Annotated in this window: 45 protein-coding genes (2 of these 45 cut by a window edge); 39 read left to right on the top strand and 6 right to left on the bottom strand. The window is 69.0% G+C overall.

Going from position 1 to position 57,671, the window contains the following annotated elements; all coding sequences use genetic code 11:
* Positions 1-628, top strand: the 3' portion of a protein-coding gene (locus FVA74_RS09300; RefSeq protein WP_147721833.1) for a YaaA family protein. The gene continues 140 nt to the left of window position 1, outside the view; 628 of the gene's 768 nt are visible here — the last part of the coding sequence; its start codon lies off the left edge, out of view; the stop codon is at positions 626-628.
* Positions 629-638: 10 nt separating this feature from the next.
* On the opposite strand, the gene FVA74_RS09295 is transcribed toward FVA74_RS09300, so the two are convergent.
* Together FVA74_RS09295 and FVA74_RS09290 are read right to left on the bottom strand one after the other, a co-directional pair.
* Complete coding sequence (locus FVA74_RS09295; protein ID WP_147721831.1) at positions 639-2,471, bottom strand: glycoside hydrolase family 2 protein; 1,833 nt, start codon at positions 2,469-2,471, stop codon at positions 639-641.
* 71 nt (positions 2,472-2,542) lie between these two features.
* Positions 2,543-3,556, bottom strand: coding sequence for a LacI family DNA-binding transcriptional regulator (locus tag FVA74_RS09290; protein ID WP_147721829.1), 1,014 nt, complete (start codon positions 3,554-3,556; stop codon positions 2,543-2,545).
* 181 nt (positions 3,557-3,737) lie between these two features.
* On the opposite strand from FVA74_RS09290, the gene FVA74_RS09285 reads away from it, so the two are divergent.
* From FVA74_RS09285 to FVA74_RS09215, 15 genes are all read left to right on the top strand, one after another.
* Positions 3,738-5,042: an ABC transporter substrate-binding protein gene (locus tag FVA74_RS09285; protein ID WP_168220100.1), complete on the top strand. Its 1,305-nt coding sequence runs from the start codon at positions 3,738-3,740 to the stop codon at positions 5,040-5,042.
* 6 nt (positions 5,043-5,048) lie between these two features.
* A complete protein-coding gene (locus FVA74_RS09280; RefSeq protein WP_147721825.1) occupies positions 5,049-6,023 on the top strand; it encodes a carbohydrate ABC transporter permease in 975 nt (324 codons plus the stop codon).
* On the top strand, positions 6,020-6,910 hold the full coding sequence (locus FVA74_RS09275) for a carbohydrate ABC transporter permease (RefSeq protein ID WP_147721823.1): 891 nt from the start codon (positions 6,020-6,022) through the stop codon (positions 6,908-6,910). The genes FVA74_RS09280 and FVA74_RS09275 overlap by 4 nt, the downstream gene beginning before the upstream one ends.
* Entirely contained in the window at positions 6,907-7,896 is a 990-nt protein-coding gene (locus FVA74_RS09270) for a glycoside hydrolase family 43 protein (RefSeq protein WP_240792190.1), read from the top strand. The genes FVA74_RS09275 and FVA74_RS09270 overlap by 4 nt, the downstream gene beginning before the upstream one ends.
* A gap of 1 nt (position 7,897) precedes the next feature.
* Positions 7,898-8,719 (top strand): IclR family transcriptional regulator, encoded by an 822-nt coding sequence (locus tag FVA74_RS09265; RefSeq protein ID WP_168220099.1) that lies wholly within the window; start codon positions 7,898-7,900, stop codon positions 8,717-8,719.
* A 111-nt stretch (positions 8,720-8,830) separates the two neighbouring features.
* Complete coding sequence (gene pcaH / locus FVA74_RS09260; RefSeq protein ID WP_370512092.1) at positions 8,831-9,658, top strand: protocatechuate 3,4-dioxygenase subunit beta; 828 nt, start codon at positions 8,831-8,833, stop codon at positions 9,656-9,658.
* Positions 9,658-10,218, top strand: a complete 561-nt coding sequence (gene pcaG / locus FVA74_RS09255; protein ID WP_147721817.1) for a protocatechuate 3,4-dioxygenase subunit alpha — start codon at positions 9,658-9,660, stop codon at positions 10,216-10,218. Before pcaH ends, pcaG begins: the two co-directional genes overlap by 1 nt.
* Before the next feature lie 4 nt (positions 10,219-10,222).
* A complete protein-coding gene (locus FVA74_RS09250; RefSeq protein WP_147721815.1) occupies positions 10,223-11,605 on the top strand; it encodes a lyase family protein in 1,383 nt (460 codons plus the stop codon).
* A complete protein-coding gene (locus FVA74_RS09245; protein WP_147721813.1) occupies positions 11,602-12,387 on the top strand; it encodes an alpha/beta fold hydrolase in 786 nt (261 codons plus the stop codon). The genes FVA74_RS09250 and FVA74_RS09245 overlap by 4 nt, the downstream gene beginning before the upstream one ends.
* Positions 12,384-12,791 carry a 4-carboxymuconolactone decarboxylase gene (gene pcaC / locus FVA74_RS09240; RefSeq protein WP_206022621.1) on the top strand — a complete coding sequence of 136 codons (408 nt, stop codon included), beginning with the start codon at positions 12,384-12,386 and terminating at the stop codon, positions 12,789-12,791. Before FVA74_RS09245 ends, pcaC begins: the two co-directional genes overlap by 4 nt.
* 126 nt (positions 12,792-12,917) lie before the next feature.
* Positions 12,918-13,901, top strand: a complete 984-nt coding sequence (locus FVA74_RS09235; RefSeq protein ID WP_147721811.1) for an ABC transporter substrate-binding protein — start codon at positions 12,918-12,920, stop codon at positions 13,899-13,901.
* A gap of 112 nt (positions 13,902-14,013) precedes the next feature.
* Positions 14,014-14,844: an ABC transporter permease gene (locus tag FVA74_RS09230; RefSeq protein ID WP_147721809.1), complete on the top strand. Its 831-nt coding sequence runs from the start codon at positions 14,014-14,016 to the stop codon at positions 14,842-14,844.
* Positions 14,841-15,611 (top strand): ABC transporter permease, encoded by a 771-nt coding sequence (locus FVA74_RS09225; RefSeq protein WP_147721807.1) that lies wholly within the window; start codon positions 14,841-14,843, stop codon positions 15,609-15,611. The genes FVA74_RS09230 and FVA74_RS09225 overlap by 4 nt, the downstream gene beginning before the upstream one ends.
* Positions 15,608-16,501, top strand: a complete 894-nt coding sequence (locus FVA74_RS09220) for an ABC transporter ATP-binding protein (RefSeq protein WP_147721805.1) — start codon at positions 15,608-15,610, stop codon at positions 16,499-16,501. The genes FVA74_RS09225 and FVA74_RS09220 overlap by 4 nt, the downstream gene beginning before the upstream one ends.
* Positions 16,502-16,534: 33 nt before the next feature.
* Complete coding sequence (locus tag FVA74_RS09215) at positions 16,535-17,377, top strand: IclR family transcriptional regulator C-terminal domain-containing protein (RefSeq protein ID WP_147723152.1); 843 nt, start codon at positions 16,535-16,537, stop codon at positions 17,375-17,377.
* Positions 17,378-17,392: 15 nt separating this feature from the next.
* On the opposite strand, the gene FVA74_RS09210 is transcribed toward FVA74_RS09215, so the two are convergent.
* The gene (locus tag FVA74_RS09210) at positions 17,393-18,451 is read right to left on the bottom strand and encodes a hypothetical protein (protein WP_147721803.1); all 1,059 of its coding nucleotides are present in this window, start codon (positions 18,449-18,451) and stop codon (positions 17,393-17,395) included.
* A gap of 123 nt (positions 18,452-18,574) precedes the next feature.
* Between FVA74_RS09210 and FVA74_RS09205 the strand changes: the two genes are divergently transcribed.
* From FVA74_RS09205 to dxr, 13 genes are all read left to right on the top strand, one after another.
* On the top strand, positions 18,575-19,183 hold the full coding sequence (locus tag FVA74_RS09205) for an FHA domain-containing protein (protein ID WP_147721801.1): 609 nt from the start codon (positions 18,575-18,577) through the stop codon (positions 19,181-19,183).
* Positions 19,180-20,055, top strand: a complete 876-nt coding sequence (locus tag FVA74_RS09200) for a PP2C family serine/threonine-protein phosphatase (protein WP_147721799.1) — start codon at positions 19,180-19,182, stop codon at positions 20,053-20,055. Before FVA74_RS09205 ends, FVA74_RS09200 begins: the two co-directional genes overlap by 4 nt.
* A 167-nt stretch (positions 20,056-20,222) precedes the next feature.
* Positions 20,223-21,635 (top strand): serine/threonine-protein kinase, encoded by a 1,413-nt coding sequence (locus tag FVA74_RS09195; protein ID WP_147721798.1) that lies wholly within the window; start codon positions 20,223-20,225, stop codon positions 21,633-21,635.
* Positions 21,614-27,505: an Ig-like domain-containing protein gene (locus tag FVA74_RS09190; RefSeq protein ID WP_147721796.1), complete on the top strand. Its 5,892-nt coding sequence runs from the start codon at positions 21,614-21,616 to the stop codon at positions 27,503-27,505. The genes FVA74_RS09195 and FVA74_RS09190 overlap by 22 nt, the downstream gene beginning before the upstream one ends.
* 46 nt (positions 27,506-27,551) lie before the next feature.
* A complete protein-coding gene (locus tag FVA74_RS09185; RefSeq protein WP_147721794.1) occupies positions 27,552-28,523 on the top strand; it encodes a MoxR family ATPase in 972 nt (323 codons plus the stop codon).
* Positions 28,520-30,004 (top strand): DUF58 domain-containing protein, encoded by a 1,485-nt coding sequence (locus FVA74_RS09180; RefSeq protein ID WP_240792187.1) that lies wholly within the window; start codon positions 28,520-28,522, stop codon positions 30,002-30,004. Before FVA74_RS09185 ends, FVA74_RS09180 begins: the two co-directional genes overlap by 4 nt.
* On the top strand, positions 30,001-32,310 hold the full coding sequence (locus tag FVA74_RS09175; RefSeq protein WP_147721792.1) for a transglutaminase-like domain-containing protein: 2,310 nt from the start codon (positions 30,001-30,003) through the stop codon (positions 32,308-32,310). The genes FVA74_RS09180 and FVA74_RS09175 overlap by 4 nt, the downstream gene beginning before the upstream one ends.
* On the top strand, positions 32,307-33,530 hold the full coding sequence (locus FVA74_RS09170) for an FHA domain-containing protein (RefSeq protein ID WP_147721790.1): 1,224 nt from the start codon (positions 32,307-32,309) through the stop codon (positions 33,528-33,530). The genes FVA74_RS09175 and FVA74_RS09170 overlap by 4 nt, the downstream gene beginning before the upstream one ends.
* A 91-nt stretch (positions 33,531-33,621) precedes the next feature.
* The gene (locus FVA74_RS09165; RefSeq protein WP_147721788.1) at positions 33,622-36,606 is read left to right on the top strand and encodes an FtsK/SpoIIIE domain-containing protein; all 2,985 of its coding nucleotides are present in this window, start codon (positions 33,622-33,624) and stop codon (positions 36,604-36,606) included.
* 82 nt (positions 36,607-36,688) lie between these two features.
* Entirely contained in the window at positions 36,689-38,284 is a 1,596-nt protein-coding gene (locus FVA74_RS09160) for a long-chain fatty acid--CoA ligase (protein WP_147721786.1), read from the top strand.
* A 42-nt stretch (positions 38,285-38,326) separates the two neighbouring features.
* Entirely contained in the window at positions 38,327-38,803 is a 477-nt protein-coding gene (locus FVA74_RS09155; protein WP_147721784.1) for an OsmC family protein, read from the top strand.
* The gene (locus tag FVA74_RS09150) at positions 38,800-39,750 is read left to right on the top strand and encodes an FKBP-type peptidyl-prolyl cis-trans isomerase (RefSeq protein ID WP_147721782.1); all 951 of its coding nucleotides are present in this window, start codon (positions 38,800-38,802) and stop codon (positions 39,748-39,750) included. Before FVA74_RS09155 ends, FVA74_RS09150 begins: the two co-directional genes overlap by 4 nt.
* A 32-nt stretch (positions 39,751-39,782) precedes the next feature.
* The gene (gene dxr / locus FVA74_RS09145) at positions 39,783-40,862 is read left to right on the top strand and encodes a 1-deoxy-D-xylulose-5-phosphate reductoisomerase (RefSeq protein WP_147721780.1); all 1,080 of its coding nucleotides are present in this window, start codon (positions 39,783-39,785) and stop codon (positions 40,860-40,862) included.
* Positions 40,863-41,010: 148 nt separating this feature from the next.
* Here the strand turns inward: dxr and FVA74_RS09140 are convergent, their stop codons facing one another.
* Together FVA74_RS09140 and FVA74_RS09135 are read right to left on the bottom strand one after the other, a co-directional pair.
* Positions 41,011-41,511, bottom strand: coding sequence for a hypothetical protein (locus FVA74_RS09140; protein WP_147721778.1), 501 nt, complete (start codon positions 41,509-41,511; stop codon positions 41,011-41,013).
* Complete coding sequence (locus FVA74_RS09135) at positions 41,508-42,650, bottom strand: serine/threonine-protein kinase (protein ID WP_240792186.1); 1,143 nt, start codon at positions 42,648-42,650, stop codon at positions 41,508-41,510. Before FVA74_RS09135 ends, FVA74_RS09140 begins: the two co-directional genes overlap by 4 nt.
* A 102-nt stretch (positions 42,651-42,752) precedes the next feature.
* On the opposite strand from FVA74_RS09135, the gene FVA74_RS09130 reads away from it, so the two are divergent.
* The 7 genes from FVA74_RS09130 (at position 42,753) to FVA74_RS09100 (ending at position 52,792) form a co-directional block, all read left to right on the top strand.
* Entirely contained in the window at positions 42,753-44,081 is a 1,329-nt protein-coding gene (locus FVA74_RS09130; protein ID WP_240792185.1) for an RIP metalloprotease, read from the top strand.
* 166 nt (positions 44,082-44,247) lie between these two features.
* On the top strand, positions 44,248-45,393 hold the full coding sequence (ispG, locus tag FVA74_RS09125) for a flavodoxin-dependent (E)-4-hydroxy-3-methylbut-2-enyl-diphosphate synthase (RefSeq protein WP_187266478.1): 1,146 nt from the start codon (positions 44,248-44,250) through the stop codon (positions 45,391-45,393).
* 95 nt (positions 45,394-45,488) lie between these two features.
* Complete coding sequence (locus FVA74_RS09120; protein ID WP_147723148.1) at positions 45,489-46,511, top strand: 3-oxoacyl-ACP synthase III; 1,023 nt, start codon at positions 45,489-45,491, stop codon at positions 46,509-46,511.
* Complete coding sequence (locus FVA74_RS09115) at positions 46,508-49,183, top strand: alpha/beta fold hydrolase (protein WP_147721774.1); 2,676 nt, start codon at positions 46,508-46,510, stop codon at positions 49,181-49,183. The genes FVA74_RS09120 and FVA74_RS09115 overlap by 4 nt, the downstream gene beginning before the upstream one ends.
* Complete coding sequence (locus FVA74_RS09110) at positions 49,180-50,151, top strand: NAD(P)-dependent oxidoreductase (protein WP_147721772.1); 972 nt, start codon at positions 49,180-49,182, stop codon at positions 50,149-50,151. The genes FVA74_RS09115 and FVA74_RS09110 overlap by 4 nt, the downstream gene beginning before the upstream one ends.
* A 172-nt stretch (positions 50,152-50,323) precedes the next feature.
* Positions 50,324-52,093, top strand: a complete 1,770-nt coding sequence (locus FVA74_RS09105) for a proline--tRNA ligase (RefSeq protein WP_147721770.1) — start codon at positions 50,324-50,326, stop codon at positions 52,091-52,093.
* A gap of 264 nt (positions 52,094-52,357) precedes the next feature.
* Entirely contained in the window at positions 52,358-52,792 is a 435-nt protein-coding gene (locus FVA74_RS09100; protein WP_147721768.1) for a hypothetical protein, read from the top strand.
* A 116-nt stretch (positions 52,793-52,908) separates the two neighbouring features.
* Here the strand turns inward: FVA74_RS09100 and FVA74_RS09095 are convergent, their stop codons facing one another.
* Positions 52,909-54,375: a sodium:alanine symporter family protein gene (locus FVA74_RS09095; protein ID WP_147721765.1), complete on the bottom strand. Its 1,467-nt coding sequence runs from the start codon at positions 54,373-54,375 to the stop codon at positions 52,909-52,911.
* 130 nt (positions 54,376-54,505) lie between these two features.
* Here FVA74_RS09095 and nusA point away from each other — a divergent pair, with 130 nt between their 5' ends.
* From nusA to infB, 3 genes are all read left to right on the top strand, one after another.
* On the top strand, positions 54,506-55,501 hold the full coding sequence (gene nusA / locus FVA74_RS09090; protein WP_147721763.1) for a transcription termination factor NusA: 996 nt from the start codon (positions 54,506-54,508) through the stop codon (positions 55,499-55,501).
* 32 nt (positions 55,502-55,533) lie between these two features.
* Positions 55,534-55,812: a YlxR family protein gene (locus FVA74_RS09085; RefSeq protein ID WP_147721761.1), complete on the top strand. Its 279-nt coding sequence runs from the start codon at positions 55,534-55,536 to the stop codon at positions 55,810-55,812.
* A gap of 120 nt (positions 55,813-55,932) precedes the next feature.
* On the top strand, positions 55,933-57,671 hold the 5' portion of the coding sequence (gene infB, locus FVA74_RS09080) for a translation initiation factor IF-2 (RefSeq protein WP_147721760.1). It continues 961 nt past the right edge of the window; 1,739 of the gene's 2,700 nt are visible here — the first part of the coding sequence; it begins with the start codon at positions 55,933-55,935; its stop codon lies off the right edge, out of view.

Below are 57,671 nucleotides of genomic sequence, written 5' to 3'. Positions count from 1 at the left end.
CGACCTCGATGCAATGGCTCTCGCGCTCAAGGTGGGCCCCGGGCTCCGTGGCGAGATCGAGCGGAATCGTGAGCTGCGAAGCTCTGCGACCATCCCCGCGATCGATCGGTTCACCGGGGTGCTCTTCGACGCCCTCGACGCGCCCTCGCTCGACCAGCAGCAGCGCGAGTTTGCCTCTGCCACGATTGCGATCCACTCCGCCCTGTTCGGTCTCGTGGGAGCGGGCGACCCCATCCCGGCGTACCGGCTTTCGCACGACTCCAAGCTGCCCGGAATCTCGCTCAAACGGGTGTGGGTCAAGGCAATCGGCGAATCACTTTCGCAGCGCGAGGGAATCATCCTCGACCTGCGCTCCGAAGCCTATGCGGCGCTCGGGCCGATCCCGCGGCGGGCCGATGCTCGTTTCGTGCGGGTGGTGGCGGATGACGCGGATGGACGTCGGCGCGCGCTCAATCACTTCAACAAGAAGGGCAAGGGCGAGTTCGTAAGGGCATTTCTCGACGACCAACCCGAGATCCGCACGCTCGACGAGCTCTGTGAGTGGTCGGCGTCTGTCGGGTTCCCGCTCGAGCCCGGCCGCGAGGGCGAACTGGAGCTCGTCGTTCGCAACAGCCTCGCTGCGGCCTAGGCGCCACCGCTCAGTTCGCGTGGCCGCGCACGATCGCCGCGATCGTCCCTGCGGGCAGCTTGGGGATGCGGCGGGCATCCGTCAGCCCGTTGGCCTCCTGCAGGGTGTCGGTGAGTTGCGTGTAGCAGAAACCGGCAAGCGCGCTGCTGGACTGTAGCGCGGAGAAGAGCTCTCGCAGGCGTCTCTCGAAGTCAGCCTCGTCTGCTGCTGTGCTGTACCCCCACGTCCGCTTCTCATCTCCCGGCGCGAAAGAGACGCCCCCGAACTCCGTCACCATGACGGGAGTATCTTCCCGCTGTGGGGCCACGGACATCCGACGCCCGGCTGGGCCGACAGCGTGAGCCAACGCGGTGACCGCCTTAGCATCGCCATAGCGCTGGCGAAGCTCCTCGCCCGAGGCAGAGTAGTCGTGCACCGTGAGCAGGTCAGAGCCCACGTGTTCCCAGCCGTCGTTGCTCACGACGAGCCGCTCCGGATCAAGTGCCTTCGTGAGGTGGTAGAGCGCCTGTGCGAAGTGGCGCTGGGCAGAGTCGTGGGCGATGTGCTGGACCCCCCAGCTCTCGTTCGTCGGCACCCACGTGACAATGCAGGGATGGGAGCGGTCGCGATCCACGATGGCCATCCACTCGCTCGTCGTGCGTTCGACGCTGCGCGCGGAGTACTCGAAGGGACTGCCCAGCTCGCCCCAGACCAGCAATCCCAGGCGGTCGGCCCAGTAGAGCATCCTGGGGTCTTCTGCCTTCTCATGCAGGCGTGCGGCGTTGAAGCCGAGTTCTTTCATGAGGGCGACCTCGTCCCTCAAGGCCTCCGCGCTCGGGGCCGCGAGATGAGACTCGGGCCAGTAGCCCTGCGAGAGCACCGAGCGCACGTAGTAGGGGCGGTCGTTGAGCAGGAAGCGGCCATCGGCCTCGCCCAGGCTGCGCAGACCAAGGTAGGAGTCGACGACGTCGACGATGGCGCCCGTCGAATCGAGCAGGCTGACGCGCGCGTCGATCAAGCGGGGGTGTTCCGGCGACCACAGCAGGTGTTCGTAGGCCTGGCCGTTGACCTGGCGGGGGAGTGTGCACCACGCGGTGCTGCGGGGCTCCGCCGTCTCGTACTCGAGCGCAGCGAGTCGCTCACCCTCGTAGCTCAGTTCCAGTCGTACCCGATGGATGTCGCGTGGTCGGCTGTCGAGCTCGAGCTCGAGGCGCACGCTCGCCGCGGGCAGGTCGCTGCGCCAGTGCACGCTTCGGATGCTGCTCAGCGGAACAGCCTCGAGCCAGACAGGCTGCCAGATGCCGGTCGTGCGGTGGTACCAGATGACGTGGGGCTGCTCGAGCCAGTCCTGCTTGCCGCGGGGCTGGCCGACATCGTGGGGGTCGTCCTCAGCGCGCACGACGAGGGCGGCGGCACGCCCGCCGAGGATGTCGGCTACCTGTGCCGGGGGCAACTCGAACGCGAAGGGACTCTGGCCTCCCTCGTGTGTGCCAAGCATCCGGCCGTCGAGCCAGACCGTCGCGCGGTAGTCGACCGCGCCGAAGTGCAGCAGCATGCGGTCGCGCGTCGCCCCGTGCCCCGCGTTGCGGAGGTCGTCGGCGGTGAGGTCACGGCGGTACCAGACGACGGGATGGAAGCCGGTCTTGCCGATGCCGGATGCCTCGGACTCCGGCGGGAAGGGAACCCGGATGGTGCGCGGGAACTCGGTGCCGGGCTCGAACCACGACTCGCGCAGGCCGATGTCGGTGTCGTCGTGGGCGAAGTCCCACTCGCCGTCGAGGCTCGACCAGTGCTCCCGCGTGAGCTGCGGGCGGGGGTGGAGCGGCTCGCCCGGGGTGGACTCCGGTGTGGTGCTGGCGTGCATCTGCACATCCTGACCCATCTTTGCAGCGCTGTAAAGGCTTCGGATTCGGCAGGGCGGCTTGAGAGAAGCCTTCAGGCGAGGGGTGGGGCGCTGGCCCGGAGGGCGAGTGAGTGCGGCACGATGCGGTGGCGTCCCACGCCGATGTGCCCCTCCATGCGCTCGATCAGCAACTCGAGGGCGACCCGCGCGAGCAGCTGCTTGTCTGGTGCGACGGAGGTGAGGGAGGGGTGCGTATAGGTCGCGAGCGCGGTGTCGTCCCAGCCGATCAGGGCGACCTCGTTCGGGATGTCGCGGCCCGCCGCGTGCAGCTCCGCCATTGCCCCGACGGCAAACTTGTCGTCGCGACACAGGATGGCATCGAACTCGAGGCCGTCGGCGAGGGCTGTGCGCACGGCTTCGGCGCTGTCCTCCGGGGAGAAGCCCGCCACGCGCAGCACGAGGCGAGGGTCGGCGTCGATGTCCGCGCTCGAAAGCGCCTCTTGGTAACCGAGCAGGCGGTGGCGGGTCGACACCGTGACATCGCCGTCGACCGTGCCGAGGAAGGCGATGCGGCGGCGGCCCATCGCCAGGAGATGTTCGACGCTCTGCCGCGCGGCGGCGACGTTGTCGATCATGACGTGGTCGGTCGTCAGGGGAATGGCCGCCTCGCCCAGGAGCACGAGGGGCGTGTCTTTGTGGAGGCGTCCGATCTCGACGGCCCCCATGCTCACGGGGTGGAAGATGACGCCGTCGACAAGACCCTCCTCCCTGTCGCGCAGCACGGCGTGCTCGGCATCCGTGTCGCTCAGGGTCTGCTCGATGAGCACCCTGTAGCCCCGCCTGGCTGCCTCTTCGGCGATGCGGCGTGAGACCTCGGAGAAGTAGGGGTGGTCAATCTCGGGTATGGCGAGGGCGATCATGCCCGTGCGGCCCGTCGCGAGGCGGCGTGCCGAGAGGTTGGGGCGGTATCCGAGCTGGTCGATCGCCTGCTGCACCCGTTGCCGGGTCTCGGCGCTGACGTGGGGGTAGTCGTGCACGACGTTGGAGACCGTCTTCATCGATACGCCGGCCGCGCGCGCCACGTCGGTGAGTCGCACTCTGGCCATTCGCTTCTCCATGGGTCACACCGATCCTAGGGGTGGTGCTGACGGATGCCTGCAGCATCACGATTCGCCGAGAGGCCTTGCCATGCAGTTTACAGCGCTGTACGTTTGCGGCACATCACGATTGCCCCCCGAACGAGTGCCAGTCGCCGAGGTGGGCAACGTCACGTCGAGGAGGACAACGATGTCGAATCCGAAGGCCAGGCCGCGAAGGCTCGCAGTCGCAGCAGGGGCGGCAGCCCTGCTCATGATCACGGGGTGCTCGGGCGGTGGTGCCGGTCCCCAGGCTGAAGCCCCCGAGTTCACGGGCGAGTACACGGGCCCCGAGGTCACCCTCTCATATTGGAACGGCTTCACGGGCGGCGATGGCCCGTTCATGCAGCAGATGGTCGACGAGTTCAATGCGGAGCACGACAACATCACGGTCGAGTCGAACACCATGCAGTGGGCCGACTTCTACCAGCGGCTTCCTGCGGCGGTCACGGCGGGGGAGGGCCCCGACGTCGGTGTCATGCACCTCGACCAGCTGGCCACCATGGCGGCCCGCAACGTCATCCTTCCCCTCGACGACCTCGCCGACGGGCTCGAGCTCACCGAGGACGACTTCACCGAGGAGGTCTGGGACGCCGCGATCTACAACGAGCAGCGCTACGGCATCCCGCTCGACGTGCACTCGCTAGCGATGTACTACAACACCGATCACTTCGCCGCGGCGGGCATCACCGAGGCGCCGACGGACGAGGCGTCATTCGCGGACGCCCTCGCCAAGCTCAAGGCGGCGGGCTACGAACAGCCGTTCTGGATGCCGAGCCTCTGGCCGGCCCACCTCATGGACCTGTCGCTGCTCTGGCAGTTCGGCGGCGAGCCGTACTCGCTGGACGCCCCGGAGGCGACCTTCGACTCCGAGGCCGGAGTGCAGGGACTCACCTGGATGCGTTCGATGGTCGACGAGGGCTACAGCCCGAGCGACGTCGCGGCGGACTCCCAATACGTCGCCTTCAAGAACGGCGAGACCTCGATCACGTGGGACGGCATCTGGCAGATCAACGACCTGAGTGACTCGGGCATCCCATTCGCGGCCGCGCCGATTCCCACGATCGGTGACGAGCCTGCCGTGTGGGCCAACTCGCACCACTTCTTCCTTCCCCGCCAGGACGACGAGAACACGCTGGCGGCGGCGCAGGTCTTCATCGCCTGGATGAGTGAGCACTCCGGTGACTGGGCGGGCTCCGGCCTCATCCCGGCGCGCCTGTCGGTGCGCGACAGCGGCGTGCTCGACGGAACGGTGCAGCAGACCATTGCCGAGCAGATCGACAACATGCGGTTCCTCCCGCTCATTCCGGGCATCGGAAGCGTGCAGGTCGAGACGCTCGAGATAGCGGTGAGCTCGGGGGTGCTCGGCAAGCAGACACCGGAAGAAGCGCTCAGCAGTGCGGCCAATGAGGCGGCCGAACTGATGGAGGAAAACGAAGCGGCGTTCGGCGGGTAGTCGGCCATGGTGATGACGATCGAGCGGGGCGTCCGGGACGTGTCCCGGGCCCCCCGCTCCCGCCGAGGCGGCCTCGCGCATCGGCTGACGCCGTGGTTCTTCCTCCTGCCCTATCTCGTGCTCTTCGGGGGCTTCGTCGTGCTCCCGGCAGTGCTGGGCCTGTGGATCAGCCTTCACCGCTGGGACTACACGATGCCCGTGCAGCCCTTCGTGGGCATTGAGAACTACCTCGCGCTCTTCAATCCGGAGTCGCGCACCTCCGGGCTCTTCTGGAACTCCATGCGGGCGACGGGCATCTTCACGCTCTTCAGCGTTCCGCTCCTGCTCGTGATCCCGCTCGGGGTCGCGTTGCTCATGAACCGCAAGTTTCCCGGCCGCAACTTCTTTCGGGCCATCTACTTCGCCCCCTACGTCTTGGGCGTCGCGGTCATCGGCGTCATGTGGCGCTACCTGCTCGACAACAACATCGGGCTCGTCAACTACATGCTGGGCGCCGTCGGCCTGCCGGATGACACGGCCTGGACGACCTCGGTGCCAGCCGCCTGGGTGGCGCTCGTGGGCGTCACGGTGTGGTGGACGCTCGGCTACAACTCCGTCATCTACCTCGCCGCGCTGCAGGATGTCCCGGCGGAACTCTACGAAGCGGCGAAGGTCGACGGGGCCAACAAGTGGCAGCAGTTCGTGCACGTGACGCTACCGGGCCTGCGCCCGATCCTCTCCTTCGTGACGATCATCACCCTCATCGCCTCGGCCAACATGTTCGGACAGTCCTACCTCATGACGGAGGGAGGCCCCGGCCGCGAGACGCGCACGGCGATCTACCAGATCGCTGAGACGGGCCTCCGCAACTTCCAGATGGGGTCAGCCGCCGCGATGAGCTACGTGCTCACCCTGTTCCTCATCGTCCTGAGCGTCATCGTCTTCTGGCTCTTCAGGGAGCGCAAGGAGAAGCAGGTCAGCACGAAGGAGGCTGAGCGATGACAGCGACGAGGGCGATCGTGACCGGTGGGGGAGGAGTGCCCGCCCGGCGCCCGAGCACCCCTGCGCAGAAGACAAAGTCTCTCGTTCGCCTCGTCGTGCTCTCGGTCATCGCGCTGATCTTCGCGAGCCCCCTCGTCTTCATGATCGTGACGTCGTTCAAGACGAGGGCGGAGGCCGCGGGCATCCCGCCGACGTGGATTCCGAACCCGTTCTCGCTGCAGGCCTACGAGACGATCTTCTCCGCCAATGCGACGCCTGTGCTGGTCTGGTTCGGCAACAGCATGCTCGCGGCCGCCTGCAATTCGGCCATCGTCGTCATCACGGCGTCGCTCGCCGCCTATCCGCTCGCGCGAATGCAGTTCCGCGGCAAGAACATCGTGCTCGCGGTCGTCATCGGCACCCTCCTCGTGCCTCCCGTCATCCTGATCATCCCCAACTACCTGATCGTCAGCGAGCTCGGGTGGCTCAACACCCTCGTCGCCGTGATCGTGCCGACGGCGGCATCCGCGTTCGGTGTCTTCTTCATGCGACAGTTCTTTCTGAGCCTGCCGATCGAGCTCGAGGAGGCGGCCCTCCTCGATGGCGCGAACCGCTTCGTGATCTTCACCCGCGTCGTGCTGCCCCTTGCCCGGCCCGCACTCGCCACGCTCGCGCTCCTCGCCTTCCTGACGAACTGGAACGACTTCCTGTGGCCCGTCTACGTGCTGTTCAGCCCCGAGATGCAGACCCTGCCCGCGGGTCTCTCGACGCTCCAATCGGCCAACACTGTTCGCTACGACCTCCTCATGGCGGGCGCCGTGATCGCGAGCGTGCCGGTGCTCATCCTCTTCGTCTTCCTGCAACGCTTCATCATCGAGGGCGTCGCGCGCTCCGGGGTCAAGGGGTGAGCGGCGTGCGCCGGATGCGGCGGGGCGCCGCGGTGCTCACGGCCGCGGGCCTGCTGCTCACCGGATGCGCGGCATCCGGGTCGCCAGCAGGCGAGACAGAGGCGCCGGGCTCAGGGATGCTGCAGCCCGTCATCAAGGCCAACTTCCCCGACCCCGATGTGCTCGAGGTCGACGGCCGCTACTACGCCTATGCGACGAACGACAACGCCAAGAACGTGCAGTTTGCGACATCCGACGACCTTGAGGTGTGGGAGGTGCAGGGCGAGGATGCGTTGCCGGAGCTGCCGTCGTGGATCGTCCCCGGCAAGACCTGGGCGCCGGAGGTGTCGCAGGTCGGGGATGGCTTCGTCATGTATTTCACGGCGAGCAACTTCTCGCCCTCGGTGCAGTGCATCGGCGTCGCGACGGCGGATACGCCGGAGGGGCCATTCGAGGTCGCGGGGGAGTCGATGCTCGTGTGCCCTGAGGAGGAGGGCGGCGCGATCGACGCTTCCACGGCGGTGGTCGACGGCCACTTGCACCTCGTCTGGAAGAACGACGGCAATTGCTGCGGTTTGGACACGTGGTTGCAGGCGGTGCCGCTCACGGCCGACGGCCTCGCGCTCGCTGGCGCGCCCGTGCGTCTCATCAAGCAGGACTTGGAGTGGGAGGGCGATCTCGTCGAGGCGCCGACGATCCTCGAGAGGGACGGCCAGCTGGTGCTCCTCTACTCGGCGAACAGCTACGGGGACGACCGCTACGCGATCGGCGCGGCGACGGCCCCCGGGCTGGAGGGTCCCTGGACCAAGTTCGACGAGCCGGTGCTGAGCACGACCGTCGCGGACTCCCGGCTCCTCGGACCGGGTGGGCAGGACGTGGTGGAGGGCCCGGATGGCGATGTGCTCGTCTTCCACGGCTGGGACCCGGCCTTCAGCTATCGGGCCATGTTCACACTCCCGCTCGAGTGGGACGGCGCGCGGCCAGTTCCCGTGCTCGACGGCTTGTGACGTGGGCGTCGATACGATTGGCGGCATGGCGGATGCGGCGGTGTCGATGGTCGCGCGGGTCGCGTGCATCCTTCGCGCCTTCGATGAGGACCACGACACCCTGACCGTGTCGGAGCTCGCGACGCGTGCCGGCCTGCCGGTCGCCACAACCCACCGCATCGCGGCCGAGATGGTGTCGGAGCGCCTGCTCGAGCGGGATGGCCTGCGGTACTCGATCGGCACGGGCCTGTGGGAGCGGGGAGAGCTCGCGGCCGTGAGCCTGCGCTTCCGCGAGATGGCCCTTCCGTTCCTCCTTGGGCTCTATGAGGCGTCAGGGGAGAACGTGCACCTCGCGATCCTCGATGAGGGTGAGGCGCTCTACGTCATGCGGCTCGTTGGGCGTCGCTCCGTGCCAACCATCAGCCGCATGGGTGGCCGCCTGCCCCTGCACACGACGGGCGTCGGCAAGGCGCTCCTCGCCTTCCAGGACGACGCCTTCCTCGACGACTTCTTCTCGAAGCCCCTGCGCCGGGCGACCGTGCACTCGCGGGTCGACGAGGCGACCCTGCGCGGCGAGCTCGAGGCCGTGCGCGTCAACGGCTACAGCGTCGCGCACCAAGAGATGACGCTCGGCAACGCGTCGATCGCGGTGCCGATCTTCGTGAGCGACGGCCCGCCGTATGCGGCGGTCGGCCTCGTCTCGCACCTCAACCGGGCGAGTGTGGCGCGCGCAGTACCGCTGCTGAAGGATGCCGCCTCCCAGATCTCCGAGGCGCTCGGGGTGAGCCTCGAGAGCGATGGGCGGCGGTGGCGTGACCTCTTCCACACGGCAGTGCGACGCTGAGCAAATTTTCTTTCCACTGAGTGGAAAGCGATGCTTGGTGATGATGCCCGACGCTGGGAAGGTGTGGCTGTGACCGATTCGAATCCCACCCCAGACACCCAGGGCGGCGGCGTGCAGGACGTCGAGGAGACCCAAGACGGCCCCCAGCGCTCCACCGACCCGCTCGCCACGACTGCGACGCAGGACGAGATCACCGCGGAGATGCAGGCGCTCGAGCAGGAGTACCGCGACGGCGTCGCCGCGGGAGGCCCCGTCGAGGAGCGCACCCGTATCGATTACCCGCCGTACCGCAGTAGCCTCCTGCGCCACCCCACCAAGAGCCTCGCGCTCGCGGACCCCGAGACGATCGAGCTCCATTCGCCCGCCTTCGGCCACCGCGACGTGTCGTGGGTCGAATCCGACCTGACGATCCAGCACAACGGTGACCCGCTCGGCGAGCGCATGGTCGTGACGGGCCGCCTGCTCGACGGCGATGGACGCCCCGTGCCCGGCCAGCTCATCGAGGTGTGGCAGGCGAACTCGGCAGGTCGCTACGTGCACAAGCGTGACCAGCATCCGGCCCCGCTCGACCCGAACTTCACGGGCACGGGCCGCACCATCACGGACGAGGACGGCTGGTACCGGTTCCAAACGATCAAGCCCGGCCCATACCCGTGGCGCAACCACAGCAACGCGTGGCGCCCCGCCCACATTCACTTCTCCGTCTTCGGCACCGCGATCACCCAGCGGATCGTGACGCAGATGTACTTTCCCAACGACCCCTTGTTCGCGCTCGACCCCATCTACCAGTCGATCGTCGACCAGGATGCGCGCGACCGCCTTGTCGCAAGCTACGACCACTCGGTGACCTCGCCGGAGTGGGCACTCGGCTACCGTTGGGACATCGTGCTCAACGGTTCGAAGCGCACGTGGACCGAGCCCGAGGAGGGTGACCACTGATGACCAGGCTTCCCGCAACCCCCGGCCAGACGGTCGGACCCTTCTTTGGCTATGCGCTGCCCTATGAGGGCGGCGAGCAGCTCGTCGACCGCACGCATCCGGCCGCCGTTCGGCTCTACGGCCGCGTGCTCGACGGAAACGGCGCGGCCATCCCGGATGCGATCGTCGAGATCTGGCAGGCCGACGAGAACGGCGAGGTGTCCACCGCGGAGGGATCGCTCCGCCGCGACGGCTACACCTTCACGGGCTTCGGCCGGGCCGCCGTCGATGACAACGGCATGTTCTCGTTCACGACAGTCGAGCCCGGAGCCACGCGCGAGGGCGCACTGCCCTTCTTCACGCTGATTGTGTTCGCGCGCGGCCTCCTCGACCGTCTCTACACGCGCATCTACCTGCCTGAGGCAGCCGAGCGCGCGACGGATGACGCGTTCCTGTCGTCGCTCGGCGACCGGGCGGGCACGCTCATCGCCCGTCGCGACGAGCGCGGCGACCTCGTCTTCGACGTCCACATGCAGGGCGAGACGGAGACCGTGTTCCTCGACTACCGGCAGAAAGACTGATCGGGTGACGGCGGCCGACGACACGGCGGACCTCGGACTCCTGTCGCCGCAGTGGGCGGGCACGCCCATTGCCCCCGCGACCTCGGATGCCGCGATCGTGCGGGCGATGCTCGAGGCCGAGGCGGCCCTGGCCTGGGCGTGGGAGGACCTCGGCTTCGCCCCAGCCGGCACGGCCGAGGTCGTCGCCTGCGCGGCCGACGAACTTGACGTCGACATCGCGCAGTTGGCCGTGCGGTCACGCTCGGGCGGCAATCCCGTCATCCCGCTCGTGAAGGACCTGCGGGCTGCTGTCGGAGCGACGGATGCCGCGGCATCCGCCTGGGTGCACCGCGGAGCGACCAGCCAGGACATCCTCGACACGGCCCTCATGCTCGTCGCCCAGCGGGCGCTCGAACTCATCCGCAGGGACACGGCGGCGACGGCGACGGGACTCATGGCGCTCGCCGGCGCGCACCGCGACACGCTCATGGTCTCGCGGACCCTCACGCAGCACGCCGTGCCGAGCACCTTCGGGCTCAAGGCCGCGGGCTGGCTCGGCGGGGTCGCGGCGGCGCGGCGCTCGCTCGCCCGGGTGGCTCGCTCCCTGCCGGTGCAGTGGGGCGGCGCGGGCGGAACGCTCTCGGCGTACTCGATCACCGGCGAGACCGGCACGGGACTCGCGGTCGGGGAGCGCGTGGCCGCACGGCTCGGCCTGCAGATGTCGGTGCCGTGGCAGACGCAGCGGAGCCCGGTCGTAGAACTCGGCGCGGCGCTCGCGCAGGCGGCCGGCGCCTTCGGCAAGGTCGCGATCGACGTGCTGCTGCTCGCGCGCCCCGAGTTCGGAGAGCTCGGCGAACCCATCGTGACGGGCCGCGGTGGCTCATCGGCCATGCCCCAGAAGCAGAACCCCGTGCTCAGCCTGCTCATCCACTCGGCGGCTCGGCAGGCACCCGCGCTCGCGGCCGAACTGCAGTCGAGCGCCGTCGCGGTCGACGAGCGCCCGGAGGGGGCCTGGCACGCCGAGTGGCAGGCGCTGCGACAGTTGCTCCGCCTCGCCGGGGGAGCAGCGCACGCTGCGGCCGAACTCGCGGGTGGGCTTCGGGTGTTCCCCGAGGCGATGCGCCGCAACCTCGAACTGAGCGGACCCCTCATCGTGAGCGAGCGCCTCATGCTCGAGTACGGGCCTCGGGTCGGGCGCGACCGGCTCCAGGAGCTCGTCACGAGCGCCGCTGGCGACCCGGACGCCGACCTCCTCTCGCTGCTGCGCGGCGAGGCGGCGCTCGCCGAGGTGAGCGACGAGACGCTCGCCGCATCGCTCGACCCCGCCCGTTACGTGGGCGACGCGGGCCTCATCATCGACAGGATCATCGACGGGGCCCGCGCGGCCGACACGGAGGACACAGAGTGACGCAGCCGGTGCTGGCAGGAATCGCGGTCGAGGGGAGCAGCGGGCCGGCCCTGGTGCTCGGCCAATCGCTCGGCACCTCGAGCATCCTTTGGGCTCGTGCGATCCCGCAGTTGAAGCGGCACTTCACGATCCTCTCGGTCGACCTGCCGGGTCACGGCCAGTCTCCCGCGGCACGCGAAGCCTTCACGGTCGCGGAACTCGCGGATGCCGTGGTCGATACCGCGCGCCACGCTGGCATGGACGAGTTCCACTATGCGGGCGTCTCGCTCGGCGGCCAGGTGGCTCTGGAACTCGCGCTACGGCATCCGGAGCGGGTCCTGGGAGCCTCGATCATCTGTTCTTCGGCGAAGATCGGCAGCGAGGATGCCTGGCGGGAGCGCGCCGCGACCGTGCGGCAGCAGGGCACCCCGGTCTTGGTCTCGGGCTCGGCCGAGCGCTGGTTCGCGCCCGGCTTCATCGAGGAGCAGCCGGAGGCATCCGGCGCGCTGCTCAACAGCCTCGCCTTTGCGGACGATGAGAGCTACGCGCTGTGCTGCGAGGCGCTCGCGTCAAGCGACATCCGGCCCCGCCTTGGTGAGATCTCGGTGCCGCTCCTCGCGCTGTGGGGTGACCTCGACTCCGTCATCACCCCCGAGGAGGCGCGCTCGGTCGCCGACGCGGTGCCCGGCGGCATCGGGGTGGAGATCGTGGGCGCGGCACACCTCGCACCCGTCGAGAAGCCGGAGGCCGTTGCATCCGCCCTCATCGACACCTTCATCACGACACCTCGCAAGGGAGCATGACCATGGCACGAGAAGGCCGCACGAACCAGGAGAGCTACGACGAAGGCATGGCCGTGCGCAGGCAGGTGCTCGGCGCCAACCACGTCGACCGCGCCACGCAGGGCATCACGCCAGCGACGGCGGACTTCCAGGAACTCATCACGCGTTATGCGTGGGGCGAGATCTGGACGCGTCCGGGACTAGACCGCCGCATGCGCAGCGCGATCACCCTGACAGCGCTCATCGCGCACGGGCACTTGGAGGAGCTCGCAATGCACCTGCGCGCCGCCCAGCGCAACGGCCTGAGCCGCGAGGAGATCGTCGAGGTCGTGCTCCAGTCGGCCATCTATTGCGGCGTGCCCGCAGCGAATTCGGCCTTCGCCGTCGTCAAGTCGGTCTTCGCGGAGGACGCCCCCACCGACTGATGTGCCCCGAGCCTTGCCATTATGTGACGGCGTCGATAGTTTAAGTTGACAACTGTTGTGTGCGTGGAGAACATTTGTTCGCCACGCGAACAACAGAGGCCAGTACACGCACAAGGAAGTGGTGGCATGAAGAGGCAGGTTTTCACAGCAACGGCAGTATTGGGCGTGCTCGCGCTCGCGGCATGCTCAGGCTCAGGTGGCGGCGCCACCCCCGGCGAGGACGGTGAACTGACACCGGTCAGCGCCGCCGTCATCCCCATCGCTGACACGGCAGCCATCTGGCTCGGCGTCGATCAAGGCTTCTTCGAAGAGGAGGGCCTCGACGTCACGATCGACACGGCCGGTGGTGGCGCGGCAATCGTGCCCGGCGTCGTGAGCGGCGACTATGACTTCGGCTTCAGCAACTACGTGTCGCTCATGTTCGCCAACGAGCAGTTCGGCACAGACACGCCCATGAGCCTCAGCGTCGTCGCCAACGGCGTCACCGCAAGTGAAGACCTCGAGAAGGACTTCGGCGGGGTTGTCGTGCGTGCCGACTCCGACATCCAGACAGCCGCGGACCTCGCAGGACGCTCCGTCTCGGTCAACACGCTCGCCAACATTGGCGACAGCACCGTGAGTCAGATCGTGGCGGACGACGGCGGCGATGCCTCGACGATCGAGTTCATCGAGGTCGGCTTCCCCGACGCGCCGGCGGCGCTCGAGAACGGCCAGGTCGACGCGGCCTGGATCGTCGAGCCCTTCCTGACCCAGGCGGTCGACGCAGGCGCCAGGGTGCTCTTCTACAACTTCAATGGTTTCGACCCCGAGCTGGATGTCGCCGGGTACTTCACGAGCGCACAGACGATCCAGCAGAAGCCCGAGGTCGTCGACGCGTTCCGTGCGGCCATGCAGCGCTCGCTCGAGTACGCGGGTGACAACCCCGACGAGGTGCGTCGCATCCTCGCCACCTACACCGAGATCTCTCCCGAACTGATCGAGCAGATCGCGCTCCCGCGCTTCCGCGCCGATGTCAACCTTGACGCGGCACAGAAGCTTGCGAATGCTGCTGTCGAGTTCAGCGGTCTCTCGACCGCACCCCAGCTCGACACCTTCTTCGTACTCGACTGATCCCACTCGGTGCCGATGTCGCTGCGGGACGCCCCGCGGCGGCACCGGTCGCCATGCCTAGCCACTCAAACCGCGGCCACGGCCGCACCCTCAACGATGAGAGAGAAATGACGTGACAGTCGCAGCATCCCCACCCGGTGGCCCCGCGAGACGGGTGCCCTGGACCCAGCATTCCCTTGCGGCCCCAGTGCTGGGTGTCGTGGGAATCATCCTCTTCCTCGCCGTATGGGAGGTCGCGTCACGCACGGGCCTCGTGAACCCGCGCTTCTTCCCACCGGCAAGTGATGTGCTCGTGCGTCTCGGCACAGACCTCGTCTCGGCGAGCTTCTGGACGAGCGTCGGCCAGACCATGACGAGCTGGGTCATCGGCCTCGCGATCTCCGCGGTCGCGGCGACCGTGATCGGCTTCGTCATCGGGGGAAGCAACTTCCTGCGCAAGGCGACCCACACGACGATCGAGTTCCTGCGTCCGATCCCCTCGGTCGCGCTCATCCCCCTCGCCGTGCTCCTCTTCGGCGTGAGCATCGAGTCGGCGTTGCTGCTCATCGTCTACGCGTCGTTCTGGCAGATCCTCATCCAGGTGCTCTACGGCACGGCGGATGTCGACAGCGTGGCGATGGACACGGCGCGGAGTTACGGACTGGGATGGTGGGCCCGCGTCAGGCACGTCGTGTGGCCGACGACCCTGCCATACCTCATCACCGGGCTTCGACTCGCTGCGGCGGTCGCGCTCGTGCTGGCGATTACGGCGGAACTCGTGATCGGAACGCCAGGCATCGGCAAGCAGATCGAACTCAACCGCTCGGGCGGCAGCGTGGTCGCCATGTACTCGCTCGTGCTCGCGACGGGCATCATCGGCGTGATCATCAACATGGTCATGCGCTTCATCGAGAAGCGTGTGCTGCGCTGGCACGCCTCCGTGCGGAAGGACGTGGCGGTATGAGCCTCCTCAAGAGATTCGCCTACTTCGTAGGACTCCCCGTCGTGCTGCTGATCCTCTGGTGGGCGCTCACGATCGGGAACACGAACTTCTTCGTGCCCAAGCCGCTCCAACTCTTCGAGATCTTCGGCGACGTGTGGTTCGGCGAGCGCATGACACGCGATGTGCTGCCGAGCATCGGCCGCATCCTCGTCGGCATCGTCGTGTCGATCATCGCGGGCGTCGTACTGGGCATCCTGATCGGTTCGGTGCGGGTGCTCCGGATGCTCATGGAACCCGCACTCGAGTTCCTCCGCGCGATCCCACCGCCCGTCATCATCCCGGTCTTCGCGCTCGTCATGGGCATCAACGACCAGATGCGCATCGCCGTGATCGTCTTCGGCTGCATCTGGCCCGTGTTGCTCAACACGATCGAGGGCGTCAGGGCCGTGGACTCCGTGCTCAACGACACCTGTGCGGTCTACGGGATCAGGGGCGGGGCCCGCCTGCGTCACCTGGTGCTGCGTGCCGCGAGCCCCCAGATCATGACGGGGGTGCGCCAGTCGATCTCGATCGGCCTCATCCTGATGGTCATCTCCGAGATGCTCGGCAGCGCATCGTCTGGCCTCGGCCACACGATCGTGCAGTTCCAGCGCACCTTCGCGGTGCCCGAGATGTGGACAGGCATCATCCTGCTTGGCCTGCTCGGCGTCGCGCTTTCCCTGATTTTCCAGTTCACCGAGAAGCGCGTGCTTCGCTGGTACCACGGCCTGAGAGAGGTTGACCGATGACGAACGACACAAGCAGCACACACAGCACCGCCAGCACGAGAACCATCAAGACGAGCCGCACCGAGTCGATCACGATTCCCGAGGGCGTGGCCCTCTCGGTGCAGCACATCAAGAAGGTGTACCAAACGGATGCCGGCGACATCGAGGCCGTGCGCGACCTGCACTTCGACATCCGCGAGGGGGAGTTCGTGTGTCTCGTCGGGCCCTCCGGCTCGGGCAAGACGACGCTGCTCAAGTGCATCGCGGGCCTCCTCGCCCCGACCTCCGGCATAGTCGCCCTCGACGGGAAGCTCGTCACCGGGCCGCCCAAGGGCCTCGCGGTCGTGTTCCAGGAGTACGGCCGCAGCCTGTTCCCCTGGATGAACATCCGCGACAACGTCGAATTGCCGCTCAAGAACCAGGGCGTCGCCAAGGCGGAGCGTGACCGCCTCGTCGACGAGGCGCTGCAGGCCGTCGGCCTCGACCACGTGCCGAAGAGCTACCCCTGGCAGCTCTCGGGCGGCATGCAGCAGCGCGTCGCGATCGCCCGTGCCGTCGCCTACCAGCCCAAGGTGCTGCTGATGGACGAGCCCTTCGCGGCCGTTGACGCCCAGACCCGTGCCGACCTTGAGGACCTCGTACGCCGCGTGTGGAAGCAACTTGGCATCACGGTGCTCTTCGTGACGCACGACATCGACGAGTCGGTATACCTGGGCGAGCGCGTCGTCGTGCTCTCCAGCTCGCCGACCGTGGTGCAGGAAGACCTGCACATCGACCTGCCCGAGGAGCGCGACCAGCTGTCGACGCGGTCGCTGCCGCGCTTCACGGAACTGCGCGGGCACGTCTACGAGCAGATCCAGCGGGCGAAGGCGGAGGCCGCAACCGGTTCCACCGCGACGCGCACCCCCTAGCGAGAGAACGGGCGGGCAGTGTCCACGAGCAGCATGGCGTCAGTGACGGGCGAGCCCGTGCACCGCGCCGTGCCGCCGACACTGCCCGCCGGGGCATCCGGGGTCCAGTCGCTTGCACGCGGCCTGTCGGTCATCCGTGCCTTCGACGCGGAGCACTCCGAGATGAGCCTCAGCGAGGTCGCGCGTCGCACGGGACTCACGCGGGCGACGGCGCGCCGCTTCCTGCACACGCTCTGCGAGCTCGGCTACATGCGCACCGACGGCAAGGTCTTTGCACTGACCGTGCGGGTGCTCGACCTCGGCTACAGCTACCTCTCGGGCCTGCAACTGCAGGACCTCGCCATGCCGCACCTCGAGCAGCTTGCCGCACGGGTCGAAGAGACGACGTCGATCTCCGTGCTCGACGGCACCGACATCGTCTATGTGGCTCGCGTGCCCACGCGCAGGATCATGAGCATCGGCATCACGATCGGCACACGCTTTCCCGCCTACGCGACCTCGATGGGGCGGGTGCTCCTCGCGGCGCTGCCGACGGAGGAGGTCCTGCGCCGCTATGACGTCGTGCCGCTCGAGCGCCGCACGAGTCGCACGATCGCGACCATTCCCGACCTGCTGGGGGAGCTCGAGCGCGTGCGCGAGCAGGGCTGGTCGCTCACCGACCAGGAGCTCGAGCACGGCCTGCGGTCGATGGCCATGCCGATAGCGGATGCCCGGGGCCGCACGCTCGCGGCGGTCAACGTCTCCTCGCACGTGAGCACGCGCGATACCGAGTCGTTCAGGTCACTCGTGGAGTGCCCTCTCGCGGACGCCGTCGCGGGCATCGAGGCGGAGCTCGCCCGCACGAGCGCCGTCTCGCGCCTCATGGTCTCCGGCTGAGGCCTCGCGGATCGCTCAGCCGGGGTCGACCTCGGCGCGCACCTCTCCGCCGATGTTGAGCCCGCGCTGCAGTTGCGCCGAGGTCTCGTTGACCGTCTTGAGTTGCGCCGCGAGGGCGTCGTGGCGTTCGACGCGCTCCAGGATCGAGGCGTAGAGCGTGTCGAGCTCGGCTCCGCGCGCGAGGAGTCGTGAGCGCGCCGAGGCGAAACCCTGCTCGGTGTAGAAGCCATCCTGGGCGCGCTGGTTGAACACCTTGATGTCGCCGTTCAACTGGTCGTAGCCCGTTGTGTAGCGCTCGTAATCGCTCTCGACGGAGTCCTTCAACTGCTCGAGCTCCGAGACGATCGCATCGGCCTGGGCCTGGAGGTCGACGAAGACCGCGTGGGACGAGGCGTGCAGGCCGGTGACGACCGCACGGTCGACGAAATATCGGGAGTAGTACTCCTCGAGCTCGCCCGAGATATCTGCGACCTCCGTGCCGATGATCGAGTGCAGTTCGTTCGCACGCTGGCCGGGGGAGTGCCGCGAGTAGAACTCCATCCGTGCCGAGAAGTCGGGGTCGTCGATGAGTCGCGCGTACTCCTCCTCCAGGAGTGCGCCGAGCCGTTCCTTCTCGGCTTCGCCCGTGCGGTCCCAGGCGGCGTGCAGCATCTCGTGCGCCGCGACGACCTCCTCGGCACCGTCGAGCCGTTCGTCGGTCACGTCGAAGAGGAAGATCGTCTTCTCGGCGTGCACGTAGCATCCGAGCACGCCGAACTCCTGCTCGTTGTGGTCGATGGGGCACTGCTCCGCGAACACATCGCCGCTGCTGACGACCGGGGTGCTCGCGTAGTAGAGGAAGCGTGCGTGCTCGGTCAGCTGGAGGCGCTCCGCATGCGCCGCGATGACGGGGTCCGGTTCGTACTGCCACACCGTGACGCGGTCGATGATCGGCTGCGGGTTGTTGGCGACCCAGATGCCGCCGACGGTCAGGGCCCCCACGATGAGCAGGCCGAGGAGGGTGCCGAGCCTGTTGCGGCGACGGCGACGCGGACGCTTCTGCGCCACGGCAGGGCCGTCGTCGAGGATCTCCACCCAAATCTCCCTGCTGTTGCCTCGAAGAGGATAGCAGTCGCATCCCGTGTAACCGCCTGGGAGTGGGGGTGTCGCACTGCGATATGAACACTCTCGCCACGTGGGAGCGAATAGGCTTGGGGCGTGGAGCGCGACGTCGAGGACACGGTCATCAGGCCGTCGCGCTCGGGCGCGCTCGACACGGAACCCGACGACGCCGACACGAGACTCGTCACCCGCCTCCGGCCGCCTGCGGTCGAGGCGCAGCCGCTCGGTGTCGCTACACCGCATCCGGATGCGGCGACACGGTCCTCCTCGCAGGGCACGGATGCTCCACAGGAGAGTCCGGCTCCGAACCCCGCCGTCGCGTCGACCTACCGCTTCACGGTCAACTCCCACGAGCCCATCGAGCTCGACCGTCCCGCACACATCGGCAGGAGGCCCAGCCTCCCCCGTGTGCCGCAGCGAGTGCGACCCCGCCTCGTGCGGGTGCCATCGCCCAAACAGGAGGTGTCGAGCACGCACCTCGAGGTGCGACAGGAGGGGGCATCCGTCGTCCTCACCGACCTGCGCTCGACCAACGGCACGACCGTCACGATGCCGGGGGCCACCCCGCGGGCGCTTCGCCCGGGGGAGTCGCTCGTCGTCACTCCCGGCACGGTCGTCGACATCGGCGACGGCAATGTGCTCGAGATCCTTCCCCTTCAGCGCACGACCGGAGAGAGATCCATGATCCAAGGAGCCCCGCAGTGACCGAGATCGGCGAGAACACGGCGAACCACCGCATCGCCATCCCCTCGGGCGGCGAGATCGAGCTCGCCTGGGGCGTCGCCACGCACACGGGGCACCGTCGAAAGCACAATGAGGACAGCTACGTGGCTTCGCCGCCGCTCTTCGCGGTTGCGGACGGCATGGGCGGCCACTCGGCCGGTGACCTCGCGAGCGCCGCCGTCGTGCGCCGCCTCTCGGAGGCGAATGAGGGGCCGTTCGGCGCTCCAGCTGAGATCGGCGCGGCCCTGCGTCTCGCGACGCAGGACATCGGCGAGGTCAGCGATGAGGCGAGCCTCGGCGTGGGTACGACCGTGACGGGGGCCATGCTGACGATCGAGGAGGGCGAGCTCGCCTGGCTCGTCTTCAATGTCGGCGATTCCCGTGTCTACGTGCTCCAGGATGACCGTCTCGCGCAGATCACGGTCGACCACTCGGTCGTGCAGGAGATGGTCGATGCCGGCATGATCGCCGCGGGTGACGCCGAGTCCCACCCTGACAGCAACATCATCACGCGGGCGGTCGGCTTCAACGCCGACCCCGTTCCCGACTTCTGGCACATTCCCGTGCGCGAGGGGATGCGCCTCCTGCTCTGCTCCGATGGCCTCACGAAAGAGGTCGATGCGCGCATCATCGGCGAGATCCTCGCGGCGGGCACGAGTTGCTCTGAGGTCGTGCAGGAGCTCGTGGTGCGGGCGCTCGATGCCGGTGGGCGTGACAACGTGACCGCCGTCGTCATCGACGTCGTTGCCGCACCGGATGACGCGGCGGGTGCCCCCGTGACCCAGGAGCAGCAGCCGCAAGGCGACGACGAAGACACGATTCCCCGCACGGCCACACTTCCCACGCAGGAGTAATGACCCCCGAACGGGGGCCCGATTGGTGCTGTCATCGGGCATTCCTCCCGGTCAAGCCGCGAAGTCGCTCGCCTAGAATAAAAGCTCGCCGGGCGCCGCAGGGAGACCGGCCGCATCCGTGCGATCCGATCCCGCAGCTCCACGAGATCCGCCAAGGGGGTGGCTGAATGGCGCGACGACTGCCGTCACAGCCGCCCGTGCTGCCCGGCTTCAGCCACGTACACATCCTCGGTTCCGGCGGATTCGCGGATGTCTTCCTCTATGAGCAGAACATGCCGCGGCGCCAGGTCGCGGTCAAGGTGCTCCTGAGTGAGGTCGTCAACGACCACGTGCGGCAGATGTTCCAGGCCGAGGCCAATCTCATGGCCCAACTGAGCTCGCATCCGTCGATCCTCACGGTCTACCAGGCGAGCGTGTCCTCCGACGGCCGCCCCTACCTCGTGATGGAGATGTGCTCCTCGGCGCTCAGCGAGCGCTACCGCCGTGAGTCGATCCCGGTCGCCGAGGTGCTGCGCATCGCCGTCAAGATCGGCAGTGCGATCGAGACGGCACACCGCGCGGGCGTGCTGCACCGCGACATCAAGCCCTCCAACATCCTGCTCACCGCATACGGGCATCCCGTGCTCTCGGACTTCGGCATCGCCGCGACCCTCGCGGGGGCCGACGCCGAGGAGGCGGTCGGGATGTCGATCCCGTGGTCGGCGCCCGAGGTGCTGCTCGGCGAGAACTCGGGTTCGGTCGCGGCCGAGGTGTGGTCATACGCCGCAACGGTGTATTCGCTCCTCGCAGGGCGCTCGCCATTCGAGATCCAGGGCAAGTCGAACACGAGCGCAGACCTCATCGCGCGCATCGGTCGGGCACGGCCCCAGCCGATCGGCCGCCCCGATGTGCCGCGCGCACTTGAGCAGGCGCTTGAGCGAGCCATGTCGCGTAACCCCGAGCACCGTCCCCGCACCGTGCTGGAGCTCGTGCACCAGCTGCAGACGATCGAGTCGGAGCTCGGCCTGCCCCAGACGCCCATCGAGGTGGCGATGGACGACTGGGCACTCGGCACCGTCTCCGACTTCGAGGACCGCACACGGGTGCGGGCCCTCGGCGCCGATGCGGGAAGCTCTCCGGGACGATCCCGTCGCCGGCGCAGGGGATCCGCCGGTTCGGGATCCGACAGCGTGCCCATCGAACACGCGCAACCGAGCCGGAGTGGCTCTCTCGCGCAGCCGCCGACGAAGGGCGCGAAGGTACTGACGTGGACGCTCGTCGTCACGGCGTTCCTCGTCCTCGCCCTTGCGGGCACGGCCGTCTACATCCTCGTGCGAGCCAATTCGGCGACCCCGGTCGTGACCGACATCGAGGCTCGGGAACGATCGGGTGACGTGCTCTTCACCTGGCCGGATCCCGGCCTCAGGCCGGGCGACTCCTACCAGATCGCAACATCCGATGGCGCCAGCAGCCTGCAGACCAACCCCGCCTTCGTCGTGGCCGGCGAGCCCGGTGAGCAGGTGTGCATCACGGTCACCGTGAACCGTTCCGGTGCCGCGGGGGCGCCAAGCAACCAGAAGTGCGCGACGATACGGCCATGATCAAGGCCTGGTTCACTCGCAACGCGTCGTCGGCGATCACGGTGGCGAGCATCGTCGTGATCGCGGCGATCCTCGCGGGGGTCGCCTTCGTCTCGCAGGGCTACACGGCCCAGCGGCTCGACCTCAGCGACGGCTCGGTGTGGGTCGCGAACGGCCAGGAACAGGTCATCGGTCGCGCCAATACCGAGATCCGCCTACTCAACACGGTCGTCGAGAGCTCCGGCAACGAGATCGACGTCGTGCAGCAGGGAAGCACTGTGCTGCTCGTCGACAGGGCCAACACCCGCCTCGACATCGTCGACCCGGCCATGTCGGAGGTCGTCGACAGCGTCGCACTCCCGACCGAGGGCCCGCAGATCTTCCTCGCGGGAGACGCCGCGGTCGTCTACGCGCAGGAGACGGGCGAGGTGTGGATCACGAGCTCGGCAGAGCTGGGCTCCTTCGATGCGGCGACCGAGCCGCTCCTGAGCCTCGGCGCGAACGCGGCCGTCACGGTGGCGCCCGGCGGGTACCTGCACGCGTATTCCGCCGACACGGGGCAGCTCTACCGGGTCGATCTCACGACCGACGAGGTCGCCCTCACTTCCGGGGCCGAGACGCGGGCCATCGACTTCGAAGCCGAGGGTGAGGATGTCGCGATCACGACCGTCGGCGACCGGGTCGCGATCATCGACTACGAGTCGCGGTCTCTGTGGATGGACGGCACGGTCGTGGACCTCTCGGACGAGGTCGACGCCGGCGACGGGGTGCGCCTTCAGGAGCCCGGGCCCGAATCCGGCACCCTTCTCCTCGCCACGAGTGAGGGTCTTCTCCAGGTCGGGTTCGACGGGGCCGTCGGGGTCCTCGTCGCGGAGCGCTCTGCGACCGCGGCGGCACCGATCGTCGTCGGCGGATGCTCCTTCGCGGGGTGGGCAGACGGACTGGCCTGGCGCGACTGCGGCGGTTCGGCAGCCGTCGAGCTGCAGCTCGCTGGGGCAGACGCGGCCGCGGCGCGCCTCGAGTTCGCAGTGAATGGTGACCGTGTCGTGCTCAACGAACCGCATTCCGGGCGCACCTGGGCGGTGCAGGCGGGCGGCGAGCTGATCGACAACTGGAGCGAGTTGATCGAGGTCGAGGAGAACCAGGAGCAGGTCGAGCAGAACGACCTCGATTCCCCGCCCGAGTTCGAGAAGACCCAGGTTCCGCCCGTTGCAAGCGATGACCTCTTCGGGGCGAGGCCCGGTCGCCCGACCGTGCTGCCCGTGCTCCTGAACGACTATGACGCCAATGGTGACGTGCTGGTCGTGTCGGAGGTCGGTGCGATCGATGAGTCCGTGGGCCAACTCGACATCGTGCGCGACGGCCAGCAGGTGCAGCTGACCCTGAACCCGACCGCGCAGGGCTCACTGTCTTTCCCTTACACGATCACCGACGGCAGGGGCGGTTCCGCCTCGGCGACCGTGACGGTCGAGGTCCGTGCCCCGGGCGAGAACGGGCCACCCGAGCAGGTGCGACAGTCTCGCAGCAGCGTCGCGCAGGGCGGAAGGGTGACCGCCAACATCCTCGGCGACTGGGTCGACCCCGATGGCGATGTCATCTACCTCGCGGGTGCCTCGACCGCCGACCCCGACAGCGTCAGCTACAAGCCGGAGGGCGCGGTCGTCTTCCAGGAGGGCGGCGCGGCGGCGACGCTTCGCACGGTCGCGGTCTCGGTGACGGATGGCACGGCGCGGGGCGCAGGGTCACTCTCCGTCACTGTCAACCCCGCAGGCGAGGTCCCGATCATCGCCGACCCCTTCGCCGTGCGCAGCTACGCGGGTGGTGAGGTGCGGGTCCGCCCGCTTGAGCACGTTCGCGGTGGGACGGGCACGGTGCGCCTGAGCGCGGTTCCTTCCCGCACGGGAGCGACCATCACGCCCAACCTCGAGAGCGGCACCTTCCGCTTCACGAGTGACCAGGTGCGCACCTTCTATGTCGAGTACGTCGTCACGGACGGCAGCCAGACGGTCACGGGACTCGTGCGCATCGATGTCGAGGCGCCGCCCGACGCCAACTCAACCCCCATCACCGTGCCAAAAACGGTCTTCGTCAAGACGCTCAGTGAGCAGACGATCGATGTCGCCTCGATCGACATCGACCCCGCCGGGGGAGTGCTCATGGTCACCTCGGTGTCGACCGAGCAGGCGCCCGGCGTGCGCGCCCAGGTGCTCGAGCAACGTTCCGTGAGGATCAGCCTCGAGGCACCCCTCGACTCGGGGCCCGTCACGGTCGACTACCGCATCACCAACGGCCTCGCGGAGGCGGCAGGCACCATCACGGTCATTGAGATCCCCCCTGCGCAGTTGCAGGCGCCCGTCGCGACGGATGACAGCGTGACCGTGCGGGTTGGCGACACGATCGACATCCCCGTGCTCGCCAATGACATCCACCCGGATGGCGAACCACTCACCCTCAGTCCGGAACTCGTCGAGCGGGCATCCGGGTCCGGCCTCCTCTTCGCCTCCGGTGACCGGCTGCGCTATCTCGCGCCGGAGCAGACGGGTGACTTCACGGCCGTCTACGCCGTCATGGGTCCCGACGGGCAGACCTCGCAGGCGCAGGTGCGAATCGCCGTGCGGGAGGTCGTCGAGGCGACGAATGGCGCACCGACGCCGAGCACGCTCACCGCGAGGGTGACGGCCGGCGGCACCGTGAGCATCCGCGTGCCCCTCACAGGCATCGACCCGGATGGCGACTCCGTGCAGCTCCTCGGCCTCGACTCCGCCCCCGAGAAGGGCGCGGTGACGGATGTCGGCACCGACACGATCGAGTACGAGGCTGGCGGCTACTCGGCCGGCACCGACACCTTCACCTACACGGTCATGGACAGTCTCGGCGCACGCTCAACCGGCAAGGTGCGAGTGGGCATCAGCCCGCCCCTCCAGGAGGCACGCAATCCGGTCGCGACAGCCGACGAGGTCGTCACGAGGCCCGGTGGCTCGGTCTCGGTGCAGGTGCTCGCGAATGACATCGACCCGGATGGCGGCACCCTCACGATCACCTCCGTGGTGCCGAACACCCCGGAGATCAGCGCAGAGATCGACGGCGAGATCGTCGTGATCGATGTGCCGGAGGAGCAGGGACAGTACGGGCTGGTCTACGAGGTCGAGAACGGCTTTGGCGGCACGAGCTCGGCGTTCATCACGGTCATGGTCGACCCGGAGGCCCCCCTCGCATACCCCATCGCGAACGACACGGTGCTGACGCTCTCGGACATCCTCGAGCGGGAGACGATCACGGTGGATGTGCTCCAGAACGTCTTCTTCGCCGACGGCCCGACCAACACCCTGGCCGTGCGCCTGCTCGAGCGCTTCAGTGAGAACGCGGTCGTGACCGACGACGGTGACGTGACGGTCACGATCACGGAGCGGCGGCAGATCATCCCCTTCTCGGTCGTGCATCCCGACGATCCCGAGGTCATCTCCTACGCCTTCATTCGGGTGCCGGGGCTCGACGACGCCCTCCCGCAGCTCGACCGCCGGGCGAAGCCCCTCACTGTTGCGAGTGAGTCGCGCCTGGTGATCGACATCAACGACCACGTCATCGCGGTCGGCGGCAAGAGCGTGCGCCTCACCGACCGCACGACCGTGCGGGCAAGCAACTCGAACGGCGATCCCCTCGTCGTCGACGACGACACCCTCGTGTTCACCTCGGCCGACAAGTACTTCGGTCCCGCCTCGATCTCCTTCGAGGTCACCGACGGGGCGACCGCGAACGCCGCGGGGGCGCGCACCGCGACCCTCGTGCTGCCGATCCGGGTGACCCCGCGCGAGAACCAGCCGCCCGTGTTCGCGGGCGGCACGATCGAGTTCGAGCCGGCCGAGGAGAGGTCGCTCGACCTCCTGCGGCTCACGAACTACCCGCACCCCGACGACATCGACGAGCTCGCCTACCGCGTGCTGGAGCCGCTCCCGCGAGACTTCAGCTACACGCTCACGGGCAGCACGCTCACGCTGCGTGCGGACCCAGCCGCGGCGAAGGGCAGCCAGACGGCGATCACGCTCGGCGTGCGCGATGAGTTGAGCGAGGGCCAGGCGGGCACGATCACCCTGCGCGTCGTGGCCTCGACCCGGCCACTCGCCAGGCCGGCACCGGACAGGGCCGTGACACCGCGTGGTGAGACGACGACGATTGACGTGCTCGCGAACGATGCCGCGGCGAACCCCTTCCCGGGCCAACCCCTCTCGGTCGTCGCGATCCGGGGCCTCGACGGCGGAACGCTCCCCGAGGGCGTCTCGGTCGTGCCGAGCGCCGACCGCAGCCGCCTCACGGTATCGGTGTCGGAGTCTGCGGCCCCGACAGACACGCAACTGCAGTACCAGGTCGCGGACGCCACGGGTGACCCGAGCCGGTACATGTGGGGCACGGTCACGATCTCGGTGCAGGACGTGCCCGATACGCCGGTGGCTCCCAGTCGCGCGGGCGGTCACACCAACGGCGTGTTGACGCTGCGCATCACGCCGCCCGCCTTCAACAACTCGCCCATCACGTCATTCGAGGTCGTGAGCGACAGCAACGGCGGCTATCGCAAGAACTGCGGCCTGGAGCAGCTGTGCTCCCTGAGCGATCTGCGGGTCGGCGCCTCCTACGAGTTCCGGGTCATCGCGACGAACTCCCTCGGTGCCTCCGAGGCGAGTCCCGCGAGCGTGCCACTGCGGGTCGACTACCTGCCAGCGGCACCGACGGATGTCACGGCCCGCGCGAGCGGCGGCGCCGAGGGTGAACTCGCGATCTCCTGGTCCCGGGTGCCCGACCCGTCGCCCGGGACTCCCGTCTCCGGCTACACGGTGCGCATCTCGGGGCCGGGCGTCGGCCAGACCGACATCGCGACGACATCCACGAGCCTCACGACGACGGTTGGCGGGCTCGTGCAGGCGGGGCAGGCCTACCAGGTCATCGTCTTTGCTCGGAACGGCGCCCAGGCGACGACGGAGGAGTGGAACCACTCCTCACCCGTCGCCGTCACCGCCGTCGGCGCACCACCCGCCGTGCCCGTCTCGGCGCGGCTCACCGGCACCGAGGGACACATCGCCGTGACCTGGAGCGGCGCCGGCTGGAACGGTGCTCGCGCCGGCAGCTATCACGTCGCGCGCTTCAGCGGCGGCAGTGCGCCGCCCGCGACGTGCACACCGGGCGCCTACCCGGGACGCATCGCGGCGGACGTCGCGAGCGGATGGGTCGACACGAGCGCGATCGATGGCGTCGAGTACACCTACGTCGTCTACTCCGACAACCGGCTCTTCTGCACCGTGAGTGTCTCGGGTGCGGTCGAAAGCAAGCGAGAGCCGGGACAGGCCGCCGTCGACCTCGTGATCGAGCACTCGACGGGCGGGTACTACGACGTGCGCGTGCGCACCCTGTCGGCGCTTCGTCCTGCGGCCCGCTACGAGGTCATGATCGGCGGCAACGGGGCCTGGCGCCCGGTTGCCCGCGGCGACTTCGTGACCTCGCCCGCCCTCTCCACCGTCTACGGGCAGCCTGTCACCGTGCAGGTGAGGGCCTGCAGGGATGGCAGCGCAGACCTGTGTGGCGCGGCATCCGCACCGCAGCAGCTGACGCCCGTTGCAACGCGAGCGAGCGTGCTCAGCTGCATCGCGGGCGAGGCCTTCACACCTAACCCGCCGGCCAACGTGGCGGGCTTCGGCGCGCCGAGCTACCGTGTGCAGTTCCGCACACCGGCAGGCATCTGGCTGGGAGCATGGCAGACCTGGACACCCGAGATGGTCGTGCCCGAGAACTCGACGGCACTGCGCATCAGGGCAACGGTCGGCGGCTACCAGGACCCAGAATATGGGGAGACCCAGTGCGAGGTGCCGCCCCCGGCGACCGAGCCGGGAGACAGCCAAGAATGACATCGAGTACGGCGCGAGTGACCACGGCACGACGAGAGGCAACAGCATGACAATGACACCCGAGCAGGCCGCCTGGTTCTCCGACATCTTCAATCGGCTCGTCTCCAACGTCGAGCAGGTGCTGCTCGGCAAGACCTTCGTGATCAAGCTCTCCTTCACCTCGCTCCTCAGCGAGGGCCACCTCCTGCTCGAGGACTTCCCCGGCACGGGCAAGACCTCCCTGGCCCGCGCGATCGCGCAGAGTGTGCAGGGCAGCAGCAACCGGGTGCAGTTCACGCCCGACCTCCTCCCCGGTGACATCACGGGCGTGAGCATCTACGACCAGCGCTCAGGCGACTTCGAGTTCCACCGGGGGCCCATCTTCGCCAACATCGTGCTGGCCGACGAGATCAACCGGGCGAGCCCGAAGACCCAGGCGGCACTCCTCGAGGTCATGGAGGAGGGACGCGTCACCGTCGACGGCGTCACGCATCCGGTCGGCGCGCCCTTCATGGTCATCGCGACGCAGAACCCCGTCGAGCAGGCGGGCACCTACCGACTGCCGGAAGCGCAGCTTGACCGCTTCCTCATGAAGACCTCGATCGGCTACCCAGACCACGCCTCGACGCTTCGCATCCTCGAGGGGGCCGGCGTCAAGGCGCACGACACGGTCGTGCCTGCCATAGTTCCCGCCGCGACGATCGTCGAGATGGCGGCGCTCGCCCGCACGGTGCACGTCGACCCGTCCGTCAACGACTACGTCTCGCGCCTCGTCGACGCCACCCGCTCGGCCGACGAGGTGCGGCTCGGCGCGAGCGTGCGCGGCGCCCTCGCGCTCATCCGTGCCGCGAAGACGCTCGCGGCCGCCGCAGCGAGGCACTACGTGATCCCCGATGACATCAAGGCACTCGCCGAGCCCGTGCTCGCGCACCGACTCGTGCTCGACCCCGAAGCCGAGTTCGACGGGGTCACCCCCTCGAGTGTCATGAGCCAGATCCTCATGGAGACCTCGCCACCCAGCGACAGGCAGGCCGTGTGACGCCCGGACGCCGAGCGAGCGACGAGTCCCGGCCCGCGACGCGTCCCGGCGCGCTCAAGCCGGGGGCGTCGCGCACCGCGCTGACGCGGAGTGCCGCGCGCGCAAGGACGCGCACGAGTGTCACGAGCGCGACACGACGCCCCGAGGGGCTCGGCACGACCGCCAACACGGTGACCAATACCCGCTCGCGACTCGTGGGCAACCGCGACGGCATCCTCGCCGACCTCATTGTCGTGGTCGTGCGTGCCCTCAGGAGCGTGAGCGGATGGATCGGCGCAATCGCCGCCCGCGTGGGCGCCGTCGTGACGCCGCTCGGGTGGAGCCTCGCGATCGTGACGGTTGCAGCCTTCGTCTTCGGCCACGTGCTCCGATGGCCCGAACTGCTCGCGGTCGCCTACAGCGCGCTCGTGCTCGTGCTGATCGCCGTCATCTACCTCGTCGGCCGCAACGCCTTCACGATCGAGCTCTCGATTCCGCACAGCCGCGTCGTGGTCGGCGACCCCGCCTCCGCGCGCCTCACGATCGACAACCCCAGTCGCCGCCGAGCGTTCGGTGTCAAGGCGGAGGTGCCGATTGGCCCCGGGCTCGCCGAGTTCGCCCTCCCCGGCCTGTCGTCGGGCGAGCGCTTCGAGCACAAGTTCGCGATCCCAACCGCCCGCCGGGGAAGGCTTCCCGTGGGCCCCGTGCGCACCGTGCGCGCAGACCCCATCGGGCTCGTGCGCCGCGAGATCTCGTGGACCGATGTGCATGAGCTCTATGTGCATCCGCGCACCACCGCGATCCCGAGCACGAGCACGGGCATGATCCGCGACCTCGAGGGCAACCCCACTCGGGACGTTACGAACAGCGACGTATCGTTCCACGCACTTCGCGAATACGCGCCGGGGGATGAGCGGCGCTACATCCACTGGAAGAGCACGGCCAAGACCGGAACGCACATGGTGCGGCAGTTCGAGGAGACTCGCCGAAGTCACCTCGTCATCGCCCTCAGCCTCGCCGAGCGCGACTACGCCAACGATGAGGAGTTCGAGATGGCCGTGAGTGTCGCGGGTTCGCTCGGCATCCGTGCCATCCGCGACGTGCGCAACATCTCGGTCGTCGTTGGGGCCACGACCCCTGAGTTCGCCAAACAGAAGGTCTTCGCGGTGCGCTCGCTCAGTACCCTCAACCCGGGGCGCCTGCTCGATGACCTCGCCCTCGTCGAGCGGGACGCGGCATCCCTCGGCCTTGTCGACATCGCGCGCGTCGCCGCCGACCAGGTCGCGGGCGTGTCTGTCGCATTCCTGATCTGCGGTTCTGTGCCCACGCCGGGTGAGCTTCGCACTGCGTCGACACGGTTCCCGCCGGGGGTCGAGGTCGTGGCGATCGTCTGCGACCCCGAGACCGTCCCCGGGCTTCGGCGGGTGCCGGGACTCAGTGTGCTGACGATCGGATACCTGGAAGACCTCAAACGCAGCCTTGCGAGGTCGGCGGCAGCATGATGAAGCGCGGCCAGAACTCGACAGCATTCGTCGCGACGTCGACGACCTTCGCCATCCTTGCGACGGTCATCGCCGCGGCGGCATTCTGGCCGATCTACCAGCACCAGCAGTTCCTCATCATGGCGGCGGTCACGATCCTCGCCGCGACTGTCATCGCGCTCCTCGGGGCGCGATTCCGGTGGCCCGGCCCCGTGCTCGTGGTGGCGACAGTGCTCGCATATCTCCTACTGGGAGTGCCCGTCGCGATTCCCTCGAGCGCGCTCTTCGGCGTCCTTCCGACGGGGGAGGGGCTGCTCGAACTCGTGAGGGCCGCGGCCCTGGGCTGGAGGCAGATCCTCACGATCGCACTGCCGGTCGGGGCATACCAGTCGCTCCTCGTGCCGGCCTTCCTGATCCTCCTCGTCACGGTCGTCATCGCGGTGACGGTCGCCGTCAGGTTCGAGTGGGGAGAGTTCGCCGCGCTCGCGCCGACCCTCGTGCTCGTGCTCGGCCTCGCCTTCGGCCCACGAACTGCCCCCGCAGCGGTCGCCTTGACACTCCTCTACCTCGTCGTCGTGCTCGGCTGGCTGAGTTGGCGGCGATGGTACCGACGCCGCGAGGGCATCCGCGCGCTCGCCTCCTCAACGACGCGGGGAAGCGGCTCACTCGAGACCCTCGCAGCACTGCGCACCGCGGCATCCGCCATCGTCATCTCCGCCCTCGCCGTCACCATCGGCGGCACCTCGGCCGCCGTCTCGTCTCCCGAGGGGGAGCGCGCGGTGTTCCGCGACATCGTCGAGCGTCCCTTCGACCCGCGGGCACACGCGAGCCCGCTCAGCGCGCTCCGCAAGTACCACCAGCCGGCGCTCGCCGACTCGGCCATGTTCTCCGTCACGAACCTGCCGGAGGGCGCGCGCATCCGCCTCGCGACCCTCGACACCTACGACGGTGTCGTCTTCAGCGTCGGAAGCGATGCCGTGACGAGCGAGTCCGGCTCCTTCACGCGGCTCCCCACGGCGATCCCGCGAGACGCCTCGACGGGTGAGGCGGCGAGCGTGGATGTGCAAGTCAGCGGGTATCGGGGCATCTGGGTTCCCACCGTCGGCCTGCTCACCTCGATCGAGTTCGGCGGAAGCAACGCGGCCGGACTGCGCGACTCCTTCTTCTTCAATGAGACGGGACGCTCGGGGGTTGTGCTCGAGGGGCTGGATACCGGTGACCGCTACCAGCTTGCTGTCCGGCTGCCGGGCGAGCCCGATGACCTCAGCCGCCTCACGCCGGGCACGGCAGCCGTGCCCGAGGCGGCCGTCGTACCGGAAGAGCTGACGGTCGTGCTCGACAACTGGGTACGCGATGCCGAGTCGGCCGGCGCGCGACTCGACGCCATGCTCGACGCCCTCGCGGCGGAGGGCTATGTGAGCCACGGTGTCGCCGACGATGAACCGTTCAGCAGGTCCGGTCACGGCGTCGACCGCATCCAGGAACTCCTCGCCGAGCCGCGCATGATCGGCGACGAGGAGCAGTACTCCGTCGCGGCCGCGCTCATGGCCCGCGCCATCGGCTTCCCGTCGCGGGTCGTCTTCGGCTTCGCCCCCGAGGGGAGCGGCGAGGACGCGACCATCGTGCGGGGCTCGGATGTCTCGGCCTGGATCGAGGTCGACACCGCCCAGTACGGCTGGGTCGCGATTGATCCGACGCCGCCCGTGCGGGAGATCCCGGACGAGGAGCCAGAGGAGCCGGCCGTCGTCGCGCGGCCGCAGAGTCCCGTGCCACCGCCCGCCGTCGAACCAGACCCGCGCCGCGACCAGGTGCCCCTCGAGGCCAACCCCGACGACGACCCCGCCGAGGACCCCCTCATGGCCGTCCTCCTCGCCGCGCTCAAGGTGCTCGCGTGGGTCGCTGGCATCCTGCTCATCCTGCTCTCCCCATTCCTCGCCGTCCTCATGGCGAAGGCACGCCGCCGGTACCTGCGCCACCGGGCCGCATCCGCCGCGGCGCGCGTCAGCGGCGGCTGGCGCGAGTTCGAGGACATCGTCGTCGACTACGGCTATGCCGTGCCGAAGGCCGCGACCCGCAGCGAGGTGGCCGAGGTCGTCGGCGGAGTGCAGCCGCTGGTGCTGGCATCCGTCGCCGACCGTGCCGTGTTCGCGCCCGAGCGAGTGGACGACGACGAAGCGAGGCAGGTGTGGCTCGCGGTCCGCGACCTCGAGGAGGGGATCGCCTCGTCCCGCACCCGCTGGGAGCGGCTCAAGGCGACCATCTCGCTCCGATCGCTCGCTGGCTATAGTCTCAAGGAGTTGTTTTCCCGAGAGAGACGCCCCACATGACGTGCAATCACTGCGGCACCGCGCTGCCGCGCGGGGCGATCTTCTGTGGCGAGTGTGGCCGCCGTGTCAGCGCCCCCGCTGACACGATCACGCCGCCGCCGGTGGCCGAAAGATCGGCTCAGGCTCCCGCCGTGCAGTCGGTGACGCCCACAGGAGAAGACGGCCTCGTGCCGCCGCCGCCCACGCCCCAGCGTGACGCCGCATCCGAGAGTCAGGGGTGGTCCCTCACCGCCGAGGCGGATGCGGCCGTCGATGCCGCATCGGCGGCCGCGGATGCTGCGACCCAGGCGGCACCCGACGAGGTGACGGGCGATGCCCGACCCGAGCCGAAGGCCCCCGCTTCCACGCCCGTCGTAAGGAACCCGCTCACCTGCCAGCAGTGCGGCAGCCAGATGGGCCCCGGCGACATCTTCTGTGGGGAATGCGGCTCTGTCTCGAAGTCCGTGACCGCCGCCTTCACGGGGGTCATCGACACGCGTCGCGCCGAGCAGGCGCCAGCTGCCCCGAGCGCGCCGCCCAGCACCTCACCCCAACTCGTGGCTCCCGGCGCAGCAGCCGCTGCGATTCCTCTCCCGACCATGCCGGTCTTCGTGCAGTCGCCGCCCGGTGCGCCGCCAAAGCAGGTGGAGGATGCCGTGCCGTCGCCGCCCGTGGAGGAGAGCTCGGCTCCCGCGAGTGCTGCGGATGCGGAACGCTCCTCTGCCCGGCCGCCCGAGGACGCGAGCCCGGTGGCTCCAACCGTCCCGTCGCCTGGTGAGGAACCGGCCCCGATCGTCTCGAGCCCTCCTGTCGCTCCTCCCCAGGTGAGCCCCGTGGCATCCCGGCGACCGGCAGTCCCGTCCGACACGGACGATGAAGACGTCGAGGCGACCCGCATCGTGCACCGCCGAGGCGGGGAGCGATTCGTGCTGCAGTTCAGCACGGGCGAGAGCGTGACCGTCTATGGCACCGGCCTCGTGGGCCGCAATCCGCGCCCCGAGCCGGGGGAGTTCTTCGACCAGCTCGTCCGCGTGCTCGATACGGGGCGCTCGGTGTCGAAGACGCACCTCGAGTTCGGCCAGGAGGCGGGGGTCTTCTGGATCAAGGACCGCTTCTCCGGCAACGGCACCGTGCTCAAGGAACCGGATGCCGACCCGCGGCGCTGCGAGGCAGACAAGCGCTACCGGGTCGTGCGCGGCAGCCGCGTCGAGATCGGCGAGCAGTTTTTCGTCGTGAGCTGATTCGCTCCTCCACTACGCGCATCCGCGGCTCCGCTCCACGAGCTGCCCCGAGCGGGTCCTCGAGCGCCGACGCGACTGCTGTGCTCGTGGGGTGATCGAACCCCGAGATATTGCCCTGCCGCGCCCGCCGCAGCCTCCCGAGCCCTACACCTTCCCGGTGCTCGCGACACTTGCTCCTGTCGTCGCCTCGCTCGCGCTCTGGTTCTTCACACGCTCGCCCTTCGCTCTCATGTTCGCCGTGCTGGGGCCCCTCGTGGCGCTCGGCAGCCTCGTCGATGCGCGGGTGCAGGGCCGGCGGCGACTTCGCCGGGAGTTGCGTCGATTCGAAGCGGATGTCGCGGCGACGAGCCAGCGCATCCTGGTCGAGCACGACAGGCTCCGCGATGGCCTGCGGCGAAGCCTGCGTGCCGCGAGTTCGCTGCTTCCTGCCGCGCTGCATGACGCCGAGCGCTGGCGTCTGGCCACGGGGGACGTGCCCGTCGTCCTTGGTTTCGGGGAACGGGCGAGCGGCATCCGCGTGACGGGTGAGTCCCCGGGCTTGACTGCGGGGCCGCAGCACGCGCGAGTCGAGCGAGGGAGGCTGCGCCGGCGGCGTGACAGGGCACGCGACCCGAACGATGAGGGCAAACTAGCGCTCGCATCGCTCCGCGAGGAGGCCGCGCGGCTGCAGGGTGCGCCGGTCTCGGTTGATGCGCGGCTTGGCATCGGCATCTGTGGCTCTCGTGTGCCGGCCCTCGCGGTTGCGCGCGCGGTCGCCGTGCAGTTGGCCGATTCGCTGCCGCCGTCGCACTTCGAGCTCCGTGGTGGTTTCGAGGCGTGGCACCGTGCCCTCCCGCATTTCGTCGCGAGCGATGACCACGACGGGCTGCGGCTCGATTTCCTCGGCTCCTCGGAGCGGCCCGGCGACGCGCCCATCCGCGTTCCCGTCGTCGTCGCCGACTCGATCGAGCAGCTTCCGCGCGAATGCCGCGTCGGCGTCGAGGTCTCGGGCGGCGAGCTCCGGATGCTGCGGCATCCGCAGCTCGGAGTCTCGAACGCCGACGGGGTGCCCCTCGTGCCGCGCAGCCTAAGGGCCGACTTCGTCTCGGCGGTCGATGCCGCGCGCTTCGCCGCGACGCTCATGGCGGCCGCCGTGGAGGAGGGCCTCTCGGTCGGCGGAGGAGCGGTGCCGGATTCCGTCGAACTCGCTGCGCTGTGGGAAGCGGCAACAGCAACGGCGACGTCGACTCCCGGCACCGGGCGAGGGTCGCTCGCGGCGACGTTCCTCATGGGCGCGACGGGCGGTGTCACGATCGACCTGGTCGCGGATGGCCCGCATGCGGTCGTGGGTGGCACGACAGGCAGCGGCAAGAGCGAGTTGCTCATCGGGTGGATCCTGTCGATGGCGCGCCATCGTTCGCCGGAGGAGGTCACCTTCCTGCTCGTCGATTTCAAGGGCGGCTCCAGCTTCGTGGACGTCGACGCGCTGCCACACAGCGTGGGCCTGCTCACGGACCTCGACCACGCGGCCGCCGAACGTGCCCTCCAGAGCCTGAGGGCCGAGGTGAGGCACCGCGAACACGTGCTGGCGCGCACGGGCGCCCGGTCGATCGACGAGCTCGCCCCCGGGGTCGGGCTGCCGCGCCTTGTCGTCGTTGTCGACGAGTTCGCCGCCATGGTCGCCGACTTTCCCGAACTCCAGCCAGTGTTCGCGGACATCGCCGCGCGTGGGCGCTCCCTCGGGGTGCACCTGATCCTGTGCACGCAGCGGCCGGGCGGCGTCGTACGCGATGCGATCATGGCCAACTGCGCCCTGCGGTTGTCGCTCCGGGTCAACAACAGCCAGGACAGCGTGGCCGTGATCGGCACGGATGCCGCCGCGTCGCTGCCGCGTCATCCGGTTGGCCGATGCCTTGTGAGCGTTGCGGGCGGTGACCCGGTGCTCACGCAGGTGGCGCTCGCGTCGCAGGACCTCGTGCGCAGCCTCAGTGAGCAGTGGGTGGGAGCGGCGCGGCCACGCAGGCCGTGGCTGCCTCCGCTCCCCGCGCGCATCCTGTGGGCCGATGTGGCGATGAGGCAGGGAGCCACCACTTCGACAGGTCTGGCCATCCCGTTCGGGCTCGCAGACCTGCCGGAGGAGCAACGCCAGCCCATCGCGGAGTGGCGTCCCGCTGAGCATGGCAACCTGCTCGTGCTCGGAGGGCGAGGCTCGGGAAAGTCGGCGGCGCTCGCCGCCCTGGCCGCGGGCGCGAGGGAGTCCGGACTCCGGGTCGTGCGCATCGGGTCCGACGTCGAAGCCGCGTGGGACCAACTCAGCGCGCTCCGGGATGGGGCAGCGGACCACCGCGGCGAGGGGGACCGGGTCCTCGTGATCGACGACCTCGACGGGCTCGTGGCCCGCTTTCCAGACAGCCATGCGGCCGCCTTCCTCGAGCTTGTGGCCATGGCGCTGCGCGACGGCTCAGCGACGGGGACGCACTGTGCCGTCGCGGCGCAGCGGCTGACTTCCGCGATCCAGTCCCTCGCGCCGCTCTTCGACTCCCGGTTGCTCCTGCGACTCCCGTCGCGGCAGGAGCACGTCATGGCGGGCGGCGACGGTGCCGATCACGACGGCTCGGCACCGGCGGGGCGTGGACGCTGGCGTGGTGCGCAGGTGCAGCTTGCCCTCGCGCCCAGTGCGCAGGCCACGCGGCCGTCTCGCACGCGCGCGCCATGCGAGCTCGGGGAGGTCGGTGGGGTAGCCGCGGTGATCACGACGCGACGGTCGGCAATCGCGAGACTGGCGCGAGCGGCCGGGCGTGCCCTGTGCTCCCCCCAGGAGGCGGCAGCCCTCTGGGCGCAGGGCAAGCATCCGCTTGCCCTCGGGGATCCTGCGGAATGGCAGGCGGCATGGTCAGCGTTCCCGAGCGCTCGTGTGAAAGGCACCGTGCTGTTCGACCGATGCACGGTTTCCGAGTTCCGCCTCGTCTCCGGCCAGGCCCTCCTTCCCCCGCCGCTGTCGGCTCGTCCCGGAGGCGCCTGGGCCCTTGACTCCGACGGCACGACCGGGAGGGTCCAGCTGCGGGAGCCGCCTTTAGTTGACAAAGTCAATGATTGAAAATACCGTGTGAATTCCGACCATGGCGGTCGGGGCGTGAGCGCGCGGGGCGGAATACGCCATGCCCGAAGGGTGGGATTCAATGCTGAATCAGGGGATCGGCTCGTGGTTGCTGCGGCGCCGGGACAAGTCCGGTGACAAGCCGGCGATCATCTTCGCCGGTCACACCACGACCTACCTCGAGTTGAACGCACGGGTCGAGCGGCTCACGATTGCGCTCCGCGAGCGCGGGGTCAATCGTGGCGACCGCGTGGCCTACTTCGGGGAGAACCACCTTGCTTTCCTCGAGACCCTCTTCGCGACGACCCTCCTCGGCGGCGTCTTCGTTCCGCTCAACGCGCGTCTCGCTGCCCCTGAACTGTGCTTCGGCCTGAATGACTCGGGCAGCACGATCCTCGTGCACCCCCAGACTCTCGAGGCGGTCGCGGCCGTGGGCGTCGCGTCCTCGCCCGTGACGCATCGCATCACGGTGGACGACAACGGCCTCGGCACCCCGATCACCGCCTCACTGCCGACGATCGATGAGGCCGCGGGCGACGCGACGGGGGAGCCCGAGCGAGTGGTCGTCGAGGAGTTCGAGTCGGTCATCGAGGCCGCAACGCCCGAGCACATCGACGTTCCCGTCTCGCTCGACGATCCCGCGATGATCCTCTACACCTCCGGCACGACGGGCAACCCGAAGGGCGCGCTCCTCACGCACGGCAACCTCACGTGGAACGCCCTCAACGTGCTCGTCGACTACGACTACCGCAGTGACGAAGTCGCGCTCATGATCTCCCCGCTGTTCCATGTCGCCTCGCTCGGCATGGGCCTCCTGCCGACCCTCCTGAAGGGCGGCACCCTCGTCCTTGAGCCGCGGTTCGACCCGGCCCGGGTGCTCGCGGCGATCGAGAACTACCGCGTCACAAGCATGAGCGGCGTGCCCACGACCTACCAGCTCCTGTGCGAGCACCCCGCCTGGGACTCGACCGATCTCTCCTCCCTGCGACAGCTCACCTGCGGCGGCTCGGCGGTATCCCTCCGGGTGATCGACGCCTACGAGGAGCGCGGCCTCGCCTTCTCGGGCGGCTACGGCATGACCGAGACTGCTCCCGGGGTCACGAGCATCCCTGCGACGCGCAGCCGTGAGAAGGCGGGCAGCGCGGGCCTTCCCCACTTCTTCACCGACATCCGCATCGTCGACGAGAACGGCGCCGAGGTCGCGGGGGAGGAGCCGGGCGAGATCCAGGTCTCTGGCCCCAACGTCATCCGCGAGTACTGGAACAGGCCGGATGCCACGGCCGAGGCCTATGCCGAGGGCACCTGGTTCCGCACGGGCGACATCGGCTACCGCGACGGTGACGGCTTCCTCACGATCTCCGACCGACTCAAGGACATGATCATCTCCGGCGGCGAGAACATCTATCCCGCGCAGGTGGAGCAGGCGATCCGCGAGCTGGATGCTGTCGCCGATGTTGCGGTCATCGGCGTGCCGGATGACAAATGGGGCGAGGTGCCGTGGGCGGTCGTGAGCCTGCGGCCGAGCCGCGAGCTCGGCGAGGAGGCCGTGCGCGCCTACCTTCAGGGGCGGGTTGCGCGCTACAAGGTGCCGAAGAGCGTGGTCTTCGTCGACGAGTTTCCCCGCACTGCGAGCGGCAAGATTCGCAAGGCCGACCTGCGGCAGCGTTACGGAAAGTAGCGCCTCGCTTCCGCCTCGTCGTCGGCGTCGTAGGCTGTTCGTGTGAACCTCGAACACCGCTACGCCGTCTCTGTCGAGTGGACCGGGAATCGGGGCTCCGGCACGAGTCACTACCGCGCCTACGGCCGTGACCATATCGTGAGCGCGGCGGGCAAGCACGACATCGAGGGCTCGTCTGACCGCACCTTCCATGGCGACGCGAACCGCTGGAACCCGGAGGAGATGCTGCTCGCGGCACTCAGCCAGTGCCACATGCTGAGCTACCTGCACGTGGCCGCCGCGGCGGGCGTCGTCGTGACGGCATACGCGGATGCGGCCGTCGGCACCATGCGGCAGACGGATGATGGCGGCGGCTCCTTCACCGCGGTCACCCTCAGGCCGGTGGTGACGGTCGCGAGTGCCGAGATGGTGGAGGCCGCCAGCGCGGCACACGCGGAGGCGGCGCGCAGATGCTTCATCGCCTCGTCCGTCAACTTTCCCGTCGGGCACGAGCCGAGCATTGTCGTGGTGGGCTCGTGAGGGCGCGGCGGCTCGTCCTCGCGGCGACGCTCTCGGCAGCTGCGCTCCTGCTCGCAGGCTGCCAGACCCCTCCCGAGCCTGACGAGAACGCCCCCGGCTGCGCGCCAGAGAATGCGTCGCTGGGAGTATCGGCGGAGGGCGAACTCTTCTCGCGCCCCGAGGTCTCCTTCGACACACCCCTGCGCCCCCTGACGACCGAGCGACTCGTCCTCGTCGAGGGTGATGGCCGCCTCGCGGTGCCGGGTTCCCTCGTCACGGTCGAGTTCGTCGCCGTCAATGGCGCAACAGGCGAGCCGGTTGAAGCCTCGGGATACGGTGCGGCGGGTGTGGGTCACACCGTCATTCCCCTCGACCTGACTTCTGCCACGCCTGGCGTACGGCGCGCCCTGCTGTGTTCGACGGCGGGCTCGCGGGTCGCTGCGGTCGTGCACCCGGAGGATGCCGTGGGCCAACGGCTCGTGCCCGGCCTCGGTGCCGACGACCCGCTCGTCTACGTCTTCGACATCGTCGCGGTCGCTCCCGAGGTCGCCGACGGGGAACCCCAGGAGATCGACCCGGCCCTCCCCTCGGTCGATGATTCGCTCGGCGTGCCCCTCGTGACGGTGCCCAACGTGCCTGCGCCGACCGAGCTTGTCTCTGTTCCGGCGCTGCTGGGCGACGGCCCCATCGTGAGGGCGGGCGCGGATGTCACGATCCGCTACAGTTCCGTGCTCTGGCGCAATGGCCTGACGGTCGCGGAGAACTGGAGTGCGCTGCGCCCGGAGCGCGTCGCCCTGTCGGAGTTGCTGCCCGGCGTGGCGCAGGGACTCATCGGCGTGTCGGTCGGGTCCCGTGTCGTCATCGTCATTCCTCCCTCGCTCGGCTATGGTTCCGGCGGTGATGCGACATCGTCGATCACGGGCACAGACACCCTCGTGTGGGTCGTCGACGTGCTCGCGACCACCTAGCATCCGTCCAATAACCAGTCCGGGAGGCCAGAGTGCGTCGCGTCATCATCCTCGGCTCGACCGGCTCGATCGGTGTGCAGGCGCTCGATGTCATCGCGGCGAATCGCGAGCGCTTCGAGGTTGTCGGTCTGACGGCCGGCAGCAACGCGGAGGTGTTGGCCGAGCAGGCGCGGCGCTTTGGCGTGTCACAGACGGCACTGGGCGCTGACGACTCGGTGCGGCTCGTGGAGTCGGTGCAGGCAGACGTCGTGCTCAACGGCATCACGGGTTCGGTCGGCCTCGGCCCCACGCTGGCGGCCCTGCGCTCGGGCGCCTCGCTCGCCCTCGCCAACAAGGAGAGCCTCATCGTGGGCGGGTCGCTGGTGACGGATGCCGCGGCACCGGGCCAGATCGTGCCGGTTGACTCCGAGCACTCCGCGATCGCGCAGGCCCTCGCCTCGGGAACCCGCGCCGAGGTGCGGCGGCTCGTCTTGACGGCATCCGGGGGACCGTTCCGCGGCCGCTCCCGCGAGGAGCTGGCGTCGGTGACTCCCGCGGAGGCGCTCGCGCATCCGACCTGGGACATGGGGCTCGTCGTCACGACGAACTCGTCGACCCTTGTCAACAAGGGGCTCGAGGTGATCGAGGCGCACCTCCTGTTCGACGTGCCCTTCGATGACATCGAGGTGACGGTGCATCCGCAGTCGATCGTGCACTCCATGGTCGAGTTCGTCGACGGCTCGACGATCGCCCAGGCCTCGCCGCCCGACATGAGGCTGCCGATCTCGCTCGGCCTCGACTGGCCGCACCGCGTGCCTGGGGTCGGCGTGCCACTCGACTGGACGATGGCGCAGCAGTGGACCTTCGAGCCGCTCGATTCGGTCGCGTTCCCGGCCGTCGAGCTCGCGAAGCGCGTAGGTCGCGCGGGAAGCACCTATCCCGCGGTGTTCAATGCGGCGAATGAGCAGGCCGTGCAGGCCTTCCACGCCGGCGCGATCGGCTATCTCGACATCCTCGATGTCGTCGAGCGGGTGGTAGACGAGCACGAGCCGCGGGAGATGTCGCTTGAGGGCGTGCTCGAGGCGGAGCGTGCCGCGCGCGAGAGCGCCGACTGCCTCATTGCGCGGCGCTGACGAGGCCAGCGCTGAGGAGCCGGCGCTGAGGAGCCAGCGCTGAGGAGGCCAGCGCTGAGGAGCCAGCGCTGAGGAGGCCAGCGCTGAGGAGCCGGCGCTGAGGGGTTCGGGGGTTCGTGCTGAAGCCCGACGGTGACGGGCGTCCCGCTCAGTCGTTTCCCTTGCCGTTCTTGCCCGGGCCGCCCTTGTTCCCCGGCCCCTTGCCTCCCGGCTCCTCGGGCTTCCCGGGCTTGTCAGGCTTGTCAGGCTTGTCTGGCTTGTCAGGCTTGTCTGGCTTCGCCTTCTCGGGTTCCTTCGGCGCACCCTCGCCACTGGCCGGCTGCGGCTCGGGTTCAGGCTGCTGGGCCGCGATGATCGCGTCGACGTCCTTGCGCACGTGGGCGATGGCCGCCGCGATGGCGTCGTGGCGTGCTTGCGTGACCTGCCCTCGCGCGAGGGCGTCGCCGAGGTCGACCTCGAGGGCGTCGAGCGCGCTGAGTACGGTCGCGTAGTCGGCGGATGTGGCGGCCGCCGTCGCGCCCAGCACCCGCTCCTGGAGGCGCTCCGCCGCCGCGCGGGTGTAGTCGCCCTCGGCGGCGCAGCCGGAGAGTCCGAGGCTCGCCGTGAGGCAGAGGGCCGTTGCGGCGACGATGGCACGGATGCGCGTCACGGTTCGACGCTCCTCTGCAATTGTTCAAGGCTCTCGCCGAGTTCGCCCTCCACGGCGGGGTAGGAGGGCGCGGCTGGGGTCGCTGGGCGCGACTGGAGGGCGACGGTGACCACCGTCACCACGAGGATGAGGGCGGCGACGATGGCGACGCAGAGCAGCACCCGGCGGCGCTGGCTCGGGCGCCTTGCATCCCTCGCCTCCTGCTCCTCGGCAACGTTCTCGGGCGTCGTCGCCTCGGCGACCGGGAACGGCAGGGTCGGGTCGACGGAAGCCGCGGGGTGCAGCGCTTGGGTCGCCTCCGTCAGCGGGCGTGACGCGAGCTGGGAGAGCCGTTCCGCCGCATCGAGCCCAGTGAGCCGTTGCTCTGGATCACGCGTCGTCATGAGGCTCAGCACCTCGGTCCATTCGGGGTCGAGTCCCGCCGGCACGTGGGGGTCACGATGGATCCGGGCAGCCATGGACTCCGCGGCGGTCCCCGGGAATGCACGCTCGCCCGTGAGCGCTTCGAGCAACACGAGCCCGAGCGAGTAGAAGTCGCTCGCGCCCGTGAGGGGAGCGCCGAGTGCCTGCTCGGGTGAGAAGTACCCGGCGCTGCCGAGCACGGTGCCGGTCGCAGTGAGCCGGGCCCCGTCGACGATGCGGGCGATGCCGAAGTCGGCGAGTTTGGCGGGCGCGCCGGTCGCCTCACCATCGCGCCGCGGGAGCAGGATGTTGCCTGGCTTGACGTCGCGATGAACGACCCCGCGGGAGTGCGTGTAGGTGAGTGCCTCCGCGAGGTGCCGGCCGATGACGGCGACCTCGGTCGGCGGCAGGGGACCCTCCAGCAGCCGCGTTCTCAGGTCGTGGCCGTCGATCAGTTCCATGACGAGGAACGCGCAGTCGGCGCCCTCGTCCGTCGCGGCGTCGAACAGGGTGACGAGGCCGGGGTGGCTGAGGCTCGCGAGCAGCTGCACCTCCTCGCGGTGCCGCGTGAGGCCCTCCGCGTCGGTGAGGCCGTGCGCGAGCACCTTCACGGCGACATCCCTCCCCAGCGCCTCATCCGTGGCGCGGTGCACGGTCGACATCCCGCCCCGGCCCAGCTCATGGGAGAGGCGGTATCGGCCGCCGAGGAGGGTGTCGTCGGCTCGCAGCGTCGTCACGTCTCAACTCCTCATGCTGGCTCTCGGGGTCATGCTAACCCCGCCACGCGAAGGCCCACAGGGGCACAGCTGGCGCAGGGGACCGGCGGGTATCCTCGGACAGTGGAATCCGTCTTGCTCTACATCGTGGGCGTCATCGTCATCGTCATCGGCCTTGCACTGTCGATCGCGCTGCACGAGGTTGGGCACCTGGTGCCGGCCAAGCTCTTCGGTGTGCGCGTCGGCCAGTACATGATCGGCTTCGGCCCAACCCTGTGGTCCCGGCGCCGCGGCGAGACCGAATACGGCATCAAGGCGATTCCCCTCGGCGGCTACATCTCGATGTCTGGCATGTACCCGCCAGCGGCGGAGGGCGGTCGCGCGCGCGAGTCGAGCACCGGTTTCTTCCAGACCCTCGTGCAGGATGCGCGGGTCGCGAGTGCCGAGACGATCGCACCGGGCGAGGACACCCGCGCCTTCTATCGCCTGCCGGTGTGGAAGCGCATCGTCATCATGCTGGGCGGGCCCTTCATGAACCTCCTGATCGCCCTCGTGCTCTTCATGGTCGTGCTGTCAGCCTTCGGGGTGCAGCAGCCGAGCACGACGATCGGCTCGGTCGCGGAGTGCATGGTTCCCGCCGGCTCAGCCCAGGACGAGTGCGATGCGGATGCGCCGACCGCCCCTGCAGCCGAGGCGGGCGTGCTCCCCGGCGACCGGATGCTCAGCGTCGACGGGACCCCCGTGACGTCCTGGGAGCAGGCGAGCGCGATCTTCCGCGAATCGCCGGACGAGACGCTCGAGCTCGTCGTCGAGAGGGACGGCAAGCCGCAGGCCCTCGAGATCACCCCGTTCCTCAACGAGCGCTACGTCTTCGATGAGGACGGCATGGCCGTCGAGGGAACTGACGGCGAACTGCTCACCGAGGATGTCGGCATGGTCGGCATCACCGCCGCCTACGAGCTCGTGCGCCAGCCCATCACAGCCGCGTTTCCCCAGGTGTGGAACAACACGGTCGCGGTGGCGCAGGTCATCCTGAACCTGCCGCAGCGGCTCGTCGATGTCGCTGAGGCGGCCTTCGGCCCGGAGGAACGGGACCCCAACGGGCCGCTCTCGGTCGTCGGCGTCGGCCGCATCGCGGGCGAGATCACGACGGTCGACACGATTCCCGTCGTCGAGCGCCTGAGCTTTCTCATCGGGCTCGTCGCATCCGTCAACGTCGCCCTCTTCGTCTTCAACCTCGTGCCGCTCATGCCGCTCGATGGCGGCCATGTGCTGGGCGCACTGTGGGAGGGCCTGCGCCGCCGGCTCGCGAAGCTCTTCGGCCGCCGCGACCCGGGCCCGGTCGACACGGCAAAGCTCATTCCGCTCACGCTCGCGGTCGCGGTGCTGCTGGGGCTCATGAGCGTGCTGCTCATCTACGCCGACATCGTCAAGCCAATCACGATCCTCTAGTCGTGGCGCGCGGGTTCACCCCGCTGGCACCACAGCTCGGAGCAGCGCACCCGATATCGGCGAACGCGGGCGCGATCCCCGGAGAGCACGTGGGGGACCCAATACAGCGAATGCCCAGCGTGCGGCATCTCAGGCCCTGCAAGGCAGGGCCGCGTAGACTTGGGGCGTGGCTGCCATCAATCTCGGAATGCCGAGAATCCCCGAAGTACTCGCTCCCCGTCGCAAGACCCGCCAGCTCGCCGTGGGCAATGTGCTCGTGGGCGGCGACGCCCCCGTGAGCGTGCAGTCGATGACGACGACGCAGACCACCAACATCAACGCTACCCTCCAGCAGATCGCGGAGCTCACGGCGGCCGGCTGCGACATCGTGCGTGTCGCGGTACCGCACCAGGACGACGCCGACGCGCTCAAGATCATCGCCAAGAAGAGCCAGATCCCGGTCATCGCCGACATCCACTTCCAGCCGCGCTACGTCTACGCGGCGATCGAGGCGGGCGTGGGCGCCGTGCGCGTCAACCCCGGCAACATCAAGAAGTTCGATGACCAGGTCGCGCAGATCGCCAAAGAGGCGAAGGATGCCGGCGTGAGCATCCGAATCGGCGTCAATGCCGGTTCGCTCGACCCGCGCCTGCTGCAGAAGTACGGCAAAGCCACCCCGGAGGCGCTCGTCGAGAGCGCCGTGTGGGAGGCGAGCCTCTTCGAGGAGCACGACTTCCACGACTTCAAGATCTCGGTCAAGCACAACGACCCCGTCGTCATGGTCAAGGCCTACCGACTCCTTGCCGAGCGCGGCGACTGGCCGCTCCACCTCGGCGTCACGGAGGCCGGCCCTGCCTTCCAGGGCACGATCAAATCGGCGACCGCGTTCGGAATCCTGCTCTCGGAGGGCATCGGCGACACGATCCGCGTCTCGCTCAGCGCCCCGCCCGTCGAGGAGGTCAAGGTCGGCCTGCAGATCCTGCAGTCACTCAACCTGCGCGAGCGCAAGCTCGAGATCGTCTCCTGCCCGAGCTGCGGCCGCGCCCAGGTCGACGTCTACTCGCTCGCGGACGAGGTGACGGAGGGGCTCAAGCACGTGACGGTGCCACTGCGCGTCGCGGTCATGGGCTGCGTCGTGAACGGACCGGGTGAGGCCCGCGAGGCCGACCTGGGCGTCGCATCCGGCAACGGCAAGGGCCAGATCTTCGTCAAGGGCGAGGTCATCAAGACGGTGCCGGAGTCGGAGATCGTGGCGACGCTCATCGAGGAGGCCGCGCGCCTCGCGGAAGCCATGCCCGGCGAGCTCGGCTCGCCCGAGGTCGTCACCGCCTGAGCGGGCACCGCCATTCAGGCGACGTCCAGCATCTTCGGAGGCGTCCCGGCATAGCGTCAGGTCATATGAGGACCAGCGCGAGTGCAGAGCAGAAGATGGGTGGCAACGCCACATTCCGACACGGGAATACATCCCTGCTCTCGGTGACGACGACGACTGCGCCCGTCGTCGTGACCTCCGAGGAGATCGACGATCGGCTGAGCGCGTCGCTGCGCCGACTGCGCCTTCCCAAGGGTCTCCTGCAGCGTGTGGCCGGCGTCATGGAGCGCCGGCAGTGGGATTCGACTATGACCTTCGTCGAGGCGGCGACGGATGCTGCGGCTCGCGCGCTCGCGGAGGCGAAGGTGGATCCCTCCGAGGTTGGGCTCATGATCAACACCTCGGTGACGCGCAAGCACCTCGAGCCCTCCGTCGCGGTCAGCATCCACCACGGGCTCGGCCTGCCGTCATCCGCCATGAACTTCGATATCACGAACGCGTGCCTCGGCTTCGTCAACGGCATGACGCTCGCGGCCCAACTGATCGAGTCGGGCCAGATCAAGTACGCCGTGATCGTCGACGGGGAGGACGCCGACGAGCTGCACCTGAACACGCTCGAGCGCCTCTCGGGTTCCGGGCTCACGAAGGACGAGTTCGTTGAGGAGTTCGCGAGCCTCACGCTCGGATCCGGTGCGGCCGCGGCCGTGCTCGGGCCGAGCGACCTGCACCCGGAGGGTCACCGCATCCTGGGCGGCATCACGCGCTCCGCGACGCAGCACCACAACCTCTGTGTCGGCGACGTCAAGGGCATGTTCACGGATGCCAAGCGCCTGCTCGCGAGTGGCATGGAACTCGTCATGGATGCCTGGAACGAGGCCAAGCGCGACTGGGACTGGGGCCGGATGGACCGCTACATCACGCACCAGGTATCGGCCGTGCACACGGGCGGCATCATCAAGGCGGCGGGGCTTGACCGTTCCCGCGTGCCCGTCACCTATCCCACACTCGGCAATGTCGGACCTGCGTCGCTGCCGATCACCCTCGCGATGGAGGCGCCAAAGCTCAAGCGCGGCGACCGTGTGCTGTGCATGGGGGTCGGTTCCGGCCTCAACACGGCCATGACCGAGATCGCGTGGTGAGCGGCTCAGCCGTGGCGTCGCCCGCGACGCTCCCTCCCGCTGGCCTGCCGGGCCTTGGTGCCTCCTTCTCGAGGCTCGTCGAGGTGCCCTCGCACACGGGTGGCAGCCACACGTGGCACGTGCTCGACAACGCCTCCCGCCTCGAGGCGCTGGGCGTGACGGCTGTCGGCACGATCCTGTGCGTGCACGGCAATCCGACCTGGTCCTACCTGTGGCGTGGCCTGCTGACGGCGGCGACGGATGCCGCGGAGTCGGGTGCGACGGCATGGCGTGTCGTCGCGGTCGACCAGCTGGAGATGGGCTTCTCCGAGCGCACGGGCACGATGCGACGCCTCGCCGATCGCGTCGCGGACCTCGGCGACCTCACCGACGCCCTGGGCTTGGACGGCCCCGTCGTCACGCTCGGCCACGACTGGGGCGGCACGGTGTCGCTCGGCTGGGCTGTCGAGCACCGCGAGCAGCTCGCGGCGGTGATGTCGCTCAACACGGCCGTGCACCAGCCAGAGAACGCCCCCATCCCGGCGCCCCTGCGCTTCGCCCTCCAGCGTCCCGTGCGGCACGCCGGGACGGTGCAGGCACCCGCATTCCTCGAGGTCTCGCTCGGCCTCGCCCACCCGCCCCTGTCGCGGCCGGTGCGTGCCGCCTTCGCCGCCCCCTATGGCAGCGCCGAGCGGCGCCGTGGAATTGGGGACTTCGTCGCCGACATCCCCGTCGACCCGAGTCATCCGAGTTTTCCGGCGCTCGAGCGCATCGCAGAGGGGCTCCGGACGCTCGACGTTCCCGCGCTGTTGCTGTGGGGCCCGCGCGATCCCATCTTCAGTGACCGCTACCTCGCCGACCTCGTCGACCGGATGCCGCACGCCGACGTGCACCGCTTCGAGGGCACCGGCCACCTCGTGGCGGAGGACGCCGACTATGTGTCGCCCGTGCTGCGCTGGCTCGACGAGAAGGTGGCCGCGCCCTCGCAGACCGGATCGGGGGAGCGGTCAGCGCCGCTGGAGCAGGAGCAGGAGCATCCGCCGCTCTGGTCCCGGCTCGACTACCTCCGCGACAGCGAGGGCACCGCCCTCGTCGAGATGGCCCCGCGCGGCCGCCGCACCCCGCGCGCCATCAGCTGGCGGATGCTCGCCCGCCGGGTTGATGAGCTCGCGGCCGGTCTCGTGGCGCACGGCGTGCGAAAGGGCGACCGCGTCTCGGTGCTCGTGCCAGCGGGCGCCGACCTGACGGCCGTGCTCTACGCCTGCCTGCGCATCGGCGCAATCGTCGTCGTGGCCGACGCGGGCCTCGGGGTCGCGGCACTCAGCAGGGCGGTGAGGGGGTCGTGGCCCGACCACGTCATCGGCATCCAGAAGGCGCTCGTCGCGGCGCGCGCGCTCGGCTGGCCGGGACAGAAGTTCTCGACGCGCAGGCTCGACGCTCCCGTCGCCCGCGCACTCGGCGTCACCGCCTCGCTCGCCGATCTCGCGGATGTCGGGCGGCGCAACCTCGAGCTGCCGGAGCCACCCAGCCCCGACGACCTGGCCGCGATCCTCTTCACCTCGGGGTCGACGGGCCCGCCCAAGGGGGTCGCCTACACCCACCGCCAGCTCTCGGCGCTCACGGCGGTGCTGCGGGAGCAGTACAGGGTGACGCCCGGCACTGGCCTCGTCGCGGGCTTCGCGCCCTTCGCCCTGCTCGGCCCGGCCCTCGGGGCGACCTCCGTCACGCCCGACATGGATGTCACGGCTCCCTCGACCCTCACTGCGACCGCGGTCGCTGACGCCGTCGCGGCCGTGGATGCGCGGATCGTCTTCGCCTCGCCAGCTGCGCTCGCGAACGTGCTGCAGACGGCTGAGCGCCTGGAGTCGCGCCACCGTGAGGCACTCGGAGGGGTCACGACACTCCTCTCCGCGGGGGCCCCGCTCTCCGCGAACCTCCTGGAGCGCGTGCAGCAGCTCGTGCCCGCCGCGAGCATCCACACCCCCTACGGCATGACGGAGGGACTCCTGCTCACCGACATCACGCTCGAGGGCATCCGGGAGGTGTCCGAGCTGGATGCTGCGGAACAGGGCGGCGTGTGCGTCGGCGTGCCCGCGGCATCCGCTCGGGTGCTCATCAGTCCGCTCGATGCTGACGGTCGCGCGACCGGCGCTCCCGTCGACGTCCCGGGCGTGACGGGCGAGATCGTCGTCTCGGCGCCCCACCTGCGTGACCACTACGACCGGCTTTGGGCCACCCAGTCGGCGAGTGAGGCACCGGATGCCTCGGAGTCCGGCCGCTGGCATCGCACGGGCGACATCGGCCACCTCGACACTGAGGGCAGGCTCTGGGTCGAGGGGCGGCTGCCCCACGTCATCGTCACGGCGGAGGGCGTCGTCACGCCCGTCGGCGTCGAACAGCGGGCGGAACGCGTCGAGCAGCTCTCGCGCGCCGCCGCCGTCGGTGTGGGGCCGCGAGGAACCCAGCAGCTCGTCGTCGTGGCCGAGACCGATCCGGCGTGCCACCGCCCCCGTGTCGCGAGCGCCGACCTCACGCGCGCGGTGCGCGAGGCGGTCGGCCGGCCCCTCGCGGCCGTGCTGCTCGTGCCACACCTGCCGACAGACATCCGCCACAACTCCAAGATCGACCGCGCGGCGCTCGCCGAATGGGCGGGCGAGGTGCTGGCGGGCAAGCGGATGCGACGGCCCGCATGAGGGTGCTGGTCACGGGGGCGAGCGGCGCCCTCGGCGGTGATGTCGCCAGGGCGCTCCTGACGGCGGGCCATGACGTGCGCACCTTCCAGCGTCGCCACTCGGGCATCGACGGTGTCGAGGATGTGCTCGGCAGTGTCACGGATGCTGCGGCCCGCGACCGCGCGACCGCGGGCATGGATGCCGTCGTGCACCTCGCCGCGAAGGTCTCGATGGCCGGCGATCCGGCCGAGTTCGAGACCGTCAACGTCGAGGGCACGCGCGGGCTCCTCGACTCGGCCCGGCGCGCCGGCGTCTCACGATTCGTGCACGTCTCCTCGCCCTCGGTCGCGCACGCGGGCGAGGCCATCATGGGCGAGGGTGCCGAGCCAGCCGACCCCGAGCGTGCCAACGGTGACTACGCCCGAACCAAGGCGCGGGGTGAGCTGATTGCGCTCGCCGCCGACGCCCCAGGCTTTGCGGTCGTCGTCGTGCGTCCCCACCTCGTGTGGGGTCCGGGCGACGAGCAGCTCATCGGGCGCATCGTCGAGCGGGCGCGCCAGGGCAGGCTCCCGCTGCTGGGCTCGGGTGCCGCACTCATCGACACGACCTACCGCGACAACGCGACATCCGCTCTCCTGGCGGCGCTCAACCGGGCGGAGGGGGCCCACGGGCGCTCCTTCGTCGTGACGAACGGGGAACCGCGCACGATCGCCGAGCTCTTCGAGCGCATCTGCCGCGCCGCGGGCGTCGAGCCTCCCCGCTGGAGCATCCCGCCGCGGGTGGCTCGCGCGGCCGGCGGCGTTGTCGAGAGCGTGTGGCGGGTGCGCCCTGGGGAGGACGAACCGCCCATGACGCGCTTCCTCGCCGAGCAGCTCTCGACGGCCCACTGGTTCGACCAGCGCGAGACCCGCGCCGCCCTCGGCTGGACGCCGCACATCTCCCTCGACGAGGGCTTCGACCGCCTCGCCGCCTCCTACCGCGCCACCTAACCTTCCCAACTCAGGAGCGTGCCCACCCAACTCAGGAGCTTGCCCTTCCAACTCAGGAGCCGGCGCTCCCAACTCAGGAGCCGGCGCTCCCAATTCAGGAGCCGGCTCTCCCAATTCAGGATGCTCGGCCCACCGTCCCGAATCGTGTGAGGGCGGCGGTAAGTTTGTAGTCGTGTCTACACGCCTCTCCCAACTCTTTGTCCGCACCCTCCGCGAGGACCCGGTCGACGCGGAGGTGACGAGCCACAGGCTCCTCGTCCGCGCCGGCTACATCCGACGCCAGGCCCCGGGGGTCTTCTCCTGGCTGCCGCTCGGTCTCAAGGTGCGCCGCAAGGTCGAGAAGGTCGTGCGCGAGGAGATGGAGGCGGCGGGCGCCCAGGAGGTGCTCTTCCCCGCACTCCTGCCGCGCGAGCCCTACGAGGCGACCGGTCGCTGGACCGAGTACGGCGACAACCTCTTCCGCCTCAAGGACCGCAAGGGCGCCGACTACCTGCTCGCGCCCACGCACGAGGAGGTCTTCACCCTCGCGGTCAAGGACCTCTACTCGAGCTACAAAGACCTGCCGCTCACGATCTTCCAGATCCAGGACAAGTACCGCGATGAGGCTCGCCCTCGCGCGGGCATCCTCCGCGGCCGCGAGTTCTCGATGAAGGACGCGTACTCCTTCGACTACACCGACGAGGGCCTGGATGTCTCGTACCAGGCGCAGCGTGACGCCTACGAGCGCATCTTCGCGCGCCTCGGCCTCGAGGTTGTCATCGTGCAGGCGGATGCCGGGGCCATGGGTGGCTCGCGCAGCGAGGAGTTCCTGCACCCCACGCCCATCGGCGAAGACACCTTCGTGCGTTCGGCGGGCGGCTACGCGGCCAACGTCGAGGCCTTCGCGACGACGCCGCCCGAGCCGCTGCCCTTCGACGAGCACGGCACCCCGACCGTCTTCGATTCGCCCAACACGCCCACGATCGAGACGCTCGTCGCGCTCGTCAACGAGCGTCACCCGCGCGAGGACCGCCCCTGGACGGCCGCCGACACCCTCAAGAACGTCGTGCTGGCGCTCGTCTCGCCCGAGGGTGCGCGCGAGCTTGTTGTCGTGGGACTCCCTGGTGACCGTGAGGTCGACATGAAGCGCGCCGAGGCGGCCTTCGCGCCAGCCGAGGTCGAGGCGGCGACCGACGCCGACTTCGCCAAGAACCCGCTGCTCGTGCGCGGCTACATCGGCCCCTGGTCCGCCGAGGGACCCGTGCTGGGCGAGGCCTCCTTCACGGGCATCCGTTACCTCCTCGACCCGCGGGTCGTCGAGGGCACCCAGTGGGTCACGGGCGCGAACGAGCCCGAGAAGCACGTGCTGGGCCTCACCGCGGGCCGCGACTTCATCTCCGACGAGATCGTCGACATCGCCGAGGTGCGCGAGGGCGACGAGGCTCCGGATGGTTCGGGGCCCGTCGAGCTCGCCCGCGGCATGGAGCTCGGCCACGTGTTCCAGCTCGGCCGCAAGTATGCGGAGGCACTGGGCCTCAAGGTGCTTGACGAGAACGGCAAGCTCGTGACGGTCACGATGGGCTCCTACGGCATCGGCGTCACGCGCGCCCTCGCCGCGATCGCGGAGCTCAACAACGACGGCCGCGGCCTCATCTGGCCCCGCTCGGTCGCGCCCTTCGACGTGCACGTCGTCGCGGCGACGAAGGACGAGACCGTCTATGGCGTCGCGGAGCAGCTCGTCGCCGACCTCGAGGCGACGGGGGCCGACGTGCTCTTCGACGACCGGCTCAAGGTCTCACCGGGCGTCAAGTTCGGCGACGCGGAGCTCATCGGCGTGCCGATCATCGTCGTGGTCGGTAAGGGCGCTGCGGATGGCACGGTCGAGCTCTGGGACCGTCGCACGGGCGTCAAGACCCCCACCCCGATCGCTGAGCTCGTCGAGGCCTACAAGTCCCTCGACTGAGCCCACTCCTGGGGCGCGCTCAGCCGCCGCCCTCGAATGAACGAGTTTCGGACAGATGATCGCGCCGCGGCGCAGTCATCTGCCCGAAACCCCATCATCCGTCGCGCGCGGGCCGAGTATGGATGCCCGCGCAGTCCGAGGCGTTGTCAACGCGCGGCCGCCACAGTTTCCGTCCCACGCTGCTGAAGATGCTGTAGCGCGAGACGGAAACGGTAGCGCTGACGGCCCTGTCGCCCCTGTGGCACTCCCCGCTAGGCTCGCGCCATGCTCGTCTTCAGGCGCTATCGGCGGATGCTCCTACCATCGCTCCTCGTGGCGGTGGCCGCCGGAATCGCGGTCGGCTTCGTCTTTGCCGGCGGCTATCGCACCGTTGAGGGCGTGGTTGGTGTGACGCTCTTCGCGACCGCGATCGGTCTCGCGACCGCCTTCTGGGCTCTTCTGGGAGCATTCACGGCCGTCTGGGTAGGCGATCGCCGACTTGAGAAGCGCGGCTCGCTTCGCGTGACCCTTGCCGCCGTCGGGTCGGGCGTCGCGGTGGCGGGATCCGCGGTGGTGCTGACCGCGCTGGACCGCGCCGCAGGGGGAAGCGACTGGACCATCGCCTACCTCTCGGTCGGCGGGATATGCACGGTCGTGGCCGCAGCATCCGCGGGTTTCATGGCGCGCTCCGTGGAGTCCCGCGCCCGCATCGATGCCTAGCGCGACGCCCTCGCGGATGACCTGGTTTCGGGCAGATGACAGCGCCGCGGCGCGATCATCTGCCCGAAACCCAGTCATCCGTCGCAAAAAGTCCAGCGGGCGCGCCCGCACGATCGCTACCGCCGCCGTGACGCGCGCGGCACCGCGACCGGCCCCGTGACCGTGTCGGGGTCCAGCCAGAACTCGACGTTCTTGAGCCCCGGCACCTGGTCCTGCGTGAAGACGGGGTCCTTGCCGGCGCGCCGCTGTTCGCTGTAGTTGCGAAGCAGCTTGAATGCGATGCCCGAGAGGAGCGCGATCGCGACAAGGTTGACGAGCGCCATGACGCCCATCATCCCGTCGGCCATCGTCCAGATGAGCGAGGTGGATGCCACGGAGCCGCCAAGCACGGCGACGATGGCGAGTGCGCGGTAGCCCGTGAGCACCTTGGTGCTGGTGGTGATGAACTCGATGTTCGCCTCGCCGTAGTAGTAGTTGCCGAGGATGGAGCTGAAGGCGAGCAGGAAGATGATGACGCTCAGCAGCACGGATGCCCATGACCCGAGGTTCGCGACCATGGCGTCCTGCGTCGTGCTGATGCCCGCCTCGAGGGAACCGAGATCGGGGTTCGAGACGAGGATGATGAATGCCGTGATGGAGCAGACAAGGAAGGTGTCGAAGTAGACGCCGAGGGTCTGCACGAGTCCCTGCTTGACGGGGTGGGTCACGGCGGCGGACGCACCGGCGTTGGGCGCCGACCCGAGTCCGGCCTCATTGGAGAACATGCCGCGCTGCACGCCGGTCAGGATGATCGTGCCGATGAGCCCGCCCGCGACCTCCTGGAATCCGAAGGCACCCGAGAAGATCTGCCCGAACACGCGCGGCACTTCGCCGATGTTGAGGCCGACGATGACGATGCCGACGGCGAGGTAGATGAGGGCCATGGTCGGCACGACCGACTGGGTGACGGATGCGATGCGACGGATGCCGCCGAAGACGACGAGGCCAGTCAGCACGGCGAGCGCGAGGCCGACGGTCCAGGCGACGGTCGTGGTTTCGCCGCCGAAGGTCGACGAGATGCTCGCGCTGATGGTGTTGGCCTGCAGGGAGCTGAATGCGAAGGGGAAGCAGATGATGAGCACGACGGCGAAGAGGATGCCGGCCCAGCGGGCTCCGAGGCCGCGCTCGATGTAATACGCCGGTCCGCCGCGGAAGGCGTCGCGGTCCTTGACCTTGTAGAGCTGCCCCAGGGTCGACTCGACGAAGCTCGTAGAGCCGCCGATGAAGCCCATCAACCACATCCAGAACACTGCCCCAGGCCCACCGACAGCGATGGCCGTGCCAACGCCCGCGATGTTGCCGACGCCGACGCGGGATGCCGCCGAGACCGTGAACGCCTGGAAGGCGCTGATCGACTGCGGCTTCCCGGAGGCATCGGTTGGCGTCTTGTTGGTGAGGGTGCGGATCATGTCGGGGATCATCCGGAACTGCACGACGCCTGTGCGAATGGTGAAGTAGATCCCCAGCCCGACGACGATGGGGAGCACGATGAACGTCCACAGTTGGCCACCGACGGCCCCGATGATCTCCTCGAGTGTGTCCATGCGGCAAACGGTAGTCACGCAGGCTCCTCTCCGGGAGGTCTCGGCGAATATTCACGCGAGTCTCCGGTACCGTAGTCGTGGACCTGCGTGGTGGTTGCGCGGGCGGAGAGCTGAATAGTGGAGGTCCTCGGTGGACATTGACCTGAGCGTGTTGCGACTGATGGAGCGCGAGCGCGAGATCCCCTTCGAGGAGCTTGTCCAGATCATCGAACAAGCGATTCTCACGGCATACCTCAAGCACACTGCACCTGCGGATGCCAAGACCGACGACCCGGGTCGCGCCCGCGTTGAGCTCGACCGCAAGACGGGCCACGTGAGTGTCTTCGTTCCCGAATTCGACGACGACGGCAACGTCATCGGCGAGGCGGAGGACAGCCCGAGCGACTTCGGCCGCATCGCTGCCTTCGCGGCCAAGCAGGTCATCAACCAGCGACTCCGGGACATTGCGGATGACGCGGTGCTCGGTGAGTTCAAGGCACGCGAGGGCGACATCGTCGCCGGCGTCGTGCAGCAGGGCCCCAACCCCCGCATGATCCACGTGGACCTCGGCACGATCGAGGCGATCCTGCCGCCCGAGGAGCAGGTGCCCGGCGAGGACTACGCCCACGGCTCGCGCCTCCGGGTCTACGTGACGAGCGTGAGCAAGGGGCTCAAGGGTCCGCAGATCACCGTCTCGCGCACCCATCCCTCGCTCGTGCGCAAGCTCTTCGCGCTTGAGGTGCCGGAGATCGCGAGCGGCATTGTCGAGATCGTCTCCCTCGCTCGCGAGGCTGGGCACCGCACGAAGATCGCCGTGAAGGCCAACGAGCCGGGCATCAACGCGAAGGGTGCCTGCATCGGCGAGTTGGGGCAGCGCGTGCGCGCCGTCACGGCGGAACTCAACAACGAGAAGATCGACATCGTCGACTTCTCCGATGACCTCGCGACCTTCGTGTCGAACGCGCTCTCGCCCGCCAAGGTGAGTTCGGCGTTCGTGATCGACCAGTCGACGAAGGCGGTGCGGGCGCTTGTTCCCGACTACCAGCTCTCGCTCGCGATCGGCAAGGAGGGCCAGAACGCCCGCCTCGCCGCGAAGCTGACTGGCGCGCGCATCGACATCCAGCCCGACAGCATCCTCGAAGACTGAACCCGGAGGAGCCACAGGCTCAAGGGGGTAGTATGGAACCCGTAAGAACGTGCCTCGGCTGCCGTGGGCGTGCTCCTGCTTCCTCCCTTGTGAGGTTCGTGGCGCGCGACGGCATGGTGGTGGCGGATGCTTCGGCGTCGCTTCCCGGTCGTGGTGCCTGGTTGCATCCCACTGTGGAATGCGTCGACAGTTCCCTCAAGCGCAGGGCCTTCGGGCGGGCGTTGAGGGCTGGCGGGGCACTCGATACATCCGGGGTCAAGCAGTCCGTCCTTGCACTTCACCAGTCGGAGCCTCCCCATGGGGCTCCCTAACGAAACGGCTGAACGAAACAGTGACACACAATGCGTGACAACTAATGAGCGGCTCGAAATGAGACCCGTACTCAAGTGATGGCCTGCTCCTGTCCGGAGTAGGCCCGAGACAGGAGAATTGTGGCTAAACCACGCGTGCACGAGATCGCGGCAGAACTCGGCATAGAAAGCAAGCAAGCCCTCGAGAAGCTGAAGGAACTTGGCGAGTTCGTCAAGGGCCCGTCCTCGAGCATCGAACCCCCAGTGGCCCGCAAGCTTCGGCAGGCATTCGAGGCGGAGGGCGTCAAGCCCCAGGCCAAGGACGCTGCCCCGAAGGCTGCCTCGCCGGCCAAGCCCGCTGCGAGCAAGCCCGCTCCGGCGCCTGCACCGGCCCCGGAGAAGCCGGCCGCTCCTGCGGCACAAACCCCGGCGGCAGAGACCCCGGCTCCCGAGGCTCCGGCCAAGCCCGCTGCGGCGACGGCCGACTCGGGTGCGACTCCGCCCGCGGGTGGTGCGCCCACCCCGGGTGCTCCGCGCCCCGGCGGTGCCCGTCCCGGCAACAACCCCTTCGCGAGCACGCAGGGCATGCAGCGCCCCGGCGCCCCGCGCCCGGGCACGCCTCGTCCCGGCAACAACCCCTACGCGAGCACGCAGGGCATGAATACCCGGCCTTCGCCCGCGAACATCCCGCGTCCCGCGGCACCCCGTCCCGGCAGCCCGCGTCCCGGTGCACCGCGTCCGGCTGGCGCTGGTCGTCCCGGCGGTGCCGGTGGATTCCGTCCCGGCGGCCCCGGTCGGCCTGCCGGTGCCGGTGGCTTCCGTCCCGGCGCTCCCGGTGGGGCGCCCGCTGGTGGCTTCGGCCCGCCCCGTCCCGGTGGCGGCGGCCGTGGTCGTGGTCCCGGCGGTGGCACGGCTGGTGCCTTCGGCCGTGGTGGCGGCAAGAGCAAGGCCCGCAAGTCGAAGCGTACGAAGCGGGCAGAGTTCGAGATGCGGGAGGCCCCGTCGCTCGGCGGCGTGAGCGTTCCCCGCGGCGACGGCAACACCGTTGTGCGTCTGCGCCGTGGCGCGTCGATCACGGACTTCGCCGACAAGATCGATGCGAGCCCCGGCAACCTCGTGACGGTGCTGTTCCACCTCGGTGAAATGGCGACCGCGACGGAGTCGCTCGACGAGGCCACCTTCGAGGTGCTGGGCGACGAGCTCGGCTACAAGATTCAGATCGTCTCGCCCGAGGATGAGGACCGCGAGCTGCTCGAGGGCTTCTCGATCGACCTCGACCAGGAGCTTGAGGACGAGGACGACTCGATGCTCGTGGCGCGGCCCCCCGTGGTCACCGTCATGGGTCACGTCGACCACGGTAAGACGAAGCTGCTCGATGCGATCCGCAACACGAGCGTCGGCGCCGGCGAGGCCGGTGGCATCACGCAGCACATCGGTGCCTACCAGGTGCAGGCCGAGCATGAGGGCGTCGATCGCAAGATCACCTTCATCGACACCCCCGGTCACGAGGCCTTCACGGCCATGCGTGCCCGTGGTGCGCAGGTCACCGACATCGCGATCCTCGTGGTCGCGGCTGACGACGGCATCATGCCGCAGACGGTTGAGGCCCTGAACCACGCGCAGTCGGCCAACGTGCCGATCGTCGTCGCGGTCAACAAGGTCGACAAGGAGGGAGCGAACCCCGCCAAGGTGCGCCAGCAGCTCACCGAGTTCGGCCTGGTTGCCGAGGAGTACGGCGGCGACACGATGTTCGTCGACGTCTCGGCGCTCCAGCGCAAGGGCATCGACACGCTGCTCGACGCGGTGCTCCTGACGGCAGACGCGGGTCTCGACCTGCGGGCCAACCCGTCGAAGGATGCCCGTGGTGTCGCGATCGAGGC

Source organism: Salinibacterium sp. dk2585, from assembly GCF_008001035.1.
Taxonomy (GTDB): Bacteria; Actinomycetota; Actinomycetes; order Actinomycetales; family Microbacteriaceae; genus Homoserinimonas.
This window is presented reverse-complemented; position numbering and strand designations above follow the sequence as displayed.

What these genes read in the sequence shown, in the direction of transcription:
- FVA74_RS09100 (WP_147721768.1), top strand. Translation starts at nt 52,358, where the DNA reads ATGCTCGTCTTCAGGCGCTATCGGCGGATGCTCCTACCATCGCTCCTC.
- FVA74_RS09280 (WP_147721825.1), top strand. Translation starts at nt 5,049, where the DNA reads ATGGTGATGACGATCGAGCGGGGCGTCCGGGACGTGTCCCGGGCCCCC.
- FVA74_RS09110 (WP_147721772.1), top strand. Translation starts at nt 49,180, where the DNA reads ATGAGGGTGCTGGTCACGGGGGCGAGCGGCGCCCTCGGCGGTGATGTC.
- pcaG (WP_147721817.1), top strand. Translation starts at nt 9,658, where the DNA reads ATGACCAGGCTTCCCGCAACCCCCGGCCAGACGGTCGGACCCTTCTTT.
- FVA74_RS09095 (WP_147721765.1), bottom strand. Translation starts at nt 54,375, where the DNA reads ATGGACACACTCGAGGAGATCATCGGGGCCGTCGGTGGCCAACTGTGG.
- FVA74_RS09120 (WP_147723148.1), top strand. Translation starts at nt 45,489, where the DNA reads ATGGGTGGCAACGCCACATTCCGACACGGGAATACATCCCTGCTCTCG.
- FVA74_RS09225 (WP_147721807.1), top strand. Translation starts at nt 14,841, where the DNA reads ATGAGCCTCCTCAAGAGATTCGCCTACTTCGTAGGACTCCCCGTCGTG.
- FVA74_RS09170 (WP_147721790.1), top strand. Translation starts at nt 32,307, where the DNA reads ATGACGTGCAATCACTGCGGCACCGCGCTGCCGCGCGGGGCGATCTTC.
- FVA74_RS09235 (WP_147721811.1), top strand. Translation starts at nt 12,918, where the DNA reads ATGAAGAGGCAGGTTTTCACAGCAACGGCAGTATTGGGCGTGCTCGCG.
- pcaC (WP_206022621.1), top strand. Translation starts at nt 12,384, where the DNA reads ATGACCATGGCACGAGAAGGCCGCACGAACCAGGAGAGCTACGACGAA.
- FVA74_RS09220 (WP_147721805.1), top strand. Translation starts at nt 15,608, where the DNA reads ATGACGAACGACACAAGCAGCACACACAGCACCGCCAGCACGAGAACC.
- FVA74_RS09175 (WP_147721792.1), top strand. Translation starts at nt 30,001, where the DNA reads ATGATGAAGCGCGGCCAGAACTCGACAGCATTCGTCGCGACGTCGACG.
- FVA74_RS09290 (WP_147721829.1), bottom strand. Translation starts at nt 3,556, where the DNA reads ATGGCCAGAGTGCGACTCACCGACGTGGCGCGCGCGGCCGGCGTATCG.
- FVA74_RS09195 (WP_147721798.1), top strand. Translation starts at nt 20,223, where the DNA reads ATGGCGCGACGACTGCCGTCACAGCCGCCCGTGCTGCCCGGCTTCAGC.
- FVA74_RS09185 (WP_147721794.1), top strand. Translation starts at nt 27,552, where the DNA reads ATGACAATGACACCCGAGCAGGCCGCCTGGTTCTCCGACATCTTCAAT.
- FVA74_RS09160 (WP_147721786.1), top strand. Translation starts at nt 36,689, where the DNA reads ATGCTGAATCAGGGGATCGGCTCGTGGTTGCTGCGGCGCCGGGACAAG.
- FVA74_RS09275 (WP_147721823.1), top strand. Translation starts at nt 6,020, where the DNA reads ATGACAGCGACGAGGGCGATCGTGACCGGTGGGGGAGGAGTGCCCGCC.
- FVA74_RS09085 (WP_147721761.1), top strand. Translation starts at nt 55,534, where the DNA reads ATGGAACCCGTAAGAACGTGCCTCGGCTGCCGTGGGCGTGCTCCTGCT.
- FVA74_RS09285 (WP_168220100.1), top strand. Translation starts at nt 3,738, where the DNA reads ATGTCGAATCCGAAGGCCAGGCCGCGAAGGCTCGCAGTCGCAGCAGGG.
- FVA74_RS09295 (WP_147721831.1), bottom strand. Translation starts at nt 2,471, where the DNA reads ATGCACGCCAGCACCACACCGGAGTCCACCCCGGGCGAGCCGCTCCAC.
- FVA74_RS09215 (WP_147723152.1), top strand. Translation starts at nt 16,535, where the DNA reads ATGGCGTCAGTGACGGGCGAGCCCGTGCACCGCGCCGTGCCGCCGACA.